General features: G+C 68.4%; 50 protein-coding genes and 3 pseudogenes (1 of these 53 running past the window's edge). 21 read left to right on the top strand and 32 right to left on the bottom strand.

Annotation, left to right across the window (positions count from 1 at the left end):
• Positions 1-33: 33 nt before the first annotated feature.
• From ACTJI2_RS04760 to adh, 3 genes are all read right to left on the bottom strand, one after another.
• A complete protein-coding gene (locus tag ACTJI2_RS04760; protein ID WP_440841434.1) occupies positions 34-387 on the bottom strand; it encodes a DUF779 domain-containing protein in 354 nt (117 codons plus the stop codon).
• A 69-nt stretch (positions 388-456) separates the two neighbouring features.
• Positions 457-1,485: an alcohol dehydrogenase AdhP gene (gene adhP, locus ACTJI2_RS04765; protein ID WP_440841290.1), complete on the bottom strand. Its 1,029-nt coding sequence runs from the start codon at positions 1,483-1,485 to the stop codon at positions 457-459.
• Between the two features lie 121 nt (positions 1,486-1,606).
• Positions 1,607-3,136 (bottom strand): aldehyde dehydrogenase, encoded by a 1,530-nt coding sequence (gene adh / locus ACTJI2_RS04770; RefSeq protein ID WP_440841291.1) that lies wholly within the window; start codon positions 3,134-3,136, stop codon positions 1,607-1,609.
• Between the two features lie 236 nt (positions 3,137-3,372).
• Here adh and ACTJI2_RS04775 point away from each other — a divergent pair, with 236 nt between their 5' ends.
• Complete coding sequence (locus ACTJI2_RS04775) at positions 3,373-5,259, top strand: sigma-54-dependent Fis family transcriptional regulator (protein WP_440841292.1); 1,887 nt, start codon at positions 3,373-3,375, stop codon at positions 5,257-5,259.
• A gap of 21 nt (positions 5,260-5,280) precedes the next feature.
• Here ACTJI2_RS04775 and ACTJI2_RS04780 read toward each other — a convergent pair whose 3' ends face one another.
• Positions 5,281-5,892, bottom strand: coding sequence for a TetR/AcrR family transcriptional regulator (locus tag ACTJI2_RS04780; protein ID WP_440841293.1), 612 nt, complete (start codon positions 5,890-5,892; stop codon positions 5,281-5,283).
• A 100-nt stretch (positions 5,893-5,992) separates the two neighbouring features.
• On the opposite strand from ACTJI2_RS04780, the gene ACTJI2_RS04785 reads away from it, so the two are divergent.
• Both ACTJI2_RS04785 and ACTJI2_RS04790 read left to right on the top strand, forming a co-directional pair.
• The gene (locus tag ACTJI2_RS04785; RefSeq protein WP_440841294.1) at positions 5,993-7,225 is read left to right on the top strand and encodes a glycosyltransferase; all 1,233 of its coding nucleotides are present in this window, start codon (positions 5,993-5,995) and stop codon (positions 7,223-7,225) included.
• 69 nt (positions 7,226-7,294) lie between these two features.
• Entirely contained in the window at positions 7,295-7,828 is a 534-nt protein-coding gene (locus ACTJI2_RS04790) for a VOC family protein (RefSeq protein WP_440841295.1), read from the top strand.
• Positions 7,829-7,858: 30 nt separating this feature from the next.
• On the opposite strand, the gene ACTJI2_RS04795 is transcribed toward ACTJI2_RS04790, so the two are convergent.
• Positions 7,859-8,773: a LysR substrate-binding domain-containing protein gene (locus ACTJI2_RS04795; RefSeq protein ID WP_440841296.1), complete on the bottom strand. Its 915-nt coding sequence runs from the start codon at positions 8,771-8,773 to the stop codon at positions 7,859-7,861.
• Between the two features lie 112 nt (positions 8,774-8,885).
• Here ACTJI2_RS04795 and ACTJI2_RS04800 point away from each other — a divergent pair, with 112 nt between their 5' ends.
• A complete protein-coding gene (locus ACTJI2_RS04800; RefSeq protein WP_440841297.1) occupies positions 8,886-9,728 on the top strand; it encodes a type 1 glutamine amidotransferase domain-containing protein in 843 nt (280 codons plus the stop codon).
• 42 nt (positions 9,729-9,770) lie between these two features.
• On the opposite strand, the gene ACTJI2_RS04805 is transcribed toward ACTJI2_RS04800, so the two are convergent.
• The 15 genes and pseudogenes from ACTJI2_RS04805 to ACTJI2_RS04875 form a co-directional block, all read right to left on the bottom strand.
• Positions 9,771-10,142, bottom strand: a complete 372-nt coding sequence (locus ACTJI2_RS04805) for a hypothetical protein (protein WP_141452827.1) — start codon at positions 10,140-10,142, stop codon at positions 9,771-9,773.
• 466 nt (positions 10,143-10,608) lie between these two features.
• Positions 10,609-11,688 (bottom strand): polysaccharide biosynthesis/export family protein, encoded by a 1,080-nt coding sequence (locus tag ACTJI2_RS04810; protein ID WP_318289099.1) that lies wholly within the window; start codon positions 11,686-11,688, stop codon positions 10,609-10,611.
• A 170-nt stretch (positions 11,689-11,858) separates the two neighbouring features.
• A complete protein-coding gene (locus ACTJI2_RS04815; protein ID WP_203323278.1) occupies positions 11,859-12,626 on the bottom strand; it encodes a YdcF family protein in 768 nt (255 codons plus the stop codon).
• Positions 12,623-13,681, bottom strand: coding sequence for an EpsG family protein (locus ACTJI2_RS04820; protein WP_183636348.1), 1,059 nt, complete (start codon positions 13,679-13,681; stop codon positions 12,623-12,625). The genes ACTJI2_RS04815 and ACTJI2_RS04820 overlap by 4 nt, the downstream gene beginning before the upstream one ends.
• Positions 13,678-14,523 carry a glycosyltransferase family 2 protein gene (locus ACTJI2_RS04825; RefSeq protein ID WP_440841298.1) on the bottom strand — a complete coding sequence of 282 codons (846 nt, stop codon included), beginning with the start codon at positions 14,521-14,523 and terminating at the stop codon, positions 13,678-13,680. Before ACTJI2_RS04825 ends, ACTJI2_RS04820 begins: the two co-directional genes overlap by 4 nt.
• Positions 14,520-15,668, bottom strand: coding sequence for a polysaccharide pyruvyl transferase family protein (locus ACTJI2_RS04830; protein ID WP_440841299.1), 1,149 nt, complete (start codon positions 15,666-15,668; stop codon positions 14,520-14,522). The genes ACTJI2_RS04825 and ACTJI2_RS04830 overlap by 4 nt, the downstream gene beginning before the upstream one ends.
• Positions 15,668-16,948, bottom strand: a complete 1,281-nt coding sequence (locus ACTJI2_RS04835; RefSeq protein ID WP_440841301.1) for a lipopolysaccharide biosynthesis protein — start codon at positions 16,946-16,948, stop codon at positions 15,668-15,670. The genes ACTJI2_RS04830 and ACTJI2_RS04835 overlap by 1 nt, the downstream gene beginning before the upstream one ends.
• 17 nt (positions 16,949-16,965) lie before the next feature.
• Positions 16,966-18,126 (bottom strand): glycosyltransferase family 4 protein, encoded by a 1,161-nt coding sequence (locus ACTJI2_RS04840; RefSeq protein WP_440841302.1) that lies wholly within the window; start codon positions 18,124-18,126, stop codon positions 16,966-16,968.
• Positions 18,127-18,305: 179 nt separating this feature from the next.
• A complete protein-coding gene (locus ACTJI2_RS04845) occupies positions 18,306-19,502 on the bottom strand; it encodes a right-handed parallel beta-helix repeat-containing protein (protein ID WP_440841303.1) in 1,197 nt (398 codons plus the stop codon).
• 337 nt (positions 19,503-19,839) lie between these two features.
• Positions 19,840-20,922 (bottom strand): right-handed parallel beta-helix repeat-containing protein, encoded by a 1,083-nt coding sequence (locus ACTJI2_RS04850; protein WP_440841304.1) that lies wholly within the window; start codon positions 20,920-20,922, stop codon positions 19,840-19,842.
• A 2-nt stretch (positions 20,923-20,924) separates the two neighbouring features.
• Positions 20,925-22,334, bottom strand: coding sequence for an asparagine synthase-related protein (locus ACTJI2_RS04855; RefSeq protein ID WP_183636367.1), 1,410 nt, complete (start codon positions 22,332-22,334; stop codon positions 20,925-20,927).
• Positions 22,335-22,364: 30 nt separating this feature from the next.
• Positions 22,365-23,972 carry a polysaccharide biosynthesis tyrosine autokinase gene (locus ACTJI2_RS04860; protein ID WP_440841305.1) on the bottom strand — a complete coding sequence of 536 codons (1,608 nt, stop codon included), beginning with the start codon at positions 23,970-23,972 and terminating at the stop codon, positions 22,365-22,367.
• A gap of 73 nt (positions 23,973-24,045) precedes the next feature.
• Positions 24,046-24,621 (bottom strand): annotated as a pseudogene (locus tag ACTJI2_RS04865) (Wzz/FepE/Etk N-terminal domain-containing protein); the annotation flags it as partial.
• Between the two features lie 42 nt (positions 24,622-24,663).
• Entirely contained in the window at positions 24,664-26,982 is a 2,319-nt protein-coding gene (locus tag ACTJI2_RS04870; RefSeq protein WP_440841306.1) for a UDP-N-acetylglucosamine 2-epimerase, read from the bottom strand.
• A gap of 170 nt (positions 26,983-27,152) precedes the next feature.
• Positions 27,153-27,629, bottom strand: coding sequence for a low molecular weight protein-tyrosine-phosphatase (locus ACTJI2_RS04875; RefSeq protein WP_183636373.1), 477 nt, complete (start codon positions 27,627-27,629; stop codon positions 27,153-27,155).
• A gap of 260 nt (positions 27,630-27,889) precedes the next feature.
• Between ACTJI2_RS04875 and ACTJI2_RS04880 the strand changes: the two genes are divergently transcribed.
• The gene (locus ACTJI2_RS04880; protein ID WP_183636376.1) at positions 27,890-28,183 is read left to right on the top strand and encodes a hypothetical protein; all 294 of its coding nucleotides are present in this window, start codon (positions 27,890-27,892) and stop codon (positions 28,181-28,183) included.
• Between the two features lie 50 nt (positions 28,184-28,233).
• Here the strand turns inward: ACTJI2_RS04880 and ACTJI2_RS04885 are convergent, their stop codons facing one another.
• Positions 28,234-28,845, bottom strand: coding sequence for a hypothetical protein (locus ACTJI2_RS04885; protein WP_183636379.1), 612 nt, complete (start codon positions 28,843-28,845; stop codon positions 28,234-28,236).
• Between the two features lie 216 nt (positions 28,846-29,061).
• Between ACTJI2_RS04885 and ACTJI2_RS04890 the strand changes: the two genes are divergently transcribed.
• Together ACTJI2_RS04890 and ACTJI2_RS04895 are read left to right on the top strand one after the other, a co-directional pair.
• Positions 29,062-29,358 (top strand): hypothetical protein, encoded by a 297-nt coding sequence (locus ACTJI2_RS04890; protein ID WP_183636382.1) that lies wholly within the window; start codon positions 29,062-29,064, stop codon positions 29,356-29,358.
• Positions 29,359-29,700: 342 nt separating this feature from the next.
• Positions 29,701-30,030 (top strand): hypothetical protein, encoded by a 330-nt coding sequence (locus tag ACTJI2_RS04895; protein ID WP_440841307.1) that lies wholly within the window; start codon positions 29,701-29,703, stop codon positions 30,028-30,030.
• 51 nt (positions 30,031-30,081) lie between these two features.
• On the opposite strand, the gene ACTJI2_RS04900 is transcribed toward ACTJI2_RS04895, so the two are convergent.
• Both ACTJI2_RS04900 and ACTJI2_RS04905 read right to left on the bottom strand, forming a co-directional pair.
• Positions 30,082-33,015 carry an EAL domain-containing protein gene (locus tag ACTJI2_RS04900; protein WP_440841308.1) on the bottom strand — a complete coding sequence of 978 codons (2,934 nt, stop codon included), beginning with the start codon at positions 33,013-33,015 and terminating at the stop codon, positions 30,082-30,084.
• Positions 33,016-33,105: 90 nt separating this feature from the next.
• Positions 33,106-33,606: an MgtC/SapB family protein gene (locus ACTJI2_RS04905; RefSeq protein ID WP_183636391.1), complete on the bottom strand. Its 501-nt coding sequence runs from the start codon at positions 33,604-33,606 to the stop codon at positions 33,106-33,108.
• A gap of 128 nt (positions 33,607-33,734) precedes the next feature.
• On the opposite strand from ACTJI2_RS04905, the gene otsB reads away from it, so the two are divergent.
• The 4 genes and pseudogenes from otsB (at position 33,735) to ACTJI2_RS04925 (ending at position 39,129) form a co-directional block, all read left to right on the top strand.
• The gene (gene otsB, locus ACTJI2_RS04910; protein WP_183636394.1) at positions 33,735-34,499 is read left to right on the top strand and encodes a trehalose-phosphatase; all 765 of its coding nucleotides are present in this window, start codon (positions 33,735-33,737) and stop codon (positions 34,497-34,499) included.
• Positions 34,496-35,866, top strand: a pseudogene (locus ACTJI2_RS04915) (alpha,alpha-trehalose-phosphate synthase (UDP-forming)); the annotation flags it as partial. The gene otsB and the pseudogene ACTJI2_RS04915, both read left to right, overlap by 4 nt.
• A gap of 74 nt (positions 35,867-35,940) precedes the next feature.
• The gene (locus tag ACTJI2_RS04920) at positions 35,941-36,996 is read left to right on the top strand and encodes a glycosyltransferase family 4 protein (RefSeq protein ID WP_183636401.1); all 1,056 of its coding nucleotides are present in this window, start codon (positions 35,941-35,943) and stop codon (positions 36,994-36,996) included.
• Positions 36,997-36,999: 3 nt separating this feature from the next.
• Positions 37,000-39,129 carry an amylo-alpha-1,6-glucosidase gene (locus ACTJI2_RS04925; RefSeq protein ID WP_183636404.1) on the top strand — a complete coding sequence of 710 codons (2,130 nt, stop codon included), beginning with the start codon at positions 37,000-37,002 and terminating at the stop codon, positions 39,127-39,129.
• A 22-nt stretch (positions 39,130-39,151) separates the two neighbouring features.
• Here the strand turns inward: ACTJI2_RS04925 and ACTJI2_RS04930 are convergent, their stop codons facing one another.
• Positions 39,152-41,203 carry a mechanosensitive ion channel family protein gene (locus tag ACTJI2_RS04930; protein ID WP_318289111.1) on the bottom strand — a complete coding sequence of 684 codons (2,052 nt, stop codon included), beginning with the start codon at positions 41,201-41,203 and terminating at the stop codon, positions 39,152-39,154.
• Between the two features lie 127 nt (positions 41,204-41,330).
• Between ACTJI2_RS04930 and ACTJI2_RS04935 the strand changes: the two genes are divergently transcribed.
• From ACTJI2_RS04935 to ACTJI2_RS04945, 3 genes are all read left to right on the top strand, one after another.
• On the top strand, positions 41,331-41,786 hold the full coding sequence (locus ACTJI2_RS04935) for an RES family NAD+ phosphorylase (protein WP_318289112.1): 456 nt from the start codon (positions 41,331-41,333) through the stop codon (positions 41,784-41,786).
• Between the two features lie 167 nt (positions 41,787-41,953).
• The gene (locus ACTJI2_RS04940; protein ID WP_192198581.1) at positions 41,954-43,276 is read left to right on the top strand and encodes a sigma-54-dependent transcriptional regulator; all 1,323 of its coding nucleotides are present in this window, start codon (positions 41,954-41,956) and stop codon (positions 43,274-43,276) included.
• Complete coding sequence (locus ACTJI2_RS04945; protein ID WP_183636412.1) at positions 43,269-43,487, top strand: hypothetical protein; 219 nt, start codon at positions 43,269-43,271, stop codon at positions 43,485-43,487. Before ACTJI2_RS04940 ends, ACTJI2_RS04945 begins: the two co-directional genes overlap by 8 nt.
• 37 nt (positions 43,488-43,524) lie before the next feature.
• Here the strand turns inward: ACTJI2_RS04945 and ACTJI2_RS04950 are convergent, their stop codons facing one another.
• Positions 43,525-43,824 (bottom strand): KGG domain-containing protein, encoded by a 300-nt coding sequence (locus ACTJI2_RS04950; protein WP_225562429.1) that lies wholly within the window; start codon positions 43,822-43,824, stop codon positions 43,525-43,527.
• A 267-nt stretch (positions 43,825-44,091) separates the two neighbouring features.
• Positions 44,092-44,385, bottom strand: coding sequence for a hypothetical protein (locus tag ACTJI2_RS04955; protein WP_318289113.1), 294 nt, complete (start codon positions 44,383-44,385; stop codon positions 44,092-44,094).
• A gap of 234 nt (positions 44,386-44,619) precedes the next feature.
• On the opposite strand from ACTJI2_RS04955, the gene ACTJI2_RS04960 reads away from it, so the two are divergent.
• Together ACTJI2_RS04960 and ACTJI2_RS04965 are read left to right on the top strand one after the other, a co-directional pair.
• Positions 44,620-45,795 carry a BON domain-containing protein gene (locus ACTJI2_RS04960; RefSeq protein ID WP_318289114.1) on the top strand — a complete coding sequence of 392 codons (1,176 nt, stop codon included), beginning with the start codon at positions 44,620-44,622 and terminating at the stop codon, positions 45,793-45,795.
• 64 nt (positions 45,796-45,859) lie between these two features.
• Positions 45,860-46,411, top strand: coding sequence for a hypothetical protein (locus tag ACTJI2_RS04965; RefSeq protein ID WP_440841310.1), 552 nt, complete (start codon positions 45,860-45,862; stop codon positions 46,409-46,411).
• A 316-nt stretch (positions 46,412-46,727) separates the two neighbouring features.
• Here the strand turns inward: ACTJI2_RS04965 and ACTJI2_RS04970 are convergent, their stop codons facing one another.
• Complete coding sequence (locus tag ACTJI2_RS04970) at positions 46,728-47,783, bottom strand: SDR family oxidoreductase (protein ID WP_440841311.1); 1,056 nt, start codon at positions 47,781-47,783, stop codon at positions 46,728-46,730.
• Between the two features lie 257 nt (positions 47,784-48,040).
• Here ACTJI2_RS04970 and ACTJI2_RS04975 point away from each other — a divergent pair, with 257 nt between their 5' ends.
• The 4 genes and pseudogenes from ACTJI2_RS04975 to ACTJI2_RS04990 form a co-directional block, all read left to right on the top strand.
• On the top strand, positions 48,041-48,418 hold the full coding sequence (locus ACTJI2_RS04975) for a hypothetical protein (RefSeq protein ID WP_249887870.1): 378 nt from the start codon (positions 48,041-48,043) through the stop codon (positions 48,416-48,418).
• 30 nt (positions 48,419-48,448) lie between these two features.
• Positions 48,449-49,108: a UdgX family uracil-DNA binding protein gene (locus ACTJI2_RS04980; protein WP_440841312.1), complete on the top strand. Its 660-nt coding sequence runs from the start codon at positions 48,449-48,451 to the stop codon at positions 49,106-49,108.
• Between the two features lie 45 nt (positions 49,109-49,153).
• A complete protein-coding gene (locus ACTJI2_RS04985; RefSeq protein WP_440841313.1) occupies positions 49,154-49,354 on the top strand; it encodes a hypothetical protein in 201 nt (66 codons plus the stop codon).
• An 80-nt stretch (positions 49,355-49,434) separates the two neighbouring features.
• Positions 49,435-49,629: pseudogene (locus tag ACTJI2_RS04990) on the top strand (hypothetical protein); the annotation flags it as partial.
• Positions 49,630-49,633: 4 nt separating this feature from the next.
• Here the strand turns inward: ACTJI2_RS04990 and ACTJI2_RS04995 are convergent.
• From ACTJI2_RS04995 to ACTJI2_RS05010, 4 genes are all read right to left on the bottom strand, one after another.
• Entirely contained in the window at positions 49,634-50,200 is a 567-nt protein-coding gene (locus tag ACTJI2_RS04995) for a GIY-YIG nuclease family protein (protein ID WP_183636438.1), read from the bottom strand.
• A gap of 8 nt (positions 50,201-50,208) precedes the next feature.
• Complete coding sequence (locus tag ACTJI2_RS05000) at positions 50,209-51,921, bottom strand: ABC1 kinase family protein (protein ID WP_440841435.1); 1,713 nt, start codon at positions 51,919-51,921, stop codon at positions 50,209-50,211.
• Between the two features lie 57 nt (positions 51,922-51,978).
• Positions 51,979-54,780 (bottom strand): PAS domain S-box protein, encoded by a 2,802-nt coding sequence (locus ACTJI2_RS05005; protein WP_440841314.1) that lies wholly within the window; start codon positions 54,778-54,780, stop codon positions 51,979-51,981.
• Positions 54,781-54,858: 78 nt separating this feature from the next.
• Positions 54,859-55,101 (bottom strand): hypothetical protein, encoded by a 243-nt coding sequence (locus ACTJI2_RS05010; protein WP_440841315.1) that lies wholly within the window; start codon positions 55,099-55,101, stop codon positions 54,859-54,861.
• Between the two features lie 157 nt (positions 55,102-55,258).
• Here ACTJI2_RS05010 and ACTJI2_RS05015 point away from each other — a divergent pair, with 157 nt between their 5' ends.
• The gene (locus ACTJI2_RS05015) at positions 55,259-55,408 is read left to right on the top strand and encodes a DUF3149 domain-containing protein (protein ID WP_141452787.1); all 150 of its coding nucleotides are present in this window, start codon (positions 55,259-55,261) and stop codon (positions 55,406-55,408) included.
• Between the two features lie 89 nt (positions 55,409-55,497).
• Here the strand turns inward: ACTJI2_RS05015 and ACTJI2_RS05020 are convergent, their stop codons facing one another.
• Positions 55,498-55,908, bottom strand: partial view of a NapC/NirT family cytochrome c gene (locus ACTJI2_RS05020; protein WP_440841316.1) — the 3' portion only. It continues 189 nt past the right edge of the window; only the last 411 of its 600 coding nucleotides appear in the window; the start codon falls outside the window, past its right edge — the gene reads right to left on this strand; it ends in the stop codon at positions 55,498-55,500.

Here is a 55,908-nt window from a genome sequence, read left to right on the forward strand (position 1 = left end):
CCGCCCGGGTTCGAGCGGCCACGCGTCACGAAATCAGACCCGCCCTGCCCGCCCCAGCGCGAGGTACTCCTCGTCGGTGAACAGGCGGGAACGGACGAGGAAGCGCACGCCCTCCCCGTTCTCCAGCGAGAACATGCCACCGCGCCCTGGCACGACATCGATAATCAGTTGGGTGTGCTTCCAGTACTCGAACTGGGAAGGACTGATGTAGAACGGCGCGCCGCCAATCTCGCCCAGTTGCACGTCGCGGTCGCCGACGATGAAGTCGCCAACCGGGAAGCACATCGGCGAGGAACCGTCGCAGCAACCACCGGACTGATGGAACAGCACCGGCCCGTGCCGGGCGCGCAGCGTCTGGATCAGCTGCAACGCCGGCAGCGTCGCCATCACCTGCAAGGGAGGGGGATTTGCGGTGGACGACGCTTCGGTCACGGGCGGTGCCTTTGAACGGCAAACTCAGGCGGCCAGATCCAGCACCACCCGGCCCTCGATCTGGCCCTGGTGCATGCGCTGGAACACCTGGTTGATGTTCTCCAGCCGATCGGTGGAGACCGTCGCCTTGACCTTGCCGAGCGCAGCGAAGTCCAGCGACTCCTGCAGATCCAGGCGGGTGCCGACGATGGAGCCGCGCACGGTCACCCCGTTGAGCACCATGCCGAAAATATCGAGCGGGAACTGGCCCGGCGGCAATCCGTTGAGCGACACCGTGCCGCCGCGCCGGACCATGCCGATCGCCTGCTCGAACGCCTTGGGCGAGACCGCGGTGACCAGCGCGCCGTGCGCGCCGCCGATTTCCTTTTTCAGGTAGGCCACCGGATCGGTGGTCCTGGCGTTGACGGTGACGGTGGCGCCGAGGCGCCTGGCGAGATCGAGTTTGGCGTCGTCCACGTCCACGGCGGCGACGTTCAAGCCCATTGCCCGCGCGTACTGCACCGCCATGTGCCCCAAACCGCCGATGCCGGAGATCACTACCCAATTGCCGGGACGGGTATCAGTCACCTTGAGTCCCTTGTAGACGGTCACGCCCGCGCACAGCACCGGCGCGATCTCGACGAAACCGATCCCCTTCGGCACATGCCCCACATAATCGGCGTTGGCCAGCGCGTATTCGGCGAATCCGCCGTTGACCGAATAGCCGGTGTTCTGTTGCTGCTCGCACAGGGTTTCCCAGCCGCCCAGGCAGTGTTCGCAATGCCCGCAGGCCGAATACAGCCAGGGAATGCCGACCCGATCGCCCTCCTTCACATGGGTGACGCCGGCACCCACGGCCACCACGTGGCCCACGCCCTCGTGGCCCGGAATGAATGGTGGGTTCGGCTTGACCGGCCAGTCGCCTTCGGCCGCGTGCAGATCCGTGTGGCAGACGCCGCAGGCCTCGATCTTCACCAGCACGTCGCCGGCGGCGGGACGCGGCACGGTCACCTCTTCGATGACCAGTGGCTTTCCGAACTCGCGAACCACGGCGGCTTTCATTGTCTTGTCCACGCATTTCTCCTGTTGGTTGCGCCGGGACCACCGTAGCGCGATGGCATCCCCGGCTCTTTGATTCCAATCAATCGGAAAACACGTGCGGGCGCCGTCGGTCGGAAGGCGCCCGCGCGACGGCTCAGAAGAAGCCCAGTGCCTTGGGCGAATAGCTGACCAGCAGGTTCTTGGTCTGCTGGTAGTGGTCCAGCATCATCCGGTGGTTCTCGCGGCCGATGCCGGATTGCTTGTAGCCGCCGAACGCCGCGTGCGCGGGATAGGCGTGGTAGCAGTTGGTCCACACCCGTCCGGCCTGGATGCCACGGCCCATCCGGTACAACCGCGCCGCGTCGCGGCTCCAGACGCCGGCGCCCAGCCCGTACAGGGTGTCGTTGGCGATCGCCAGCGCTTCGGCCTCGTCCTTGAAGGTGGTGACCGAGACCACCGGGCCGAAGATCTCTTCCTGGAAGATGCGCATCCGGTTATGGCCCTTGAACACCGTCGGCTGCACGTAATAGCCGCCGGCCAGATCACCGCCCTGCTCGTTGCGGGCACCGCCGATCAACACTTCGGCGCCTTCCTGCCGGCCGATGTCGATGTACGACAGGATCTTCTCCAGTTGTTCGCTGGACGCCTGCGCGCCGACCATCGTGTTGGGATCCAGCGGATTGCCCTGCTTGATCGCGGCGACGCGCTTGAGCGCGCGCTCCATGAACTTCTCGTAGATCGATTCCTGGATCAGCGCCCGCGACGGACAGGTGCAGACCTCGCCCTGGTTGAAGGCGAACAGCACGAAGCCCTCGATCGCCTTGTCCAGGAAATCGTCGTCCTCGGCCATGACGTCGGCGAAGAAAATGTTGGGCGACTTGCCGCCCAGTTCCAGGGTCACCGGGATCAGGTTCTGGCTGGCGTACTGCATGATCAGCCGGCCGGTCGTGGTCTCGCCGGTGAAGGCGATCTTGGCGATGCGCGGGCTGCTGGCCAGCGGCTTGCCGGCTTCCAGGCCGAAGCCATTGACCACGTTGAGCACGCCCGCCGGAAGCAGATCGCCGATGATCTCCATCAGCACCAGGATGCTGGCCGGGGTCTGTTCGGCCGGCTTGAGCACCACGCAATTGCCGGCGGCCAGCGCGGGCGCGAGCTTCCAGCAGGCCATCAGCAGCGGGAAGTTCCAGGGGATGATCTGTCCCACCACGCCCAGCGGCTCGTGGAAGTGATAGGCGATGGTGTCGTGATCGATTTCGCTGATGCCGCCTTCCTGCGCGCGGATGGCGCCGGCGAAGTAGCGGAAATGATCCGCGCACAGCGGAATGTCGGCATTGAGGGTTTCCCGGATCGGCTTGCCGTTGTCCCAGGTTTCGGCGTGCGCCAGCAGTTCCAGGTTCTGCTCGATGCGGTCTGCAATTCGCAGCAGCACGTTGGCGCGCTCGGTCACCGAGGCCTTGCCCCACGCCTCGCGCGCGGCGTGCGCGGCGTCCAGCGCGGCCTCGATGTCGTCGGCGTTGGAACGCGGCACCTGGGTGAACACCTTGCCGTTGACCGGACTGGTGTTGTCGAAATACTGCCCCGAACGGGGTTCCACCCAGCGCCCGCCAATGAAGTTGGCGTAGCGCTGCTTGAAGATGGCGGACGGGTCCACGGCCTGTGGACGGGGGGCGGCGACTGCGTTCATCGGAATCTCCTGGCTTGTTCGGTTGGGGTTCCCGTCCGACGCAGGCCGCGTGCCAGCATTTGTTGCTGCGCCGCGCCACGCCGCTACGCCGCCATTCCGCAGGGAAACCGCGTTGCCGCTGCGGCAACGCAACAAGCGTGTCGCTTGCGGAGTGTCCGCGGGTGTGCTGTGTATCGGGACAGCGGGCGGTTTTCCTGTCGCAAAATGCGACACATCGCCCGGCGAGGACTTCCGGCATGTCCCGACCATCCGCTCCACCCGACGAGCAACGCATCGCGCAGGCCCGGCGCGCCTTCTTCGAGGCCGGGCGCACGCCGGTGGGCCAGGTACCGCCGGCCATCCTGCAATCGTGGCGGCGCTGCCTGGGCCTGGGACTGGCGGCGAATGCGCGCCCGGCGATCGAACCGATCGACGCGCCCCGCCTGCGTACCCTGCGCGAGCAGCACGAACAGCTCTGGCGACTGGCGCGTGCCGAGGTCGAAATGCTCGCCGCCGACGCCGCCAATACCGGCAGCATCGTCATCCTCACCGATGCCGAAGGCTGGATCCTCGACGCCGAGGGCAACGCCGAATTCCTCGACAAGGCCGGCCGGGTCGCACTGATGCCGGGTGCGTGCTGGAACGAAGCGCGGGTGGGCACGAACGCGATCGGCACCGCGATCGCCGACGCGCGCGCGGTCGAAGTGCGCGGCGCCGAGCACTACGCGGCGCCGCACCGCATCCTCAACTGCTCGGCCGCGCCGGTGTTCGATCCGTTTGGGCGCATGGTCGGCGTGCTGGACATCTCCGGCGACGCGATGGTCGCGCCCATGCACGCGCTTGGCCTGGCGCAGTTGGCGGTCGCCAACATCGAACATCGGTACTTCGACGAAGGCATCACTGACGCCGACCTGCTGCGCGTGCATGCCAACCCGGCGCTGCTGGGCAGTGCGCGCGAGGGTCTGCTGGCGTTCCGCAACGGGCGGCTGGTGGCGGCCAACAGGGCCGGGCTGGCGCTGTTCGGACTGGAGCGGGCCGATCTCGGGCGCGCCTCCTACGAGGCGATGTTCGACGGCGCGCTGTCACGCCTGCGCGACGACGGCGTGCTGCAGGACCGCAGCGGCCGCCTGCTGCACGGACACGTCGATGGGCCGACCCGCTCGCGGCGCGCCCGCGCGGCATCGCCGATCACGGTGTCGGCGTCCGGTTCGGGAACCGAAGCCGGCGCACCGCTGTTCGACGCGAAACTGGAAGCCGAACTGGGACGCGCCTGCCGCGTGCTCGATGCCGGCATTCCGGTGCTGGTGCTGGGCGAGACCGGCACCGGCAAGGAAGTGTTCTCGCGCGAACTGCACCGGCGCAGCGCCCGCGCCGGCAAACCCTTCGTGGCGGTCAATTGCGCCGCGCTGCCGGAGGGGCTGATCGAGGCCGAACTGTTCGGCTACGAGAGCGGTGCCTTCACCGGCGCGCGCAAGGACGGCAGCATCGGCCTGCTGCGGCAGGCCGACGGCGGGATCCTGTTCCTGGACGAAATCGGCGACATGCCGCTGGCGTTGCAACCGCGCCTGCTGCGCGTCCTGCAGGATCGCGAACTGTCGCCGCTGGGCGGCGGCAAGCCGGTCAAACTGGATTTCGCCCTGGTCTGCGCGACCCACCGGCGACTGGAAGAAGCAGTGGCCGAAGGCCGCTTCCGGGCCGACCTCTACTACCGCATTTCCCATCACCTGGTCGAACTGGCGCCGCTGCGCGAACAGCCCGGACGCGAAGGGCTGGTGCATTCACTGTGGCAGCGCATCGGCCAGGGGCGCCGGCTTTCCGACGAAGCGGTCGAACGGCTCGCGCGCTATGCCTGGCCCGGCAACCTGCGCCAACTGGTGGCGAGCCTGCGCACCCTCGCCGCCCTGAGCGAACCCGGCAGCCTGATCGGCGCCGATGCCCTGCCCGCCTACCTGCAGGCGCGCATGGATACGCCCGCCGTTGTCGCGCCGCCCGCATCCGCGCCGCTGGATTCGATGACCCGCGCGGCCATGCGCGCGGCGGTGGAAGCCTGCGACGGCAACGTCGCCCGCGCGGCGCGCCAACTGGGCATCAGCCGCAGCACCCTGTATCGCCAATTGGGCCGGGATCCGCGCCAGCGGCACTGACGCGCACGGGCGGCGCGCCGTTCAGCGTGCCGCCGCGCCGTCCACGAACAGGCGTGCGGCGTCGGCAAACTCGCGTTGCAGCGAAAGTCCCGGCACGGTCAGCCAGCGCAGCAGCGCGGCCAGGTACAGGTGGTGGAACCAGGTCGCCAGTTGCGCGGGCGGGAACCTGTCGCCCAGTTCGCCGCTCTCCTGCGCCGCGACGATGAGGCGCTGCCACAGCGCGACGATGCCGCCATCGCCGATGTCCGCCTGATCCGCCTCGTTGCCGAGGCTGGTGAAGCGGTAGCGCAGATAGGCCATCAGGTGTTCCGGGTGCGCGCTGCACCACGCCGCTGAGGCGTCGAGGATGCAGGCCGCCCGCGAGGCGAAGCTCCGGCGGCGGGCGATGCTGTCGGCCAGGTGCGCCAGGTCCTTCTCCAGTTCGGTATCCAGCCAACGCGCCAGCAGCGCTTCCTTGGTCGGGAAGTGGTTGTACAGCGTGCGCTTGGCGACGTCGGCTTCGGCCGCGATCTGTTCCATGGTCACCGCCTCGTAGCCCTGTTGCTCGAACAGGCGGGCGGCGGTGCCGGTCAACAGGTCCAACATCCGCGCGCGCTTGCGCGCCCGGCGCCCGGGTTCCGCGGTTTCATCCATGGGGCCTGCCTCTTACATCGGGTATACGATGTAAATTAGTATACGTCGTGCACATTTATTTCTGTCCATCCGCCGGGTTGTCCGGCGTCCGGAGACTCCCATGAAGTTCGCGGTTGCAACCTATGGTACCGAAGGCGATACCCGTCCCCTGGCCGCGCTGTGCCTGGCGCTGAATGCCGCCGGCCACGACACCCGGCTGCTCGCCGACGCGGCCACGCTCGGCTCCGCCCATGCCGCCGGCCTGGCGACGACGCCGTTGTCCGGCGATATCCGCGGCGCGCTTTCGCCCGGACAGGCGCTGGCGACGGCGGTCGACCGCAAGGGTGGCTTCAACCGCACCGCCCGGGCGCTGGCCGATATCGCCAACGCCAACGTCATGCACTGGATGGGCGAGATCCGGGATGCGGCGACGGGATGCGACGCGTTGATCGTCTCCGGGCTGGCGGCGTTCGCCGGGCTTTCGGTTGCCGAGGCGCTGGACATTCCGGCCATCGGTACGGGCCTGATTCCGATCACGCCCACCCGTGATTTCGTCTCACCTTTCCTGGCATCCGCCCCCGTTCCGCACGCGTTGAACGCGTTCAGCCATCGATTCGTCAACGGCCTGCTCTGGTGCGCCTTTCGCAGCAGCACCAACGAGGCGCGCGCGCGCGTGCTGGCGCTGCCGGCGAGAAAGCGGGTGTGGACTGAACACCCCATGCTGTATGGCGTGTCCCCCACTCTGCTGCCGCAACCGGCGGATTGGCCGGACAACGCGCGGGTCTGTGGCCAATGGACGCTGCCGGCGCCGGCGTGGGCACCACCGCCCGCGCTGGAGGGCTGGCTCGACGCGGGCGAGCCGCCGATCTACCTGGGCTTCGGCAGCATGGCGGGCTTCGACCGGCCCCGGCTGGTGCGGGCGATGGTCGACGCCGTCGCGGGCCGGCGCGCGTTGTTCCATCCGGGCTGGAGCGGCGTGGCGCGCGACGCGCTGCCGGACAACTTCTTCATCGTCGACGAGACGCCGCACGACTGGTTGTTTCCGCGCACCTCGCTGGTGGTCCATCACGGCGGTTCGGGCACCAGTCACTCGGCCACCCGCGCCGGCGTGCCTTCGGTGGTGGTGCCGTTCGCCGGCGATCAGCCGTTCTGGGCGGATCGGCTGCGCCGCCTGGGCGTGTCCGGTCCGGCGATGAACGGAAAACGACTGGAGGCCTCCGCGCTGGCGCGGGCGCTCGCCTTCGCCGACCGGACGGATACCCGTGCGCGCGCGGCCGAACTCGGCCAGCGCATGCGGGCGGAGGATGGCGCGCGGGTCGCGGTGCGCGCAATCGAGCAACTGCTGTCAATCTGAGCCGTGCATCGTGGCGGAGCCGGCGACGGAACGCGTCGGCTTTCTTCCCCTTCCAACGAGGAACGCCCGATGCCAATTTCCCGAGTCCTTCCCATTCTGCTGATGGCAGGTGCGCTGCCGCTGCCCGGCGCCGCGACGGCGCGCGAGGAGCCGGACACCCCGCCTTCCACGGTGCGCGTTCGCGACCTGTATCCGCTGATCACCACGCCGGCGATGACCGCCGCGCGTGATTTCCATGTGCGGCATTTCGGATTCCGAGTCCTGTTCGAAGCCAACTGGTTCGTCTATCTGTCCGGTTCCGCCGATGGCGACGGTCGCGGCGCCACCCTGGCGTTCATGACCCCGGATCATCCTTCCCGCCCGCCGGGGCCCGAGGTCTTCAATGGCAAAGGCATGCTGCTGACCGTCGAGGTGGCGGATGCGTCGCTGCTGTACGACAGGCTCCGTCGGGAAGGCGCGCCGATTCTGCATCCACTCACCGATGAACCGTGGGGCCAGCGGCGCTTCATGACCCGGGATCCCGCCGGCGTAAGCGTGGATGTGGTCCAGCAGATTCCGCCGCAAGACGGTTATTGGGAGCGCCATGCGCCGGCGGCGCGTTGAGTGGCCGCCCGCTGGAAGGACCGCGCCGAATCAGCCCGCGACCGCTTCGCCGCTCTTCGACAGGCTGTCGATCAGGGCGCGCGATGCCGCCGACAATCGACGATGCGGTGCGTAGATCAGCGAAAACGGACGCGAGCGCCCACGCAGTTGCGGCAGCACCTCGACCAGGCGGCCCTCGCGAAGATGGCCGTCGGCGATGAAATCGTAGGTCTGGCAGATACCGGCGCCGCCGCTGGCCAGCGACACCACGCCAAGCACGTCGTCCGACACGGTCAGCCGATCCGGCGGCGTCCATTCGAGGTCGCGTCCGTCTTCGCGGAACAACCAGGGCGCGATGCGCCCGCTGCTGGGCATCACGAACGGGATGCAGGCGTGTTCGGCCAACTGCTCCCTTCGGGTCGGCGTGCCGACGCGGCGCAGGTAATCGGGCGATGCGACCATGCACAGCGCGGCATCCTCCAGCCGGCGTGCGGCCAGTCCGCTGTCGGGCAACGCGCCCAGCCGCACCGCGAGATCGAAGCCTTCGGCCACCAGATCGACGTTGCGGTTGGAGATGTTGAGTTCGATGTGCACCTGCGGATGCTCGCGCGAAAAACGCGCCAGCTTTTCCGGTAGCCGGTAATGCCCGTAGGTGGTGGGCACGCTCAGCCGCACGCGTCCAGCCAAAGTGCCCGCCCTGCCCTGCACCGTGCGTTCGGCTTCGTCGAACAGCGCGAACGCCGCACGCGCCTGCTCCAGGTACAGCTGGCCGGCCTCGGTCAATCCCAGCCGGCGGGTGGTTCGCCGCAGCAACTGGTTGCCGAGGCGGGTTTCCAGCCGCGCGATGGCGCGGCTGATGACCGACGGCGTGGTGCCCAGGGCGACCGCCGCCGCGGTCAGCGAGCCCTGCTCCACCACGATCACGAAGACCTCCGCGTCACCCAGATGATCGAACCGGCGCGCCATCTTTGCCTCGAAAGGAAAAATAAATTGTCAGCGAGCGAGTTTATCCCGGTTTGGGCACGAAATAGAGTGGCGGCCACTTCCGCCAAGCCGGCGAATTCTCAAGGAACACGCCATGAAATCACTCAAAGTACTGGCCGCCGCCCTCGCGCTGGCGCTCCCCGCCGCCCATGCCGACGCGGCCCATGTCCTAGTCGTGCTGTCCGATGCGGACCACCTGGATCTCAAGGACGGCCGGGTCTTCCCGACCGGCTTCTACCTCAACGAACTGATGCAGCCGCTCAAGCTGTTCCTGGACGCGGGCCACCAGGTGACCTTCGCCACCCCGTCCGGCGTGGCGCCGACGGTCGATCGGGGCTCGCTGGACCCGATGTACTTCGGCGGCGACGCCGGTGCGCTGAAGGCGCATCAGGATCTGCTCGACCGATTGGCCCTGACCCGGCCGGCGCAATCGCCGGTACTGAGCCTGGCCCGGATCGAACAGATGGGCTACGGCCAGTTCGACGCGGTGTACGTGCCCGGCGGCCATGCGCCCATGCAGGATCTGCTGGCCTCGCCGGCGATGGGCCGCCTGCTGGCGGACTTCCACGGCCGCGGCAAGACCACCGCGCTGGTCTGCCACGGCCCGATCGCATTGCTGTCCACCCTGCCCGGCAACGGCGCCTTCATCGGCGCGCTGGAAGCGGGCGGCAAGCCGGCGGCACCGGCCGACTGGATCTATGCCGGTTACCGGTTCACGGTGATCAGCAACCAGGAGGAGGAACAGGCCAAGGGCGCGCTAGGCGGTGGCGAGATGAAGTTCTATCCGCAAACCGCGCTGGAAACGGCCGGTGCGCGCCACGTCAGCAACACTTCACCCTGGGCCGCCAATGTGGTGATCGATCGCGAACTCGTCACCGGCCAGAATCCGGCGTCCGCGATCGGCGTGGCCAACGCGCTGCTCGAACGACTGAAGTGAAGGTGCGGTGGATCCGGGAAACGCGTCGACCGCGTTTCCGGATCAATGCAGGCGCAGGCGCGAGTCGCGTTCGAGCGGCGGCGTGACCCGCAGGCTTTCCAGCGGCGCGCCCATGCGCAGCCAGACTTCGCGCAGGACGGCCTCGGCGCGCGGCCACGGCAGCATGCTCCAGCTGTCGAAGGTCTCGACGTACTTGTGGTGGAGGACATCGATGACGTCGGCCAGCGGTTGCGCGTGGTGGCGCAGATAGGCGTCGTAGGCGAACCTGAGCACCGGCTCGTAGCGCGAGAACGACGTGCCCGGTTCATGGAAGTCGTGGGACACGTATTCCAGTTTCCAGTACCTCAATTCGGCCTGGACATCGACGACTTCGCAGCGATACCAGCGGCGCGCTGGGGGATGGATCGAACCCATGTGCCTAGCCTCCCGTGACGAGCGACAGGAATATCACGCCGCCTGTATTCATATCGTCAAATGCGCCCTGAACAGCGCCGGCCGATAACGTTTTCGCCACACCGGCTCCACCCGCTCTTGCCATTCCCGAAGGCATGGTGGGCGCGTGGCACCGGCACACCCTCCTTTGACGATACGCCGGTCACGCCGACATTCAGCGGGGTTCGTTTTCCGCAGTTTCCGGACCCACGGACCATCGGCAGCCACAGGAGAACCCACGCCGGGCAAACCGCTTCTCGCCCGGTGGACAAAGGGCCGGTCGATCGTCTGGATGACCCTTCGGTTCTCCACAGGAGCCTTTCGCAGGGCACATGAGCAAAGGCGACGGTCGGAAACGGCCGTCGCCTTTGTTTTTTGATGCGGTTCCGCCGTCGTCGTCCGCTTTTGCCGGGTCGGCCGCGTCACGCGGCGCGACCCGGTCACCCCGTCAATTGCGGTCGAAGTCGTACTGCGCCGACGCGGCGTTGCTGATGATGCCCGACAACGGCAACAACTGGGTCAGGAAGCGGTTCCAGCGGGTCACGCCGGCCGGTCCCACCCACACCACGTCGCCGGCGCGCAGCGGGAAGCGATCCGCCAGCGCGAAGGCCGCGGGCGAACCGGCGTCCAGGTGATAGACGGTGGCCGGTTCGCGCTGCAGATCCTCCATGCCGCGGATCACGTAGACCGCGCTGCCCTTGGCGGTGGTCGGGTTCAGGCCGCCGGTGCGGCCGAGCGCCTGGGTCAGGCTCATGTCGGTGGTCTTGAAGTTGATCGCCTGCGGGCGCATCACCTCGCCGACCACGTAGACCTCCTTGCGATCGTTGAACGGCAGGTACAGCCGATCACCGGGCTTGAGGTAAACGTCGGCGGCGACCTTGCCGTCCCGGTTCAGTGCATCCAGATCCAGCGGATAGTCGTGCCCGTCGCGGGTCAGCACGAAGCCGGCGAGGTCCGCTTCCTCGACGTTGATGCGCGCCTTGCCGACCGCCTGCGCCAGCGTCAGCGGCACGGTGGTGAATTCCTGTGGCGAAGTGTCGACGAACGCGCCCTGCAGGGCGACGCGACCGCCGTGGCCGACCACGTTGACGTCGATCTGCGGGGAACGCAGGTACTGCCCCAGACGCGTGGACAGGCCGCTGCGCAGTTCCTCGATGGTCATGCCCTTGACGTTCATCTTGCCCGCGTACGGATAGAAGAACGTGCCATCGGGCTGTACCAGCCGACCGTTGGTGACGGCCTGCTGCTGGTTGCCCGCGGGCGTGGTCAGTTCCGGGTGATCCCAGACGGTGACCAGTATCGTGTCGCCGGGCTGGATGCGGTAAATCTCGGGCTTGTAGCCGGCAAGCTCGGTCGGCAGCGTGACCGCCTGGCGCGGCGCGGCGACCAGCTCGGGCGTGATCGCGACCATGCGCGCGTCGCTGCCCTCTACGGTGCCGCCATTGGCGGAACCGCGGTGGGTCATGTGCTGGCCCGCGCAACCGGCCAGCAGCGCTGCCAGCAACAAGGAAGTGGATAGGGATTTCACTCGCACACCTCTGTCAGCGGAAACGATGCGCGGCGCGGCATGGCCGTGCCCGCTCGGGCATGGTGTCAAGCGCGGCGTGAAAAGAACGGCGTCGGCAAGACAATGGCGGATGAACGCGCGTGCGCGAAGTGCCGGACGGTCACGCACAGCCCTGTTCACCGACGCGGCCTTCACAAATGCAGATGGGCGGCGGTGAGCGCGACGATTTCCTTGAACGCGCGACCGCTGCGCCACAAGGCGCGTTGCGAAGGCAGCCAGTAGCGCCACCAGCTGCGCGGCGCCCTGCCCTCGGGCACGGGTACCGGCATGACCCGCGCGCCCGCCTGCTCGAACAGCAGGGCTGCGCGCGGCATGTGCAGGGTGGAGGTCACCAGCAGCAGGCGCGGATGTTCGCGGCCGGCCAGTGGCAGGCTGTAGCGCGCGTTGTCGCGCGTGTTGCGGCTGCGTTCCTCCAGCACCAGCGCCGAGCGCGGCACGCCGAGGCGCTCGATCGCCTTGGCCATGCGCCGCGCCTCGGTGGTGTCGCCCTCGCCGCCTCCGCTGAGGATCACGATCGGGGCGCGTCCGGCCTGCCAGGCGCGTGCGCCGGCGGCCAGGCGGCTGTAGCGCAATTGCTCGGGACGTACGTCGGGCCTTTCCAGCCATGCATAGTGGCTGCCGCCGCCGAGCACCACGATGGCGTCCGCGCGCGGAAGATCGGCCGCGTCCTCGACCACCGGGTAGCGGAATTCCAGCAGCCCGCGCAGGGTGTCGGAAGCGAAGGGAAACGACCACAGCGCCGACCACATCACCGCCGCGATCGCCACGCCCGCGCCGATCCGGCGACGGCGCCACCACCACAGCAGCGCCGCCAGCACCAGCAGCGACAGGGTGAGCGTGGGTGGATAGGTCAGTGAAACTGCGAACTCCCGGAGCATCGACGCCGCGCCTCCACTCATATGACGATTCCGCGGCTGACGTAGATGTAGAACACCCCGCAGGACGCCAGCAGGCCGGCCCGGATCAGCAGCGGGTTGCGCAACGGCGCGATGCGCGCGTGGCAGAGCACCGCCGCCAGGATCATCGACACCGCCAGCCAGGCCGGCAGCAGGTAACGGTTGGAAAAGAAGCCCCAGCCGATCAGGAAGAACGGCAGCGACATCACCAGATAGACCGAGGTGCTGTCGAGGATGCGCTGGCGCCACTGCGCCTGAACCAGCGGCGCCAGAAAATGCGGCAGCAGGTACCAGAAGATGGTGAATACCGCGAAGTCGATGCGCACGCCGGATCGGTACAACGGATTGGCGGTGTACTCCATCACCACGTCGTAGAAGCCGGGCGCGCCGGCGCGCACCGCCAGCATCGAGAGTCCGGAAACGTAGGCCAGGAACGCACCCGCCGCGACCACGCGCAGCCAGCGCGTGCTCAGCAACAGCGCCGGCGCGCAGGCCAGGTACATGGCGGACGACAGGTGCAGGCTGGCCGCGAGCGCGCCGGCCAGCGCGAACGTGCCCCATCGCCGCCGATGGAACCCGAGCAAGGCCACGAACACCAGCGGCGCCGCCAGGCCCTGGCGGATCGCGTTGATCGAGGCGTTGGTGAACATCGGCGAGATGAACAGCAGCATCAGCGAGGCGCACAGCAGGGTCTGCCAGCTCACCGGCGTTTCCAGGTAGAACCGGTAGCGACGCACCGCCAGCGCGACCATCACCAGCAGCAGGCCGAACAGGGCGAACTGGTAGCCGGTGACGCCCAGTCCCAGCTTGTACAGGGCGTAGCTCAGGTAGACGAAGCCCGGTTCCAGCCGGGTTTCCGGCATGCCCTGCACCAGATTCTCGAAGAAGCCCGCATAGGTCTCGGTGTCGCTGCCGATGTCCAGCGGACGGGTGCCGACCAGCCAGCACGCGAACAGCGCCACCCCGCCTAGCAGGATCATGCCCAGCCACCAGCGCGCCATCGCCTCGCCCTGGCTGCGCCGGCTGGCCTGCAGGTAGCGGGCCTGGACGGTGTTCACGAGGCGATTCCGGTCTGGCGCGAACGCATGGCCAGCAGCAGGCGCCGGCGGGTGCGCCGGACCAGCCCGATGCTGCGCGCGAACCAGTGTTCGGCGGGCGTGACCAGGCCCTTGCGCAGCAGTTCGCGCCGGACTTCCTTGCCGGCGCGGTGCATCGCGTCCAGATCCGCGCTCAGGCCGCCGGCGCCGAAGGTCGGCTTGTGCCAGTACGCGAGCACCTGGTTGAGCTTGGCGCAGCGGTAGCCGGAGAAACCTATCTCCGCCCACAGCAGGAAATCCTCCACCCGGCGGAAACGTTCGTTGAAGCGGAACGGCAGATCGCGGCGCAGCACCACCGAGGCGGTCGGGAACGGATTGTTGAGCAGGAAGCGGCGGCGGCCGATCGCGGTCGCGCGCACCGGCGGGCGCACCGGCAAGGTCTCGGCGCCGCGTTCGCGGACCGCCATCCGGTGCGCGACCAGGGCCAGATCCGGATCCGCCTCCAGCACCTCCATCTGCAGCGCGATCTTCTGCGGCGCCCAGGTGTCGTCGGCGTCGAGGAAGGCGACATACGGTTGGCTGGCGCGTTCCCAGCCCAGGTTGCGCGCGCGCGACGGCCCGCCGTTGGCGGGCGCGGCCACCACCACCACCCAGCCCGGCGGATGCAGTTCGGCCAGCGCGTGCAGCGCGTCCAGGGTGCCGTCCCCGCTGGCGTCGTCGACCAGGATGACTTCCACCGGGCGCCGGGTCTGCGCGGCCACCGAGGCCACCGACGCGGCAATCGTGCCGGCGCAGCGATAGCACGGAATCACCACGCTGACCGGCGCGGTGGTGGAGGGATCCGGCGGAAGATGCGGCTTCATGCGTGTGCGTGCTCCAGCGCCCATGGTGCGCATTTGAATATGTCCTCGGCCTGGTCGGCGTACAGGGCGGGTGAAGAGCACTCCGGTTGGCGTTCGCGCAGCAAGGTGGCGATCACATCGCTGAACGGATACCCCTGCGCGGTGGTGATGCGCCGCCGCTGCGGCAGCCCGATGTCATCGGCGAAATCGCGGCACTTGCGGTGGTAGTCGACGATCGCGAACGGCACCCCGCACAGCCACGAGACGATGGCGCCGTGCAGGCGCGCGCTCACCATCGCGTCGCAACGCCCGATGGCGGCCACCATCGCCAGCGGATCCGGCTGGGTATAGCGCAGCACCTCGACCGCGACGCCGCCCTCGCGCAGGCGCCGCGCGATCGCGTCGGCCAGTTCGCTGTCGCCGTGGCGCGGGTGCTCGTTGAGGCTGAACACATCCACCACCAGCCGGCGCACGCGCGATTCGGCCAGGAGGGTTTCGACGAACGCGTCCTCCCAGGCGCGCATCGCCGGCGCGCCATGCGCGCCGCCTTCCGTGTAGCGGCACGGCGCCACGCCCACGCGCAGGGGCGCGCCGGGTTCGGACTGCGCGCGCACCGGCATCGACAACAAGCGCGGCAACAGCACCGCCAGATCGCAGCCGGCGTGCGCATGCGCGGACAGGCCCATGCGTTGTATCCATTCGTGCGAGCGGCGATCCCGCACCGACAGGTAGCTGAAGCGATCCAGGAAGGACGCGGCCGCGGCTTCCTGCGCGGTGTTCGCGAAGGGCCCGATCGAGACCCCGATTGCGGATAGTCGCAGGCCGCGATGGCGGCGTGCGGCCTGCATCATCGGTTTGCGGAACGATTCGCGCGCGGTGATGACGGAACCGCCGCCCATCACCAGCACGTCCGAACCGACGGTCGCGCTGGCGAAACTGAGCAGCCGGCTGCCCTTGCCCAGCGCCCCGCCCGCCCCGTACCAGTCGAGCGGATAGAACGCCGGCACGGTGCTGACGCCGGCCATGCCGGCCAGCGGCGGGCCGACCAGGCGCGGCGAGGCGTTCCAGTAGCGTTCGGCCGCGCGCGTGCAGATCACGCCGAACAGGTCGTCGCCGAAATTGCGCATACCGTAGTAACCGGTGAAAGCGACACGGGGCTTGTCCATCAGTCCAGCTCCAGTGCGTCGACCCGGCGGGCGCCGCGATACATCAGGCCCAGCAGCAGCGCCTCGGCGATGACGGTGGCGATTGCCGCGCCCATCTCGGCGAAGGCGGGAATCAGCGCCAGGTTCAACAGGACCGCCGCCAGCGCCGCCAGCGCCATCGCGTAGACCCGGTAGCGCATGTGACCCTCGGTGAGCAGCACCGAGCCGACCGCGGTGGACAGGAAGCGCAGCGGCACGCACAGCGCCAGCACCTGCAGCAGCGGCACCACCGTGCGATAGCCGGCGCCGAAGACCTGCGTCGCCAGCGGCGCGGCGAACGCCAGCACGATGCCGCCGACGATGCCGCTGGCCAGCATGGCCACGGTGCCCCAGCGATAGACCTGGCGGAACCGGGGGCGGTCATGCACCGCCCAGCGGTGCAGCTTGGACAGCAGGAACTTCTGGTAGACGGTGGCCGGGAACAGGTAGATCGCGGTCATCACCGCCAACGCGATGCCGAAGTGGCCGGCCGCCGCATCTCCTGCCAGGTACTTCAGCAGCACCGTGCCGATCTGGAAGAACACCGGATACAGCACCGCCGCCATGCCGTACGGCCACGCCTGCACGCACAGCTGGCGCACGCCTGGCGGAAGCGCCTGCAAGGCGGAAATATCCTGCGCGCCGTGGCCGCGCAGCGCCCAGTCGCCGCGCGCCATCGACCGCCACTGCGGCATGGCGGCGAACACCGCCAGCACCGCGACCGCGCTGTAGCCCAGCGCGACCATTTCGATGCGCATGCCGGACCAGGCCAGCGCATACGCCGCCACCAGCAGGCGGCCCAGCGGCATCCACAATTGCCACGCGGCCAGTGCGCCGTGACGCTCCTCCAGCCGCAGCTTGCTGCCGATCTGCTCGACCGCCAGCAGGCCGATGATCACCGGCAGCAGCAGCCACAGCAGTTGCCGGGTACGGGCATCGACCGGGGGCCCCCACTCCGCCCAGGCGGCCACGCCGATCAGCGCAAGTGTGGTGCTGGCGACGATGAAGCGCTCTGACGCGCGTCGCCAGCGCTGGGCCTGCCAACCCTCGGTGCCGAACACCTTGAGCCGGAACTGCGACAGCCCGAAACCGGCCAGCGGCGCGATCAGGGTGATGGTGGCGAGCGAGGACGCGAACAGGCCGTATTCGGCCGGACCGAACCGGCGTGCCAGCAGGGTCTGCGCGGCGAATACCGCCACGGCGCCGGCGGCGGTGGCGAGCCACAACAGGGACAGCGCGTTCAGGGCGGGACGCAGCGGCATGGGCAGGATCCGGTTCATCATCCGGCCATCGCTCCCTGCAACTGCAACGGCACCAGTTCGCCGTAGACCTCGCAGGTCTTGCGGATGACCACCTTCTCGTCGAAATCGCTGAGCGCGCGCGAGCGGGCGCGTTCGCCCAGCCGTCGCAGCAGATCGCGGTCGTCGTCCAGGCGCGCGATCACCCGCGCCAGCGAGTCCGCGCTGCGCGGCTGCACGTGCAGGCCGTCCTCGCCATCGCGGCTCACCACCTCGCGGCAACCCGGCAGGTTGGTGGTCACCAGCGCGATGCCGCAGGCGCCGGCCTCGATCAGGCTCTTCGGCACGCCTTCCCGGTAATAACTGGGCAGCGCCATGACATCGACCGAACGCAGCAGCGCCGGCATGTCCTCGACATGCCCCAGCCACTCCAGCGTGCCCCGCGCGTGCCAGGCCTCGACTTCGGCCGCGGGCACCGAATGCGGATTGCCCGGATCCGGCATGCCGGCGAGCAGGAAGCGGACGTCGCGGCCCTGCGCGCGGAGGCGTTCCGCGGCGGCGGCGTATTCGCACACGCCCTTCTCGCGCAGCAGGCGCGCGGCCAGCAGCACCCGCAGCGGGCGCCGCCCGCCGCCGTCGGCATCGCGCAGCAGGAAACGGCTGAGATCCACGCCGGAGCCGCGGATCAGGCGGATGTTGTGCGGCGGTGCCAGGCGCGCGTCGGCGAAGGCCTGCGCGTCGTCCGGGTTCTGCAGGATCACCCGCGAATGCTCGCCGCCCAGCGCACCGCGCATCAGCAGCGACACCAGCGGCCGCAGCACGCGCGCCTTGGCCCGGTCGCTGGAAAAGACATAACCCAGGCCGGTGACCGCGTTCACCACCGCCGGCACGCCGGCCGCGCGCGCCGCCAGCGCGCCATAAACGGCGCACTTGAGGGTGAAGCTGTGCAGCAGGTCCGGCCGCTCCTCGCGCAGCACGCCGACCAGCCGGGCCAGGGTGCCGGCCTCGCGCCAGGGGTTGAGGCTGGAGCGCTGCATCGGCAATGGCCGCCAGCGGATGCCGTGCTGCTCGAAGCGATGGCCAAACTCGCCCGGTGGCGACACCATCACCACCTCCATGCCCATGGAGCGCAGTTGCAAAGCGGTGGAGAGTCGGAAGTTGTAGAGGTACCAGTCTGTATTCGCGAACAGGATGAACTTCATGCAGGCGCCGTGGGGGGAAGCGTCGCCGCAATTCTAGAAAGTCGAGCCCGCAAAACCGTTCACGCGCTCACCACCAAATCGGCACGTTGCCCAACAAACGGGCAGAAAAAAGGCGGCCCGGAGGCCGCCTCTGCACGCGCTCGTCATTCTGCTGAGCGCCAGTTCACTTGCCCGTTCGATTACTTGGCGTAGCCGTTGCTGGTCACCCGGATGTCGTAGACGTCGCTGACCCGCGCCACGTGCGCGCCGTTGCCCTTGTTGCCGTCGACGAATCCGGTCATGTAGGTCAGCGGATAGACGGTCTTCTGGACCCCGTGCAGGCGGGTGTTGTTGTTGCGCGAGATGTTGCCGCTGTACTGGTAGCTGCGCGTCCCGCTGCCGAACATCATGCCAACCAGGTAGTTGTGGCGGATGGTGTTCTGGGAGATGTAGCCGCTGTCCGGACCGATGGTCAGGATGCCGTGCCCGCCGTTGTACTCGATGACGCAACGCTTGATGGTGACGCCCTTCACCCGCTTGTACACCAGGATGCCGTTGCCGGCGTTGCCGTGGATATGGCAGTTCTCGATGTGCACGGTGGAGGTGGTGCGCAGGTCGCCGACATCCGGCTCGATGTCGATGCCGCAGGCCGGCGCGATGCCGTTGCAATCGCTGAATTCGCTGTCATACACCTTGACCCCCAGTGCGTGGCCGATGGTCAGGCCCTGGCGGCGGTTGCCGGTGCAGACCACGTTGGCGATGACCACGTCGCTGCAGGGGATGGTCGGTGCGTTGGTGACCATCGCACCGCCGATCGAGATGCCGTCGCCCCAGCACTTGGAGACATGGATGTCGCGCACGGTGACCTTGGACGAACCACGGATCATGATGCCGTGGCCCCATTCCCCGGTCGTACCCAGATGGGTTTCGCGGTCGCCGATGATCTGGCCGCCGGAAATCTCCACGTTGCTGACCTTGTAGGCCATCAGCACGTACGCGCGTTCCTTGTCGTTGCGCTTGGCGCGCAGGCGGGCGCCATCCTGCAACAGCAGGTGCATGTTGCTGCGCAGGCGGACATTGCGGGTCGGGTCGATGACGTAGTCGCCCGCCGGCACCACCACGGTGCCACCGGTCGAGGGAAGCGCGTCGATCGCGTACTGGAACGCGGTGGTGTCGTCGGTGGCGCCGTCGCCGCGGGCGCCCCAGTCCTTCACATTGAGCGTGGTGCTGCCGCGGGCCCGGACCGGAGGGGCGTAGACAGCGGCCAGAACCTTGGGAATCCCCGTCGTGTAGAGCGCTACCGGCAGTGCCAGCAACAAGGATTTGCGCAAAAATTCGCGCCGAGGCGTCCCTGCCTCGCGCACGTCGTGCACGAGTGCATTGTTTTTCACAGCCATGACCCCTGCGGGCCAAATGGCCCGGTAAAAGGAAAACAAAGGAATTGGGCCCGGATGAGAACCGTGGCCGATGGGGAATATAGGGAAGTTTTCCTCGCCGCGCGCGAGAAGATCTCGTATCTGTGAAACGGCTCAACTACTGCTTGCGGAAGGATTCATTTTCTGCGGCAAAACGCGGTGTTTTCTCTACCGGAATCCATGGTCGAGTCCGCTTTTTTCTCGCGGTTCTGATTGCTCGCAGGACGAATGAAATAAACCACTACCTTGTGGGAGCGACGNAAGCGTGGTGGTATCCACATCGCGACTTACGTCGCTCCCACAGGATAAGGGCTGGGACTCAGCGGCCTGGGCGGCTGCTGGGGTCTATCTGGATGGACGAGGCGCCGCGGGCGACGTCGAGGTTCATCCAGCCGGCTTCCTTGCCGGAGCGTTTCGCCACCTGGGCGGCGTTGCCACGCAGTTGGTTGTCGCGCAGGCGGAAGCCGCTGCTGCGCGCGCGGACGGTGATGCCGCGCAGGCCGTTGCCCCGGATTTCGTTGCCCTCGATCAGGCCGCCCGTGGCGGCGCGCAGGTGCAGGCCGTCGCCACGGTTGGACAGGATCCGGCAGCGGCGGACGGTGACGTCGTGGACACGCTCGTACAGCTGGATGCCCGCGCCCTGGTTGCCCTGCACCAGGCAGTCCTCGATCAGCACGTCGCGTGCGTCGCCTCCCGGGTCGGGTTCGATGTCGATGCCGCAGCCCGGCAGCACCCCGCCGGTGTCGAGGAAAGAAGAACGCAACACCCGTACATGGCGGGAACGGCCGATGGTAAGCCCCTGCCGGCGGTTGCCCTGGCAGACCACGTCCTGGATCAGCACGTCGCGGCTGGGCAGCGGCGGCTGGCCGCGAACACCGGACAGGCCGCCCACCGAAATGCCATCGCCCCAGCACCGGGTGATGTAGAGGTCATGCAGGCGGATCCGGCTGGACCCGCGCACCATGATCCCGTGTCCCCATTCACCGGTGGTGCCCAGGTGACGCTCGCGATCGCCGATGATGCGTCCGCCGGATACCTCCACGTCGTCGAGTTGTTTCAGCAGCAGTACATAGGCGCGCGGCGCGGCATTGCTCATCGCGACCAGGCGGGTGTCGGCCGCCATCGAGAAGTGCATGCGGCTGCGCAGGCGCAGGCTCCGCAACGGGTCGATCGGGTAGTTGCCGGCGGGGACGACCACGGTGCCACCGGCTTCCGGCAGCGCGTCGATGGCGGCCTGGAACGCACGGGTATCGTCGCCCTGTCCATCGCCGCGCGCACCGAATTCACGCACGTCCAGGCGTACGCTTCCACGCGCCGACGCCCGGGTGCCGGCGGCGGGCAAGGCCGCGAGCGCCGCGCCCGCGACCAGACCATGCAGGCAGCGGCGTCGCTGGCGGTCCATCGTCAGGCGGCTTTCTCGCGCGCGGCCGTCGCCACCCCGCGCGCGGCCAGCCAGGGCAGCACGATGGCCAGCAGGTAGAACTTGGACGCGTGGTACTTGTTGTCGAGCCGGCGCCGGTTGCGCTCCAGCCAGGGCACCGCGCCCGGCAGCAGCTCCGACAGGTCGCGGGCGAAGCCATGCACCTGATCGAAACGCTGCGCGGCCAGCCCGCACAGATCGAAACGGAAGCTGCCCTTGCGCTGCACGTACGGCAGTTCGGCGAAACGGGTCGCGATATGGCGCCGGATCAGCATCTTGTTGACGCCGGTTTCCGGATCGACCTTCTGCCGGCGCGGCACCTCCAGGTGGATCCATTCACGCAGGTCGTGATCGCAGAACGGATAGGCCGCATCCAGTCCCAGCGCATGCGCCGTATACAGGCCCTTGGCGAAGGCGCCGGCCGAACCGGCGATCGACATCGACATGTCGCGCCATTCCCAGGCGCTGGTGGCGGTGGCGATTTCCTCCTGGAACAGGGTCACCCGCGCCCGCGAGCGCCGCGATATGGGGTGCCCGAACAGCGCGTCCACCTCGGCGTCGCTGAAGCGCGAACCCGGGAACACCCGCTCGATCGGGGTCATCTGCAGGGTGCCCAGCAGGAAGCACGCCTCGAAGCTGCGATCCACGCCGGGCAAGGCGGTGACGTCCACCGGCAGGCGCATGCCGCGCGCCAGCTTGCCCAGCAAGTGGTGCTGGCGATCGACCGGGGTGCCGAAATAGCTGTCCGCGCCCAGTCCGTCGATCACGCCGTCACCGCCACGCGCACGCACTTCCGTGCCCAGGTCCGCATAGGACAGCAGCGCGAAGTCGGCGGTCAGTAGCGGCATCCGCCCGACCAGTGCCAGATAGCGGTCATAGGCGCGGCCCGGATCGCAGACCAGCGATTCGTGGCGCAGGCCGAGTCGCCGCGCGACCTGCTGCGCCGATTCGACCTCGTTCTCTTCGCGTCCGCCCAGGTAGGTGATGCAGGTCGCGTCGGGACGCGCGTCCGCCAGCGCGATCGCCAGCGTGGTCGAATCCTTGCCGCCGCTCTGCAACAGCCACGGAGAGGACATTCCGGCGCAGGACCGCTCGATCGCCTCGCACAGCTTGCGGTGATAGACCGCGATCCAGTCCTGCGGATGGCGCGCCACCTCCGGCACTTCGCCGGCATTGCGGAACTTGAAACGGAACCGTGGCGCGGTGTGCATGTCCTGGTCCGGCGAGAAGCCGAACGTGACCAGCTTGATGCCCTCGTAGATGGAATGCGGCGGATACACGAAGGCATTGCGCAGCAGGTCCGCCACCGACACCGGGTCGATGCGCTGCGCATTGGGCTCCGACAACGGGGAAAAGTCGGGCTTCCCGTAGTACGGGGACATGGTGATCTGCATGGTTCCTCCTTGTCGTTGCGATCCGCGTGCTCAGCGCGACCCGGCGGTGCGCGGCGCCGGCAGGTACTCGTAGTACGTGTAGGCGTACTGCCCTGCCCCGCGCTTCTCCACGCCGTTGAAGATGGCGCCCTTCACCTCCACGCCGTTCTGCTCCAGGCGCTGCTTGGCCAGGGCGATCTCGCGCTGCTGGTTGAGACCCCAGCGCACCACCAGCAGGCAGGTGCCGGCGTGCTGCCCGATCACGGCCGCATCGGTCACCGCCAGTACCGGCGGGGTGTCGATCAGCACGATGTCGTAGTCATGCGCCACGTTCTTGAGCAGCGCGGTGAAGTTCTCGTGCATCAGCAGTTCGGACGGATTGGACGGCACCGCGCCGCGCGAAATGAACGACAGGTTGTCGGCCCCGGCGACCCGGCGGATGGCATCCTCCAGTTCGATCCGGCCGAGGATCAGATCCGACAGTCCGCCTTCCCAGCGCACGCCGACGGCGTCGTGCAGGGTGCCGCGGCGCATGTCGGCGTCGATCAGCAGGACCCGCTGGCCGGTCTGGGCGATGGTCACCGCCAGGTTGGCGCAGACGAAGGTCTTGCCCACGCCGGGGCTCGGCGCGGAGATCATCAGCAGGTTGTTGCGGGTCTTCATCCGCGCGAAGTGCAGGCTGGTGCGCAGCGTGCGCAGCGCCTCCATCGCCAGGTCCGACGGCGCGCTCAGCGCCAGCAGGCGCTGGCGCCGCTCGCGGCGGCGGCCGCCGGTGCGCTGGGTGAGCTCGCGGCCCTTCTCGCTGAAGGGAATCGAGGCGTATACCGGCAGGCCCAGCAGCTCGATGTCGACCGGATCCTCCACGCCGCGGCGGAACAGCTGGCGCATCAGCACGAAGGCGATCATCAGCACGGCGCCGAGCGCGGTGCCGGCGGCCAGCACCGGCAGCGGCTTGGGCCAGGCCGGGCTATTGAGGTTGACCGCGGCCGGATCGATCACGCGGGCGTTGCCGACCGCGCTGGCGCGGGCGATGTTCAGCTGCTGCGCCTGGTCCAGCAGGTTGGCGTAGGTCTGGTTGGTCACCTCGACGTCGCGGTTGAGGCGGAACAGGCCCTGCTGCGTATCCGGCAGGTCGCGGATCTGGCCCTGCAGGGCGGCGCGTTCGCCCTGGAACTGTTCGATCTGCCGCTGCAGGGTCTGGTAGGTCGGATGCGAGGGGGTGAAGCGGTTGGCCACCTCGGTCATCTGGATGCGCAATTGCTGGATGCCGGCATCCAGGGCGATGGTCCGATCCAGCAACGCCCGGTTCTGCACCGCCACGTCCAGGGTCTGGGTGCGGGTCTGGAACTGGTTGAGCGCCGCCTGCGCCTTGGCCAGTTCCTCGCGCACGTTGGGCAACTGCTCGGTCACGAACTTCAGCCGGCTGGCCGCTTCGGCGGACGTGCGGGCCACGTTCTGGTGCACGTACTCGCGGGTCACCTCATCCAGCACGCGACGGGCGCGCTCGGGATCGGCGTTGGCGTAGGTCAACGCGATGACGCCGGAATTTCGGCCCTGCTCGGTCGCGGTGATGTCCTGCTTGAGTGCCGCCATCACCGTGGTCGGGTCCCGCCGGGTCACGTCGAAACGCATGCCCGGGTTGGCGACCAGGCGGCGCACCAGCAGTTCGGTGCCGNGGCACGCCGGCCTTGCCGCGCAACAGCACGCGGCCGTCCGGAGTGGAAAGCACGTACTGCCCGCCTTCGCCGGCGGTGATCCGCAACTGCGCGCCGGTCAGTTCGCGCGGGACTTCAAGGTGTGCCACTTCCAGCACATCGCCGCCCCAGCCATAGCCGCTCAGGCCCAGCCATGGCGACGACAGCGCCCCGGGGTGGGACTTCTGGTAACGGCGGGCGATGAATTCACCCAGCAGCGGCAGACGCGCGGGCTGCACGTCCACGTCCAGATCCAGTCGCGTCATCGCCTCGCCGATCACCCGGCGCGAGGTCAGCAACTGCACTTCGGTCGCGCCCGGCGAGGTGGAAATCGGCGGCGGGCCCTGCATGGCGGCGTTGGTGCTGACGCCCGGCGGGATCGCCGGCCGGTTTTCCACCTGCACCACCGCGTTGGCCTCGTACGTCGGCGTCACCACCAGCACGTACAGCAGGCTGGCGAGGAAGAACGCCGCCGTGCCCAGCAGGATCATGCGCTTGTTCTGGTTGAGCGTCGCCACCAGGGTCGGCAGATCGACATCGCCCTCGCGGGGCGCGGGGCCCGGGGTCAGATCCGGACCGGGCGGAAACGTCCGCGTGATGAGTTGAGTGGCCATGGGGGAGTCACCTCGTTGCCAGATGGGATTCACGCAAGCCGGTCAGGACGCTTCGCGCACGCCATAGGCGTAGCGGATGTCCTGGGCTTCGGGGGGATGGGGCGGATGTCCGCCGGTGTGAAGGCGCAGCAGCGCGTCGGGTACCTCGTCGCCGGGAAGCCCCGCACGGGCGTCGCCCGTGGTCGCCGTGGCCAGCGACTGGTATACGGCGGGTTCGCTGAGCAGGGTCAGCACGCGGCCGGCGATGGCCAGCGCGGTGGTACCGATGGCGATGCCGTTGCCCTCGCCGTCGGGCGTGTCGCAGACGCGCAGCACCGGCTTGCCCTGCAACTGGCCGGGGAAACCGCCGCCCTGCCCGGCAAGTACCAATTGCGCACGTTCGAGCAGGTGCAGCCAGGCCAGGTAATCGGTCAATTCCAGGATGTGCACGTTGGCGAAGGCATGCAGCGCGGCGGAAACATCGCCGGCGGCGCCATTGCCGGAGGATTCCTGCGGCCACACGATGTCCACGTCCGGGCGCCGGCGCGCGATCATTTCCAGCGCCTCGGCCAGTTGCACGGCGGCATCCTGGTCCGGCGCGCAGGCGACCATCAGCAACGGGTTCTCATCGCGCAGGAACGGGAAACGCCATGCGATCGCACTGGCCAGCCTGGGTTCGGCGCGCAGCACATCCAGTCCCGTGCGCAGGGTCTCGGCGACGATGCCCTCCTGCACCAGCAACCGCTCCTCCGGCACGCCCTCCAGGCGCAGGCGCCGGCCCGCGTCCTCGCTGGCGGCCACGTGCAGCGCCGCCAGCGACTGGACGATGCGCCGGCTCGCTTCGTTGGGCCAATGCGAAGGGGTCGCCGCGCTCGCGTCGCCGTCCACGCACACCACCGGGACGTCATCGGCATGCGCGGCCAGGCTGAGCGCGAACGTGGCCGGTGCGTTGCCGGGCACCAGGACCACGTCGGGGCGTATCTGGTCGAGCAGATCGCGCGCGCCGGTGACCAGCGCGTCGGCGCCGTCGTCGCCGGACAGGCGATCCTGGGCCTTCAGGCCGAACAGGCGCAGCGCCGCCTCGCCGTCGGTGCCAGGCACTTCGGACAGGCACACGCTGGTCTGGAAACGGGCGTCATCGGCCAGCCGCTGCGCGATCGGCGCCACGCCCATCGCGTCCGGCGTGGCCGCGACCACGCACAGGGCGCGCACCGGGCCATCGCCATCGGCGCCGCGGACGACCGGGTAGGGTTCGTGGTCCTCGCTGCTGACGGCGCCAGGCGGCACGAAGCGTCGCCCGGCGTGCGGGGACGGCACGAACCGGGCCAGCCCGCGCGACGGCCAGCTGAAACCGCGCGTGCGCAGTTCGAGCAGGCGCGGCAGCCCGAGCAGGTAGATCACGGTGGCGGCGATGAACGACAACAGGTTGACGATGTCCGGCACCGCCCGCAGGACGTAACCCAGCAGGGCCAGGACGATGCCGATCGACACCATCAGCGCCAGGGTCACGCGCGGCGAGAAGCCGCTGTCCATCAACAAATGGTGCAGATGCTGGCGGTCGGCGCCGAACGGCGAACGTCCCGTGCGGATGCGCCGGTACATCACCGCCAGCGTGTCCATCACCGGCAAGGCGACGCACCACAGCACGTCCACCGGCGCCAGCCGGCCGACCCGCGAGTGGCTCAGGTAGATCAGGCTCCAGCCAAGCAGGAATCCGATCGCGGTGCTGCCGGCGTCGCCCATGAAGATCTTGCGTCCATCCGGCCAGCCAAGGTTGGCGAAGATGTAGGGAATCAACGCCGCGAAAAGCACCTGCAGCATCAGCATGGCACCCACCGCGGTCCAGCCCGCGCGGTCGTACAGCAGCACCGAGCCGATGCAGACCAGCGCGATCGAGGCTGCCAGGCCGTCAATGCCGTCCAGCATGTTGAATGCATTGATCAGCCCGATGACCGCGAAAATGGTCAGCGGGATGCCCCAGATGCCCAGCCGGATGTCGCCCGGCAGCAGCCCTCCCATGTGATCGACGTAGTAACCGGTACTGAGGATCACCAGGGCGACGATCGCCGATTCGATCAGCAGGCGGGATTGCACGGTCAGATGGACCACGTCGTCGGCCACGCCCATCGCCACGATCAGGGCGGCGCCCATCATCACGCTCATGACGAAGCGGTCGATGAAGCCCAGGTAGGCCAGTCCCACCAGCAGCCCGATGAAGAAGCAGATGCCGCCGATCAGCGGCACCCGCCCGTTGTGCTGCTTGCGGGTGTCGGGCCTGTCCACCAGACCGACCCGGCGCGCCCACGGGCGCATCGAGAAGATGGCGAACAATGTCACCGCCAACGCTATCGCGCTGGCGGCGATGATCCTCGGATGCTCCATCCAGAAATCCTCGCTACTCACTAGTCCGTGATGGCCATCCTGTCCAACCGGTCATCCCTGGCAAAACCACTGTCCCGCGTGATGTGTGCGTTAGTGGATCGTTCCGTTTCCAATCTACGGACAGCATCTTGATGAGCGCATGAAAGCGTGAACTGCGTAAGGGCATCGGCTCAGCTGTGTGCAGGCAGCGCGAACAATCGTGAATCGGAGCCGATCGGCATCCGCTCGCACCAGGCGCGCGCCGACTCTCCGATCAGATCGAAGGTGCGAACGAAGGCGTCGCGCGGTTTTCCGCAGGGATCGCGTATTTCCTGGCGACCTTTCCATCTGCCCAGCAGGTGCATGCGGTTGCGCAGCGGTGGCGCGATCGCCTCGAGCGCACGCAATTGCCTCTGCTCCATCGCCAGCACCAGATCCGCCTCGACCAGCATGCGCAGATCGATCTGGCGGGCGACATGGTGATCCAATCGAAGACCATTTTCGGCAAGCAATTCGGCCGCGATCGGATGCAGGCCATCACCCACCCGCGCCGCCAGCCCGGCCGAACGCACCCGCAGGCCGGCCGCGTGCCCGTGCGAACGCAGCACCGCCTCGGCCATCGGGCTGCGGCAGATGTTGCCGACACATACGATCAATACCTGGTACATCGCGACGCCATCATGTTCATGCGGTGCAGCCTGCCAGCGCGGCCGTGTCGAGCGTGTATGCGCACGCTCTTCACATGCTCGTCAGCGTTTTCGTTCTATGCAGGATGCGGGCAGATGAACGGCATGCCGGGTTCATCAGTCCAGTTGGAATCCATTGAGGTCCGCGCGGGGCATCTCGCCAAGAATGGAAATCCAAATGGGCCCCGGCATCCGCCGGGGCGACGAATCTCCATCCCTGCCCATCACGAGAGAGCCCACCCATGCCCCTGCTGAAAATCCGACTGACCGGAAGCGAGGCCGATGCCGCCACCGTGATGAGCGTGGTGCATGGGGTGGACGGTGTCGAACGGGTCGAGGAAGTGGCGGATCTGATGCCGCACATGGACGACGAGGATTCCAGCTCGGCCGGACTGGTCGACGATCAGGGCGCCGGTGGCGTGCATGCCATCGAGATCGAAGTGCCGGGACCGCATACCGGCGACGAGGTGCGCGAACTGATCATCCGCAGCGCTGAAAGCCTGGGAATGGCGGTGGAATTCGTCGACGAGTTCTGAACGGGCCTGNCAGGTTTCCACTGCATCTGACGGCGCCTGCCGCGGCGTGCCTACATCATCTTGTCGCGCGCCTGCTCGGCACGCGCGGCACCGATGGCGGTTTCGACATTGCGTTCCTCTTCCGGCGGCGGCAACACGGCCGGCAGGCCCAGCGACTGGATCCACAATTCGCGGGCCCAGCCGCGCGTGTGGTAGAGGTGGTGATCTTCCTGTTTCTCCACCTGGTCGTGCGCGGCCTTGAGGATCTTGCCTTCCTGCTTGCCCGCCTTTTCCGCGACCCGGCCGATCAGCTCCCAGTTCTGGTGATCCTTGGTTTCGGCCAGGACCACGCATTCGGCGGCGACCAGTTCGGCGGCGGCGGCCCCCGCTTCGGCCATCGCCATCCGGATGGCCTTCACCAACGAACGACCCTGATGGGCGACCACCTCACGGCCGGGACTGGCCGCCTCCGGATCCTTGCCGAGCTGTTCGAACACGTCCAGCAGGATCTGTTCGTGCTGGCGGGTTTCCTCCAGATACTTTTGCCACTCTTCCTTCAGGTCCTCGTTCTGCACCGCCTCCAGGGCGGCGGTGTAGACCTGGATGCCGCCGCGCTCGGTTTCCAGCGCCTGCAGCAGCAGTTCGTTCACTTGGGTCTGGTCGGTCATGGATGAGCGTGCCATTGGATACTCCTTGCCGTCGGGTGGGAGAAACAAAAGATTCGTGGCGACTCGCCAACTTGCCGATGTTCTAGCCTCGGCCGTGCAAACGCGCCGTGACAGCGCGACGCCTTCGCGTGCATCCGCCTTTAACGCGGCGATGCACACACGCTCTTGCCGGACTCGGGAGTACAACCGGATCGTCCTCCTCTCCGGCGTGCGCGGCACGCGGAATTCCAGATGAGTCCGCCAGCCGATTCCGCCTGCTGCTACCTGCCCGAACGCGCGCCCCCGGTCAACGTGCCGCTGGCGATCTATGCGTGCTCGATCGACGACGTGACCGGCTGGTTCAGCGGCCGCTACGATGGCCGCGCATGGCACGCGGAGCTGGCATCGGACGATGAGGAAGGATGGTACGTGCTGGGTTGGCGCCAGCCGCATGCGCCCCTCGACGATGCCTGCGTCGCATGCGGGGGATTGCCGACCCATCCGCTGGGACATGAGCCGCCGTTGCTGCGCACCGCCCCGCCCCACTAGGCGTCGCCGGCCCGCGGCGGATGAACCCGCGCTTTGCGGCGCCCGCTTCTTAACGAAGCGTGGATCCGCCCTGCACCCGCGATTTCCCCCGCGTGGCGGAAACTCGCGGGCGTGGATGCCGGAGAACATCCCGGCCGGCTGCATATTCAGTGGACGCACTCCCTCGCGGAGCCTCGCCTTGACCCGCAGCCCCACAGGAGAACCGGCCCGAGGCCACCACGGTCGCCGGGAATGGCGGGTCAACCTCGTCTGGATCGCCAACCGGTTCTCCGCTTCCCGCACACGTTCTCTTGATGCGGTCGCGGGAAAGGTGCAGTCCTGCAAGCCAAGCAGGAGATGCGCATGGGCAAGACGTCGATCGAAACCCGCCTCGCCGAACTGGAAGCCCTCTGCCGCCGCCTGGAGCCGGCGGTGGAGCGGCGCATGCAACATCAGGATCAAGTGGTCGAAAGCGTACTGAAGCACTTCGGCAGGCTGCAGGGCCAGCTCGCGGTCATGGGCTACGTGGCGTCCACCGTCATGCAGTCCGTGGACGAACCCGTGCAGACACGGCTGATCGCCTGCCTGCAGGTCGCGGCCGAGAATTTCCCGCTCGGCCTGCCGCCCCAGTTCGAGGATGGCTTCCGCGAATCGGCCGAAGCGCTGATCCCGGATATCTGGACCCTGCATTGATCCGGCTGGCGAGGTGTCCGTCGACCATGATCCGTCGCATGGCCGGATCGCTCACGGCCTGGCCGGAAGTTCCGGCGGCGGCGCCGGGCCAAGGTGTTCCAGGGTCCCGGCCAGATCCATCGGCCGGGCCAGCAGATATCCCTGCACCTGATCGCAATGGTGACGATGCAGCCAGTCCAGCTGCGCGCGGGTTTCCACGCCTTCGGCGACCAGGGTCAGGCCCAGGCTGTGCCCCAGCGTGATCATGGCGTGGCAGATCGCCGCGCTGCGGTCGTCATCGGCGACGTTGCGGACGAAGGTCTGGTCGATCTTCAGCGCGTCCAGCGGCAACTGGTGCAGGTAGGACATGCTGGAGAAGCCGGTGCCGAAATCATCCAGCGAAGTGCAGATGCCGTGTTTCTGCAACGTGCGCAGGGTTCGCATGGTGCCTTCCGGGCTGTCCAGCAGCATGCTTTCGGTGACCTCGATGTGCAGCGCGCCGCGCGGCAGCCCCTGGCGCTCGTGCAGGCGGATCAGGCGTTCGGCGAAATCGGGGCGGCGCAGCTGCGCCGGCGACACGTTCACCGCGATCGGCAGATCCGACCAGCCGGCCGCGACCAGCTTGCGATGGCATAGCGCCGCCTCCTCGATCACCCAGTCGCCCAGCGTCGTGATCAGCCCGGCATCCTCGGACAGCGGCACGAATTGCGACGGCGGCACGAATCCGCCATCGGCCTGCGGCCAGCGCAGCAATGCTTCCAGGCAGACCGGCCGGCGATCCTCGAGCCGGTAGATGGGCTGGAAATGGAGCATGAAATCGCGCTGTTCCAGCGCCACGTGGATGCGCCCGATCATGCGCAGCCGTTCGCTGGCGGCCTGCGCCATCGGCGCGTCGAAGATGCGGATGGGCACGTCCTGCGTACGCGCCACGTGCGCGGCCAGCGCGGCATGGCTGACCGCGTTCTCGAACGATTCGCCGTCGAACCGGGCCACGCCCACCCACGCCTCCAGGCTGCGCCGCGAGCCGCCCTGCTCCACCGGCAAGGTCATCGCGCGATGCAGCGCGCCGACCGCTTCGTCGACATCCACGCCGGGGCGCAGCGCGACCACGAATGCCTCGGATGGCACGAACGCGGTCTCGCCCCACGGATCGGCCAGCGTCTCCAGGCGGCTGGTCAGGGTATCCAGCAGGCGCGTCGCGACCGCCTGGCCCAGGCTGTCGATCACCAGCTCGAGCCCGCGCAGCTGCACGTACGCCAGCGCATAGCTGCCCTTGCCCTCGGCCGCCAGTGCGGCCTTCAGGCCGGGAAAGTTGAGCAGGCCGGTGGCGGTGTCATGGCTGGCGCGATAGTTCAGTTCGCGCTCGTAGGCGAGCGTTTCGCTGATGTCCTCGGCCAGCACCAGCCGCGCGGGCCGGCCGTCATAGCTGATGGTGTCGGTGCGCACGTGCACGTCGATCACGCTGCCGTCGCGCTTCAGGTGCTTCCAGACCTCGCCTTCGTGCGAGGGCGCCGGCTCGGTCAGCGACTGCAGCATGTCCACCGAACTGCGCGGCGGGCGGATGTCCATGATGGACATCGAGAGGAATTCCTCGCGGCTGTAGCCGTAGTGGCGCTCGGCCGCCGCATTGACCTCCAGGAAGCGCAGGGTTTCCAGGTCGAAGACCCAGAACGGCATCGGATTGCGCTCGAACAGCAGGCGGTACTGGCGTTCGGTCTCCAGCAGGCGCGCCTGTGCGCTGCGTTCGTTGGTGATGTCCACCAGGGTGCCGGTCATCGCGGCGCCGCCTTCCTGACCCTCGACCGCGCCGCCGCGGGTCAGCAGCCAGCGTACCTGCCCGTCCGGGCGCACGATCCGGTACTCGGCGGTGAAGGGTTCGCGGCTCTGCCAGGCCTGGGCGAAACGCGCGCGCAGCGCATCGCGATCATCGGGATGCACGAGCGCGTAGAACTCCTCCCGGTCGGCGCTGTTGCGTTCGGGTCCGAATCCGAAGATCTCCGATACCTGTTCGGACCATTCCACCCGCGGCGGCGACTGGCGCACGACCCAACTGCCGGTCTTGCCGATGCGCTGCGCCAGCCGCAGGCCTTCGCCGGCGCGGCGCACTTCCGAGATCAGGCGCTTCTGCGCGCGCGCCGCCTGGCGGGTGTGGCGCATGAGATACAGCAGGCTGGCCCAGTACAGCACGTAGACGGCCAGGGATCCGAACAGCAGGAGATACCAGGGGTGCAGGATTTCCTTGCGTCCCAGCCCCGCGCTGACGAACACGCCATAGTCGTCCAGGTGCAGGCGCGAGGTGATCCGCACCACCCCGTCCACGCCGCTGCGGCGAATCATCGCGCTGCTCGCGTATGGCGGTCCGGACGGGAGGATCTCGGGGTAGCGGCGTCCCACGTAGTGCGCCGCGTCGCGGCTGCGCGCCAGCACCGTGCCACCGTGATCCATCACCGTCACCACGCCGTCCCGCCCGGTGTCCAGGCCGGCGACCAGGCGCTGGATTTCCGCCACCCGCAGGCGCGCCACGATCCAGCGGCCGTCGTCCATCGACGTCAGCAGCGGCAACAGCCATTCGCCATCCAGTTGCTGGAGCGCGCCGAAGCGCAGGGCATGCGGCGGCGACCCGCGCGGCGGCGGCGGAATCCGCAGGCCATGGCCGGGGGTGATCGCGCGCCCGGCCGCATCCACGATGACGATGCTGTGCAGTTCCTGGTGGCGGCCCACGACGCCGGCCACCGCTTCGCCGAGCAGCGCCGACGCCGATTCGGGGACGGTGCGGAACGCCTGCTGGGCATCGCCGGCGATACCGGCCATGGCCCGTTCCAGGTTCCGCAGTTCCAGCCGCAGCAGCCTGGCCGTGCCTTCGGCCAGCGCCATGCTCTGGCGCCGCGCCGCGTCCAGCCTCAGTTGATGGTCGCGGTAGACGAAATAGCCCAGCAGATACGCGAGCACGAGCGCCAGCGCGATGCCCGACCAGGCGACCGTCCGGGTGGAGCGAACTATGGGCAATTCCTTGTGCGTATCCGTCATGGCGACGCTGAGCAGCCAGGTAGCGGAATGGTCGATGTCCCCCGGGCGCCACCATACCCCTGTAGGCGCTCAAGCGGAAGCCGGTGGCCTTGGGGGGCCGCCCGGCGGTCGGCGACGGGCGATCAGGCGCTCGATCCAGGCCAGCACAACCAGCACGGACAGCGTGGCCGCGGTGATCAGGAACGCCAGCAGGTCGTAGTCGAATCCCACCGCCACGCCGATCACCGCCACCATCAGCAACGAAGCCGCGGTGGTGATGCCCGTCACCGTACCGGCGCCGCGCTGGGCGAAGATGGTGCCCGCGCCGATGAAGGACACGCCGGCGATCACCGCCTCCACCAGCCGGAACGGGTCCACCGTGAGGATGGGGCTTGGTTCGCGCATGCTCTCGGCCATCACCAGGCCACCGATGCCAACCAGGAAGGCGGCCGCGCCACCGACCAGCATGTGGGTGCGGAAACCCGCCGGCCGGTTCTTGATTTCGCGCTCCACGCCGATGCTGCCCGCCAGCGCCATCGCGTACACCACTTCCAGCAGCACGTTCCATTGATCCGCGAATCCGGAAACCATGCCGTCGTCTCGCAGCCCGGGAGATCGCAGCCTCGCGCGGCGGCAGTCAACGCGCCGTGCGCGAAATGTTGGCGCGGGATGAAGACTCATCCACATCGCGCTCACGCCGCGCTACCTAGGATGAAACCATGGAAAGCGAAAGTACCCTGGCAGCGGAACCACCGCTGATAGAGGATGACTGGGCGCTGTTCCTGGATGTCGACGGTTCACTCGCCGAACATGCGCCCACGCCGGATGCGGTGCGGATTGATCCCGCGATCAAACAGGCCCTGCCCGCGCTGTCCCGCAAATGCGGCGGCGCGCTGGCGCTGGTGAGCGGTCGATCGGTGGAAGCGCTGGACGCCCTGTTCGATCCCGTGCACATCGCGGCGGTCGCCGGCCTGCACGGACTGGAACGACGCTGGCACGCCGGATGGAATCCGGCACCGGAGATGGATGCCGGTTTTCTCGCGCTGGCGGCGGAAGCCGAGGCGATCGCCGCGCGTTTTCCCGGCGCGTTGATCGAATGCCGCGGTGGCTGCCTGTTCCTGCACTGGCGCGCCGCGCCTGATGCAGCGCCGGAACTGGGCGCATTCGCCGAGTCCGCGCGGACGCGGCTGCCGCGCCATCGCCTGCATCCCGGCGCGCACGGCATCGAGATCCGCCCGGTCGGAATGGACAAGGGCGCGGCGATCGCGGCCTTCATGCAGGCGCCGCCGTTCCAGGGCCGGCGACCGGCCTTCATTGGCGACGATCCCGCCGACGAGCCGGGTTTCGCCCAGGTCAATGCGCTGGACGGCGTCAGTGTGCTGATTGGCGCGGCGCGCACCAGCGCGGCGCGCCATCGACTGGCCAATCCCGGCGCGGTGCGCCGCTGGCTGCTGGATTCCCTACACGACGAGGTATTGGCATGAACATCGAATCACGGCACCGGCCGGTGGCTCGCGGCGAGGGGGACGCGGGACGCACGGTGCTGGTCTCCAACCGGGTCGCCCTGCCCGGCGAAACCCAGACCGGGGGCCTGGCGGTGGCGCTTGCCGCGGCCATGGAAGACGGCCCCGGCCTGTGGCTGGGCTGGAGCGGTCGCATGGCCAGCGACGCGCGCCTGCCACTGGCGCGCACCCGCGCCGGCCGGCTGGAGTATGCGTTGCTGGATCTGCCCGCGGACGAATTCGACGCCTACTACCACGGCTTCGCCAATCGCGTGCTGTGGCCGCTGTTCCACTACCGCATCGATCTGGTCGACTACCACCGCGAGCATCACGAGGCCTGGTGGCGGGTCAATCGCAGGTTCGCCGAAGCCCTCGCCGGCCAACTGCGCCCGGATGACACCGTATGGGTGCACGACTATCACCTGATTCCACTCGGCCAATGCCTGCGCGAACTGGGCATCGACAACCGTATCGGTTTCTTCCTGCACATCCCGATGCCGCCGCCGGACGTGCTGTCCGCCCTGCCCGTGCACCGCCGCCTGCTCGCCGCGCTGGCCTGTTACGACCTGGCTGGTTTCCAGACCCGCACGGATCTGGACAACTACCGGCATGCGTTGCGCCAGCAGGACATCCGCACGCAGGGCCGCAGCGGCGCGTTCCCGATCGGCATCGATGTCGAGGCGATCGTGGCCTGCGCGCAGAGCGACGAAGCCCGCATCGCCGAACGCGATCTGCGCGCCAGCCTGTCGGGCCGGCGGCTGGCGATCGGCGTGGATCGGCTCGACTACTCCAAGGGCCTGCCGGAACGCTTCCGCGCGTTCGAGCGGCATCTGGAAAGCGGCGCGCCCTCCGCCGGACAGCTCACCTACCTGCAGATCGCCCCGCCCAGCCGCATCCAAGTACCCGAGTACCAGGAGGTGCGACGCGAACTGGAAGGATTGGCCGGCCACATCAACGGTCGCCACGCCAAGCCCGAGTGGACGCCGATCCGCTATGTCAACGACAGTTTCCCGCAGAGCGTGCTGGCCGGCTTCCATCGTGCCGCCGCGATCGGCCTGATCACGCCGCTGCGCGACGGCATGAACCTGGTCGCCAAGGAATACCTCGCCGCGCAGTCGCCGCTGGATCCGGGGGTGCTGGTGCTGTCGCGCTTCGCTGGCGCGGCCGAGGAGCTGACCGAGGCATTGCTGGTCAATCCGCACGACGCCGATGCGGTGGCCGACGCCATCGACGCGGCCGCGCGCATGCCCCTGCGCGAACGCCAGGATCGCTGGCACGCGTTGATGGCGAAGCTGCGCGGCAACGACGTCGGCCATTGGGCGCGTGGATTCCTCGAGACGCTGCGCGATGGCGGTGGTTCCGAAGGCACGGTGAAGGCGCTGCCCGACACGCGGCCCGGTGTATTGGCGGGAGTGCCCGCGCGATGAAGATTGCCCAGATCTCCCCGCTGCTGGAAGCGGTGCCGCCCCGGCTGTACGGCGGCACCGAACGGGTGGTTTCCTACCTTACCGAGGCGCTGGTCGCCGCCGGCCACGACGTGACCCTGTTCGCCTCCGGCGACTCGCGCACCTCGGCCACCCTGGTGCCGGGCCGCGACTGCGCGATCCGGCTGGACGAGTCGCCACTGAAGTCGCCGGTGGCCGCGCACCTGGCGATGCTGTCGGACGTGGCCCGGCGTGCCAACGAATTCGACATCATCCACTTCCACATCGACCTGCTGCCGTTCCCGCTGTTCGAGCCGGTCGCCGCGCACACGATCAGCACCCTGCACGGGCGCCAGGACAAGAAGGATCTGCCGGCGTTCTACCGGCGCTGGCCGGAATTCCCGCTGGTCTCCATCTCCGAAAGCCAGCGCCGGCCGATTCCCTGGGCCAACTGGCTGGGCACGGTCTACCACGGGCTGCCGGAGGATCTCTACCAGCCGGCGGAAAACCCGGCCGGCGACTACCTGGCGTTCCTGGGCCGGGTGTCGCGCGACAAGCGACTGGATCGGGCGATCGCGATCGCGCGCCGGGTCGGCCTGCCGCTGCGCATCGCGGCCAAGGTCGACACCCACGACCGCGTCTACTTCCGCGAAACCATCCGTCCGCTGCTGGAGCAGGACGGCGTGGAGTTCATCGGCGAGATCAACGACGAGGAGAAGCCGGCCTTCCTCGGCAACGCCCGCGCCCTGCTGTTTCCCATCGACTGGCCCGAGCCGTTCGGGCTGGTGATGATCGAGGCGATGGCCTGCGGCACCCCGGTGATTGGCTGGCGCTGCGGTTCGGTGCCTGAAGTGGTGGACGAAGGCGTCACCGGCCATATCGTGGATTCGATCGCGGCGGCCAGCGCGGCGGTCGAACAGGTGGAACGGCTCGACCGCGCCCGCATCCGCGAAGTGTTCGAGCAGCGTTTCTCCGTCACCGCGATGGCGCGCGAATATGTGGGGCTCTACCAGACCCTGCTGACGCGTCCGGACCTGCGCATGGCCAAGGGTTGAACGATGGAATCAGCCGCCGACGCCGCCCTGTACACCCGCTATGTGTTGAAGGACGGCGACAGTTTCCTGGTCGCCAACAGCTACGGCGACATCGCCGGTCCCGCCGAGGGTTTCTTCATCAGCGACACCCGCGTGCTGTCGGGTTACAGGCTGCGGCTGGGCGACGAGGCGGCGACCCTGCTCAGCGCCGCGGTGACCCAGGACAACGTGCTGTTCGTCGCCCATCTCACCAACCGCGCGCTTTCGCCGCTGGACGAAGCCGGTACGCCGCAGGGGCTGATCCACATCAGCCGCAACCGCTTCCTGTGCCAGGAGCGGATGTACGAGCGCATCAGTTGCGTCAACTACGGCGAACAGCGGGTCACCCTGCCGCTGCGCTTCACCCTGGCGGCGGACTTCTGGGACATGTTCGAGGTGCGCGGCAGCCGCCGTTCCGCGCGCGGACGATTGATGGAACCGGAGCCCGGCGAGATCGGCTACGGCTTCCGCTATGTCGGCCTGGACAACGTCGAACGCGCCTCCTACATCCGCTTCTCGATGGCGCCGGTGTTCGCCGGCGCCGGCGAGCTGGAATTCCCGCTGGTGCTGGAACCGGACGAGGTCCGCGAGTTCTACATCGAGGCCGGCGCCGACCCCGGCGAACCGCCCTCGCGTGAACGCTACCGCTACCAGGCCGCACTGGCGCGCCGGCGCATGCGTTCGCGCCAGCGGCGTGGCGCGCGCATCGTCAGCAGCGGTCCGCTGTTCGATCAGTGGATGCGCCAGTCGCGTTCGGACCTGGCGCTGCTGACCAGCGATCTGGAAACCGGACCCTACCCCTACGCCGGCATTCCCTGGTTTTCGACCCCGTTCGGCCGCGACGCCGTGATCACCGCGCTGCAGACGCTCTGGCTCGATCCGGGGCTGGCGCGCGGCGTGCTGCGCTTCCTCGCCGAACACCAGGCCAAGGAGGACGCGCCGTTCCTGGACGCGTCGCCGGGCAAGATCATGCACGAGACCCGCAAGGGCGAGATGTCCAGCCTGCGCGAACTGCCGTTTGGCCTGTACTACGGCGGCGTCGACACCACCCCGCTGTTCGTGATGCTCGCGCATGCGTACTGGCGCCGCACTGGCGACGATGCATTCATCCGCGGACTCTGGCCATCGCTGGAAGCGGCCATCGGCTGGGTGGAGCGCGTCTGCGACGCGAACCCGCTGGGCTTCCTCGACTACGCGCGTGGGGAGCGGAGCGGCCTGAGCAACCAGGGCTGGAAGGACAGCGGCGATTCGGTGTTCCATGCCGACGGCCGGCTCGCGCCGGGCCCGATCGCGCTCGTCGAGGTGCAGGGGTATGTCTACGCGGCGTTGCGCGGCATGGCGGCGCTGGCGACGCTTTCCCCGGACGAGGAAAGCGCCACCCGGCGCGCCGCCGCCTGGGAGGCGCGCGCCGCTCGGCTCCGCCAGGCGGTGGAAACGCACTTCTGGGACGAGGAACTGAAGTTCTACGGGCTGGCGATCGATGGCGAAGGCCAATTGTGCCGGGTGCGCACCAGCAATCCGGGCCACCTGCTCTATACCGGCCTGGCCGCGCCCGAGCGCGCCGCCGGGGTCGCCGCGCAATTGCTGTCCTCGCCGTTCTTCACTGGCTGGGGCGTGCGCACGGTCGCGCGTGGCGAGGCGCGCTACAACCCGATTTCCTACCACAACGGTTCGGTGTGGCCGCACGACAACGCGTTGTGCGCCAGCGGCATCGCGCGCACCGGTTTTCGTGGTGGCGCGCCAAGGCTGCTGCGCGGCGCGTTCGAGGCGGCCGTGCACTTCGACATGCGCCTGCCCGAGCTGTTCTGCGGTTTCTCCCGCACCCAGGGCGCGCCGCCGGTCGCCTATCCGGTGGCCTGCCTGCCACAGGCATGGGCGGCCGGATCGGCGCTGATGCTGCTGCAAGCTTGCCTGGGCATCGACATCGACGGCCGCGGCGAGATGGTGGAGATCAACCAGCCCGAACTGCCACCGGGCATCGAGGATGTCACCATCAGCGACCTGCGGCTGGGCGCGCGCCGGTTCGATCTGGCCTTCCGCAAGGTCGGCGAACGCATCAGCGTGTTCGCCGAGGGCGAAGGCGCGCCCGGGCTGGCGGTCTGCATCCGCCAGTAGGGCGCGCTCACAGGTATCACGCTCAGGCCAGTGGCACGCCGGCTTCCGGCAGGCGCCGCAGCAGTTCGTACAGCAGCGCGCCGCGCACCGTCGCGACCCGGCGCGGGCCTTCGACATACACCGACAGGTTGAAGAAGATCTTGTTGTCCTTGACCTCCTCGACCAGCACCACCGGTTCCGGCCGCGGCAGCACGTCGGGGTTGGCGGCGATCACCTCGCGCGCCACCGTCACCGCCTTCTCCACGTCGGTCGTCGCCGCCGGCAGCGGCAGCAGGATCTTCACCAGTCCCTCGGAGCGGGTCAGCGTGCGGTTGCGCACCACCTTGGTGATCAGTTCGGAGTTGGGCACCAGCACGGTGGTGCGATCGGCCATGGTGATCTCGGTGGCGCGCACGTTGATCCGGCGCACGTCGCCCTCGGCGTCGCCCACTACCACCCAGTCGCCGACCCGCACCGGGCGCTCGGCCAGCAGGATCAGGCCGGAAATGAAGTTCTGCACGATCGCCTGCAGGCCAAAGCCGATGCCCACGGTCAGCGCGCTGGCAATCCAGGTGATCTTGTCCAGGCCCACGCCCATCGCCGCCAGCGCCATCGATATCGCCACGACCACGCCGGCATAGGTCGCCACCGACACCAGCGAACTGCGCATGCCCGGATCCAGCCGCGTGGTCGGCAGATAGCGGCTGCTGAACCAGTGTCCGAACAAGCGGGTGGCCAGCATCACCGCCGCGAACACCAGCAGCGCCCGCAGCAGATCGCCCGCGCCCAGCCGGAGCTGGCCGATCGCGATCACCGCCGTGCGCGGATGCAGGCGTGCGAACAGTTCGGAAGGCCCCAGCCCGTAGGGCGCGGCCAGCAGCACCAGCGCGCACAGCAACAGAAGCAGGCGGACCGCGCCGTAGACCAGCGCGCCGACCTGATCGACCTTGCGCGGCTCCAGTCCCAGTCGCCACGCCAGCACCCGCCCGGCGCGGCCACCGCCGCCCAGGTAGGCATCGATGGTGTCGCCGCTGGCCGCCGCCAGCAGATAGGTGAACACCAGCACCACGCCGCCCCACAAGGTCTGTTTGATCAGGAAACCGCCGGCGGCGTAGTAGCCCAGCAGCGTGGCGGACAGGCTGCCCAGGATCAGCCCCCAACCCACCACCACCACGCCGCGCAGCAGGACGCGATGGCGTCCCGTCGGCGCGTCGGCGGGGTTCGTGCGCAGGGCCAGCCCCAGCCGCGACCACACGCTGGCCAGCACCGCGGCCAGGAACACCGCCAGTCCCGCGGTCGCCAGGCGCGACGCATAGCCCTGTCCAGGCAACCAGCGCACCAGCAGGATCTCCAGCCAGGTCGCGGCGGCGACGGACCCCGCCAGCAACCACGGAACGTGGCGCATCCGCGCGGCCACCTCGTCCGGAATGTCGGGCAGGCGCAGGCCCGCATCGCCGCAGGACAGCACGTTGCGGCCCAGGCTGGCCATGAACACCGCGAAGGCCAGAACGCCGATCAGCGGCCCCAGCAATGCCGATAGCGGCGAACCGGCTGGCGCGCCCCATCCGAGCACCTGGCCAATCGCGATCAGCAGGACCGCGCTGCACAGGGTGGTGCCGGCGACCCGCAGCAACGCGGGCAGCGACCGCCGGATGCGTCCTTCGGGCAGGCGCGGAACCAGTTTCGAGATCGACCAGGGAACCAGCCACAGCGTCCCGGCCCAGGCCAACAGCAGCGCCGCCAATCCCCAGAACCGTTCCGCCACCTGCCGCCGCAGCTCCTGCCATGCGCCGGCGAGATCGCGCTCGATCGCGGGCATGGCACGTGTCCATTCCAAAGCGGCGCCCTGCCACAGCCGCCGGCTGTAGGGCGGCGCGTTGTCGCGCTCGCCCACTTCCTCCAGCACTTCGCGCGCGGTGGTCTGCGCCGATTCCGACGTCGTGCCGACGGAGGATGAGGAAGGCGGTGCGGAGGCCGGAGCCGTGGCGAACGCCCCAGCCATGCAGGCTACGGCGATCATCGCCAGCACCCGCGCCGGCCAGCGCGTGGCGCGGGGGTGTCGCTGGCGATGGAAAAAACCGGAAATTGCGCGCATGTCGAAGCGGAAACGGAGGAATCCGACCCTACCCGAGCACGCGGACCCGTCATGTGAAGGCCACGGTTGCACACGGTCTTCGCGTCTCCGAACCCATCATCGATCATCCCTTCGAGGGAGCAGCGCCATGGCGAACGAAACGATGCCCGCTTTCGTGATGGTCGAGGACACCGCCGTCACCCACGTATTCCCCGTCTCCGACCGTCCTGGCCGCTGGACCAGCGGGCAGTTGCCGGTGATCTACGCCGCCTGCAGCGCCGCCGCGGCGATGCTCGAACATCGTGCGCATCTGGAAAGCACGCCGGTCAATCAACTGAAGTTGATCGAGGCGCGCGTTCCGTCCGGTTCGCTGCATGTCATCGAGGTCGCCGAGGATCTGCTCTGGCGGGAGCGTCCCTACCGGACCGAAGTGCAGGCGCTGGGCGACGCCTGGCTCGCCACCGGCAATACCCTGGCGGCGCAGGTGCCCAGCGCGTTGTGCCCGTGCGAGCACAACCTGCTGCTCAATCCGCGCCATCCGCTGTTCACGCGGATCAGCTACCTGGCCGCGCACCGTTTCCGGATGGATCAGCGGCTGGGCTGAATCGGCCTCGCACCCGCGCGTGACAGGATGCGCGCATGGGTCGCGCGATCACCTTCATGAACATCAACACGGCATGCACATCGCATCCCGATGTGGCCGTGTCCGCTTCGCGTTGCCCTAACAGCCGTTGGGTGATGCTCACATGCTGGTGATCCACGAGAGTGAACATGCCGAATCCATGCTTTGCCATCGTCGACGACGACACCGAGTTCGCGTCGATGACCCTGGACATGGCCCGGCGCCGCGGCTTCACGGCACATGCCTTCCATCGCGTCGCCGATGCCGCGCCCTGGCTGGCGCGCCACGACCCCGAGCTGACCCTGCTGGACATGCACCTGCCGGATGGCACCGGCTTCGACGTGCTCGAGCGCATCCCGGTGCAGCACCAGGGACAGATCGTGTTCGTCAGCGGCAGCAGCGATATCGAGCATGCGCGGCGGGCGGTGGCCTCCGCCGCCTCGGCCTACCTGCCCAAGCCGCTGCCGCCCACCCGCCTGATGGGCCTGCTCGACGATGTGCGCCAGTCACACCATGCGCGCGAGGCCGCGCTGCGCGACGACGGCGATGGACTGCTCGGCGAGAGTCCGCCGATGCAGGCATTGCGCCAGGAGATCGCCCGCGCGGCGCCCCACGACGTGAGCGTGCTGCTGTTCGGCGAGACCGGCAGCGGCAAGGAACTGGCGGCGCGTGCCATCCATGCGCAGAGCGGCCGTGGCGGCCGTTTCGTCGCGGTCAACTGCGGCGCGCTTCCGGGCGAACTGCTCGCCAGCGAGCTGTTCGGCCACGAGCGTGGCAGTTTCACCGGTGCCGCCGCGCGCCACCTGGGTTTCTTCGAGCAGGCCCAGGGCGGCACGCTCTTCCTGGACGAGATAGGCGACATGCCGCCGGCGCTGCAGGTCTACCTGCTGCGCGCACTGGAAACCGGCGTGGTCCAGCGAATCGGCGGCCAGGGCGAGGTGCCGATCGACGTGCGCGTCATCGCGGCCACCCATCGCCTGTCGGCGGATGGCTGCGGCGATCTGCGCCAGGATCTGTATTTCCGCCTGGTCCGCTACCCCATCGAGGTGCCGCCGCTGCGTGCGCGCAAGCAGGACATCCCGCTGCTGGCCACCGCCTTCGTCGATCGGCTCAACCGGCGCACCGGGCACGCCCGGCGGCTGGAGGAACGCTGCCTGCCGGGCCTGATGGCGCACGCCTGGCCGGGCAACGTGCGCGAACTGTCCAGCGCGATCGAACTGGCTTACCTGCGCAGCCAGGACGACAGCGTGCGCGCGGTTCCGCTGCAACTGGACCGGCGCGGATTGCCGGGCGACGACGACCCGGCGAGCGTGCGCTTCCAGGTGGGCATGACCTTCGCCCAGGTGGAGGCGGAAATGCTGCGCAAGACCCTGGCCTTCCACGCCGGCGACAAGACCGCGACCGCCCGGGCCCTGGGCATCAGCGTGCGCACCGTGCACAACCACCTGGCCAGGAAGCGCGACGATGTCTGACTGGCAGCACGATCTGCGCAACGAGTTGAACCTGATCCTGTATGCCAATTCCATCGCGCGGGAAGCGCTCGCGCAGGGCCAGATCGATGACGTCCGCTCCGGCCTGGACCGGATCGACATGGCCGTCGTCCAGTGTGGCGCGTTGCTGGATCGCATGGCCATTGGCGGTTCCCCGCGGCAGGGCGAGACCGGCACCGCCCCGCGCGGGTGATTGATTCCGCGGTTCGCGGTTTGCCGTTTTCCTCACCTCAGTGATGACGCGTGGACGGCGTGCTCCCGGATAGCAGGGTCCCGCCATCCTCCGGCTCCGTACTTCCCTCGCCGCCCTCGATGCCACGCTCGCGCGTCTGCTGCCGGCGATTCGCGCCACGCGCTTCGCCACCGCGCGCGCCGATCCGGGCCATGTGCGTGCGATCCTGGCTGACCACCTCGCCGCCCTTGCGTCCCGCTTCGCGGGCTTCTTCGGAATCGAACTGATGCGCGTTGCCGCTGCGGTGCGCGGCGCGCCCGCCCTTGCGTGCGATTTCGCGTTGCCGTTCCGGATCCATCGCGGCGAATCCGCGTGGCTCCCGGCGCCTGCCCTGGTCCTGTCCGCGCGGGGCGGAGGTCGCAGTGCCGTGGGTGTTCGTCGAGGAAGGATTCAATGACAGTGGGGTACGAGACATGGGAACGCCTTCTGTTGGGAGAAATGCGGCGACTGGAGATAACCGGCGCCGTGGCGTACTCCGCAATGTCCATGCCAACGGTGGAGCTCGCGCAGGCGCGTCCAAGCGGCTGCGCGGGCGGCACATGCTGCATCCCGTGAAATTTCTGCGTCAGGGTGAAGGCGGTGTCGCACGTTTGCGCGCCGCATGGTCCTGCAGGCACGACGCGAGTTCGTCGCCGACCTTGCCGTCGCACTCGGTCGCGGTGGGCGGCGGCTGGGTCAGGTGGACCGGCTCGTCTTTCACCGCGGCCTTGTCGTCGGCACCCGCATCGACCCTTTCACCGGGCGGAGTGCTGCTGCCCGTGCTGGCCGGGGGAACCGAAGGATCGTCCCGGCGGTCGCAGGCCGGTATCACGGCCACGGCCATGGCCCACACAAGGCCGGCGATCATCCAGCGTTTCATGTTCCACCTCCGCGCCGTCGCGCTTCATTCGTCTGCCGCTTACCTACGCAAACCGCGTGCCGATCCGCTCCGCGCACAAACTTCCTTTCGACGCAAAAGCTGCCTGCCGAGGCCGACCGGCGCCGTCGGCGCCCGCGCCTGCCGGCCCGTGGCGATGGCATGCCGTTTGCGTGCCGTCCACGGACGGAGTGGCGCACCACGCTCCTTTCCACTCCTTTCTTCCAGGAGCAGGCAATGGACGAGAACAGACACGACGAGAGCAGACACGACGACGGCAGGCACGTGGGCGTCGAACTGAAGGCCGCGATAGGCGAACTGCGGCAACTGGCAACGCAGCTGGCAGACGCCAGCCGCGAATGGTGGCAGAACCGGAGACAGGACATGAACCAGTACAACCGGCAATACGGCAGGCAACACGAAGGCATGCGTCCGGAAGACAGGCATCCCGACGACGAGCGTTCCTCGCGTGGCTATGGCGAAGGCTATGGCACCGCCGGTATCCAGCCATCGCGAACGCGCGCACAGGCCCGGGAAGAAGGCCGGTTTGGCGCGGACGAGTACGAGCGCTGGGGACGCGGCCGCGAGTCCGACGAGGATGTGCGCGGGCAATATGGCGGTGGAAGCGGACGCTCCGGATTCAGCGGCCGCGGCGACGCCGGCCAGCGCGAATACGGACGGGGCTTCGACGATAGCGACTTCGCCGGCGGTTATCGTCCGGCCGGGCGCACGGGCGACCGCGAAAGCGGCTATTACGACCCGCCGGGCGAATACAGCCAGGCCTGGGGACGCGAGCGCGATCCGGGCCGGATCTACGGGCCCGAGGATTTCAGCCAGCGCTACGCGCAGGGCGACGTGTTCGCCGGAAGCGGCTATGGGCGCAGCGGGCGCTATCCACGCGAACCCGGCGTCGGCTACGGCAGCAGTTCCGGCTACGGTTACGGCCAGTCCTCCGGCGGGATGGGTCGCGGCCCGTCCGACTGGCGCGACGACACCCGCGCCGGGGCCTCCGGGTATGGCCAGGAATCCGGCCAGCGGAATTTCCGCGGACGCGGGCCGCGCGGCTACACCCGTTCCGACGAGCGCATCACCGAGGATCTCAATGAACGCTTTACCGACGACCCTTACCTGGACGCGGACGATCTGCAGATCAGCGTGAGTGGCGGCGTCGCCACCCTGAGCGGCACGGTGGAACAACGCTGGATGAAGCACCGCGCCGAGGACATCGCCGATGCATGCGGCGGCGTGCGCGAGGTCCACAACGAGATCCGGGTGACGCCGGGCATGGGACGGACCGGAGACGCCGGGCTCGAAACCCCGACGACCTCCGAAGCCGGCGGTCGCAATCGCGGCGCGACAAGCCGTCCTGCCACCACCACCGGCACCACGCCCACCGGGGGCAGCACCCACTGAGGCGTGTCCACGCCAACCATGACCACGGCCGCCTGCACGGGCGGCCGTGAGGAGGCGAATCCGCATGAAGCATCGGACATCCCTGATCGCGTGGCTGGCCCTGGCCACCGGCGCGGTCGTGCTGTTCCGCCATCTGGCCGCGCGGCCGCGCGAGGGCACCGCCGGCGCGGATTTCGACGACGACGCCTTCGTCGCCTCGGCACTCGCGCTGGGACTGCGCGAACGCCGCCTGGCCAACGGCATCCTGGAACATGCCGGGGATGAATCGCTGCGCACCCTCGCCCGCATGATCCTGGCCCAGCACCAGGCCGAGGACGGGATATGGGCGGGCTTCGACACCTCGACCGCGGGCGAGGACGGCGCGACCCGCCTGCCCGGATTCCGGCCCGCGGAGTACGAACATCACGCCGCGCTTGCGCTGCAGTCCATGCTGGATGAAGCCTGGCCGCTGTTCGACCAGGCCTCGCAGCGGTCCACCCGCGATGACCTGCGTGACTGGGCGCTGCGCATGCTGGCGTGGCTGGAGGAATCCGAACAGGTCCTCGCGCCAATCCTGGAACGCGTCGCGCCGGATGTTCCCGGCCGGCCCCAGCCCAGTCCCGAAGGCGTCTACTAGTGGCGTCCGTCCGCCAGGCGCGCGTCTCCATCACTCCACGACAGGAGCCATCCCATGGCCAGATGCGATGTATGCGGCAACGATTACGACAAGAGCTTCACCCTGACCCAGCAGGGACGTACCGGCACCTTCGATGCCTTCGAGTGCGCGATCCACGCCTTCGCGCCGCGCTGCGCGCATTGCGGCTGCGCGGTCATCGGCCATGGCGTGGAGAGTGACGGCACCATCTACTGCTGCGCGCACTGCGCCAAGCAGTCCGGCGAAACCGGGCTGCGCGANCACCTGACGGCGGTCGCGCCCCGCCAGGCCTGTCCCGCTAGCCGTAGGGTCCGCCCATCACCGGCAACACCGCGCCGCTGATATAGGAGGCGGTGATCGGTGAGGCCAGGAACACGTAGGCCGGCGAAAGCTCCTCTGGTTGCGCGGGACGGCCCATGTCGCTGTCCTTGCCGAACGTGGCCACCTTCTCCGCCTCGCGGTCCGCCGGGTTCAGCGGCGTCCACACCGGTCCCGGCGCCACCGCGTTGACCCGGATGCCGCGTGGCAGCAGGTTGCTCGCCAGCGATTTGGTGAATGCGTGGATGGCGCCCTTGGTCGCCGCATAGTCGAGCAGTTCCTTGCTGCCGAACAGTCCGGTTTCCGATCCGCTGTTGATGATGCTCGCCCCCTCCCCCAGGTGCGGCAGCGCCGCGCGGGTCATGTTGAAGTAGCCGCCGATGTTGGTCTGCAGGGTCTCGGCCAACTGTGCGTCGCTGATGTCCTCGAGCCGTTTGGCGTGTTGCTGGAACGCGGCGTTGTTGACCAGGACGTCCAGCCCGTCGAAGGACGCCACCACATCCGCCACCGCGCGCTCGCAGAACCGACCATCGCGCACATCCCCGCTGATCAGCAGGCACTGGCGTCCTTCGGCTTGCACATGGCGCGCGGTTTCGCGTGCATCCTCGTGCTCGTCCAGGTACACGATGGCCACGTCGGCCCCTTCGCGCGCGAACAGCACCGCGACCGCGCGTCCGATGCCCGAGTCTCCGCCGGTGATGAGCGCCCGCAGGCCCTGGAGCTTGCCGCTGCCGCGATAGTCAGGGGCCAGGAAGCGTGGCGGGAGCTCGAGTTCGGCTTCGTTGCCCGGCTTGCGCAGATGCTGCCGGCTCAACGGCGGTTCGGGTTGCCTACGACTTCCGGCCTGTACCGGCTGCTTTTTCGTCGAAGGTGCCCGCGCATTCCTGTCCATGGCTTCTTCCTGCAGGCGCCGCTGTCTTTGCGCCGTCTTCGCCGCGGTGTCCGCGCTGGCGGCCGATGATGTCTTCCTGGCAGCGCTGCCAGGCGAAGCCTTCTTCGCCGCCTTCTTAGTCGTCTTCTTTTCGCTGCGTTTCATGTTCACTCCCGGTTACGGAAAAACAGGAACGATTTTGGCTTTGCAACTGAACAAGTACGCTAGAACCGGTGCTGTGAGCGCAATGCAAACGCATCCTCTTCACGTGCTCTGCACTTGAAGTGAAATTTTTTCGCGCGTCCGGAAACGAGTGCTTCCATGCGAATGCGCATGCGCATTCGCGTTGCCGTTTCCAGTCATTTTCGAGTGGCATGCAATCTGCTAAGTAACCGCATCCCCCACAGATCAGGATGCATCCCATGACCAAAGCCGTGCCGATGAAGCTTCCCGCCGACTTCACCTGGGTGGAAGCGACCGCCGACGACACATGGGCCGGGGCAAGACTCATGCTCGAGGGTCGCAGGGTGCTGGAAATCCATCCCTGCCGCGACGGCTGGCTGGTGAGCGTGCAACTGCACGACCCGCTCAACCCGCAGGCCAATGTCGCCGTGCGTTCGGTGGCGGCGGGCATGCGCTGGGCCGCGCGCTGGGCCCGCAGCCGCATCGCACGCCTGCGTGTGCTCGCGGCCGGCGAGCGCCGTCATGCCGTCGCGGTCGCGCCAATGCCCCTGCCGATCCCGGCGAGCTCGACCGTCGCGCCGCGCAGGCCCTCGATCCAGGAACTGGCCGATGCCTGATTCGCGCGCGCGCCCCGACGCCTGAGCGCGATGCCGCGCGTACCGCCCGCGCAGGTACCGCTGGCCAAACCGGTCGAGACCGTTCCCGCCGGTTCGCTACGGCAGTTGCGGCTGCGCGCGGCGGACTGCAGGGCATGTCCGCTCTGGCGCGACGCCACCCAGACCGTCTTCGGCCGCGGTCCGGCACGCGCGGCGGTGATGTTCATCGGCGAACAGCCTGGCGATCAGGAGGATCGCCAGGGCGAGCCGTTCGTGGGACCGGCCGGGCGCCTGCTACGCGAACTGCTGGAACAAAGCGGACTTGCGGTGGAGGAGGTGTACCTGACCAACACCGTCAAGCACTTCAAGTTCCGCCAGCGCGGCAAGGTGCGCCTGCACCAGCGCGCAAACGCCGGCGAACAGGCCGCGTGCCGGCCGTGGCTGGCCGCCGAACTGCTGCGGCTGCGGCCGCGCTGGGTGGTGGCGCTGGGCGCGATGGCCGCGCAGACACTGTTCGGCAATGCGTTCCGGCTGACCCGCGAGCGCGGTCGCTGGCGTGCATTGGATGAACGCACCGAGGCCATCGCCAGTTGGCATCCGTCCGCCATCCTGCGCATGCAGGGCCAAGCGCGTGACCAAGCGTTGCGCGAACTGCGCCGTGATCTTCGCCAGGTTGCCGCGCGCGTGGCCGGCGCGACGTTCCCTCCCTAGTTACCCTCCCCTGCATCCCTGCCCCGACAACGAGGAGCGCATGCCATGAAGAGCAAACCCGAGGCCCCATCCCGCAACAACCCGGACAGCGATGAGCAAAAGGCGCATACCGCCGATCGCCTTCGCAACGACAAGGCACGCTGGAAGGAACACGACCAGCCGGATGTGCCACGCGGAACCGGCCGGCGCAATCCGGAGCGCGACTATCCGGATCCGCTCGGCACCGGCGTTCGCAACCGCCGCTGAATTCCCGCACGCTTCCATCGGGATTCGGCGGATCGTTCACGCGGGTACCACCGGCGCGCTTCCAGACTGGAGCCGTTCCTCCAATGGAGCACGCCATGAACCGCGACCGCAAGGATCCGCCCGCACCGGACGAGCATCGGGACGCGCCCGAGACACCGCACGAACGGCAGAAACGCAAGCAGCGTGAAAGCGAGAACCAGGACGAATCACTGGAGGAAACCTTCCCCGCCAGCGATCCGGTTTCGCCGTTCGTCCCCGCCAAGGCGCCGGATTGACCGCTCAGGCGCGATGCCGGCGATGCCACGCCGCGATCGCCGACGGGACGCGCGCGTCGAGCGCCAGGTCCAGTGCGATCTGTTCGTCGCAGAGGTCCCGCAACGCCTGCGCGAACGGATGACGCGCGGAGGATTCCGGTTCGACGCCCGCGTCGAGCATCGCCTGCCAGATCGCCTCGGCCCGGCCATAGGGGTCATCGCTGCCACGAAGCACGGCGTCGCGCAGCCATGGCCGCGCCGGATGCAGGTGGAAACCTTGCTCCGCCATCGCGTCCATGTGGGTGCGGATGTCCCGCTGGGCGCCCCGGAACCACTCGGTATGACCACCCGCGGCAGCCACCGACAACAGTGGCGCGGGCGCGTTGTACTCGCGCAGCGAGCGTTTCAGCGCGGTTTCCCACGCCTGCGCCTCGGCCAATGCGTCGGCCTGCAACAGCAGGGCGTGGTCGAGGTCGAAGAATTCGAACCAGCGCGGCGCCAGGCCGCGGATGCGGCCCAGCGGATCCCGCGAGATGCCGAGCTTGGCCAGATCCTCTCCGGCGCAGGGAAACAGGTAGAGGAACGCGCTCATGGCCTGGCTCAGCGCGGTGCCCGCTCCTCGCGCGAGCGTGCGGTCCGATCCCGCCGCAGGGCGCTGATCACGATGCCCACGCCCAGGCCGGCGCCCAGCAGGAACAACAGCAGCGCGACGGTCGGATAGCCCCACAGGGTGCTGCGGGTTTCCACCCGCATCATCAGCGAGGACGCGACGATCAGCGCGGCGGTCACCAGCCCGGCGGCAATCCGGTTGGCGATCTTCTGCAGGTTTTCCATCAGCCGCGATTCCTCCAGCCCGGCCACCCGCAGTTGCAGCTTGTTTTCCGCCACCAGCGACAGCGCGTCGGACAGCTTGCGCGGACCTTCCCGCAACAAGGTCTGGATCTCGATCAGTTCGCTGGCGACGTTGGACGAGGAGAACGATTGCCGCAGGCGCGCGCGCATCACATGCTGCAGGTGTCGTTCGACGACCGCTTTCGGGTCCATCTTCGGTGCCAACTGGCGGCAGACCGCATCCAGGTTCAACAGCGCCTTGCCCAGCAGGCTCAGTTCCGGCGGCGTGCGCAACCCGCTGGTGGTGGCGACCCGTACCAGTTCCAGCACGACCCTGCCGGCCGAGGCCGAGGCCGAATGCGCGTTGTAGTGACTGACCAGGTGCCCGACCTCGCGCACGAAACGCTCCTCGTCGTAATCCTCCAGCCGGGTGCCCATGGCGATGGCCTCGTCGGCGGCCTGTTCACCGCGTCCGTCGACCGCGGCGAACAGCAGTTTGAGCAGGCAGTCGCGTCGCTTGGGCGGCACGTTCACCACCATGCCCAAATCGAACACCGCGAGCCGGCCGTCACGGGTCACCCGCAGGTTGCCCGGATGCGGATCGGCATGGATTTCACCATGCACGAAGATCTGGTCCAGATAGCCGCGCAGCAGCGCCGATGCCAGCAAATCCATCGGCTGCTCGGTCCGGCGCACGCCCGGAATCTGATCCACCCGGATGCCCTCGGCCAGCTCCATGGTCAGTACCCGGCGCCGGCTGAGATCGGCGACGGGTGCCGGTACCCATAGTTCCGGAAACGGCGCCAGGTGCAGGCGGAACCGCAGCAGGTTCTCGGCCTCGGCCTGGTAGTCCAGCTCGGCCAACAGGGTACGGCTGAATTCCTCCAGCCAGTCGGCGAAGCGCACCCGCCGCCCCATTTCGGTGAAGCGATCGGCATTGCGGGCGAAGCCGCGCAGCAGTTCCAGATCCCCGAGCAGTTGCTGGGCGATACCGGGCTTCTGCACCTTGACCGCCACCGCCATGCCGTCGCGCAACCAGGCGCGATGCACCTGCGCCAGCGACGCCGAGCCCAGCGGCTCCGGTTCGAACCCGGAGAAGGCATGGCTCACGCGCACGCCGAGTTCGGTTTCCACCACTTCGCGCACGGCCTCGAACGACACCGGTTCCACCCGCTCCTGCATGCGCTCGAAGGAACTGGCGAAGGCCGGCGGCACGATGTCCGGCCGGGTCGAGAGCATCTGCCCGATCTTCACGAACGCCGGGCCGAGTGCCTCCAGATCCTGGGCCAGCTCCTGCGGCGTGCCTTCCGGTACCTGTAGCGCGGCATCCTCCAGGCTGGTATCCAGCCCGGAGAACAGGCCCGAGTTCCGGTAGCGGAACAGGAAGCGCAGGATCTGTCCGCGCCGCCTGCCCGCTCCCTGTGGCGGTTCGGCGTGATGGGCGTGCGATTCCATGACCGGATTCCTGATCGGGAATTCCATTGTCACGGCGCGATGATCACGCCAAGTGAAAGCCGCCGCGATGGCGGGGCGGCGCGCTCATCCGCGGCCGAGATGTTCCTCGATCAACCGGCGCAGGGTCGCCACTTCCACCGGCTTGGCCAGGTGCGCGTCGAATCCGGCTTCGCGCGAGCGTCGCTTGTCCTCCTCGTGTGTCCAGCCGCTGAGCGCCACCAGGGTCAGCGCCGCGCCGCTGTTCAGGGCACGCATGCGGGTGGCGGTGTCGTAGCCGCTGATGCCGGGCATGCCCAGATCCATCAGCACCATCTCCGGCGCGAAACCGGCGAAACGCGCCAGCGCCGCTTCGCCATCGTAGGCCACCGCGACGTCGTGGCCGGCGAACTCCAGGTACTCGGCGATGGCGTCGGCCGCATCGCGGTTGTCGTCCACCACCATCACCCGATGGCGGTTTCCAGGCGTGGTGTAGTCGGTGGCCATGTCGTCTTCTCCCGGATTCGATGTGTTGACCAGCGGCAGTTCGACTTCGAAGTGGCTGCCCTGGCCGATGCCGTCGCTGTGCGCACGCACGTGCCCGCCGTGCAGTTCGACGATGCTGCGAACCAGGGTCAGGCCGATGCCCAGTCCGCTCAGCATCTGCTGCTTTTCCTGCCGGATCTGGGTGAACAGGTTGAATATCTCGCCAATCCGCTCGGGCGGCATGCCCACGCCGTTGTCGGCGACGCTGACCCGCAGCCAGCCCTCTTCCCGGCGCGAACCCAGGGCGATGCGGCCCGGCGCATGGGTGAACTTGGCGGCGTTGTTCAGCAGGTTGGAGAACACCTGCGCCAGCCGCACGGGATCGCCGTCGACGATGCAGGCGCGCGGCGACAGCGCCACCTCCAGTTGGTGTCCGGCCTGCTCTATCCACGGCCGGCTGGTATCGATGGCGACCTGCAGCACCTCGTTGACGTCCAGCTGCTCGCGGCGGAGCTCGATGGTGCCGTGGGTGATCCGCGAAACCTCCAGCAGGTCCTCCACCAGCCTTACCATGTGATCGACCTGTCGCTGCATCCGCGCGAGCGCGGGCGCGAACGGCGCATCGCCCGCCTCCACCAGCAACTCCAGGGTGGTCCGCAGCGGCGCCAGCGGATTGCGCAGCTCGTGGGCGAGGATTGCCAGGAACTCATCCTTGCGCCGGCTCTGGTCGGCCTGAAGTTCCAGCAGCTCGCGCTGGCGCGCGTGCAGGTTCTTGAACTGCTGGATATCGGCGGTCGTGCCCAGCCATTCGACGATGCGTCCGCGCGGATCCTTCAACGCGCGCGAACGGGTGGAATGCCAGACGTAGCTGCCGGTGCCGGCCTGGCGCACGCGGTGTTCGACCCTCATCTCCTCGCGTTCGCCCGCGCGCGCCCACGCTTGCAAGGTCGCATCGCGGTCATCCGGATGAATCGACGCCAGCCAGCCCAGCCCGACCGCGTCCTGCTGGGACTGGCCGGTGAACTGCTCCCATTGCGGGCTGGCCCAGGTCCAGTAGCCGCGATCGGAGGATCGCCACACCAGCAGCGGGATACCCTCGATCAGGGTGGAAAGCCGCCATTCGCTCTCGCGCAGCGCGCTTTCCACCCGCCGGCGTTCGGTGATGTCCTGGGCCACCGAGATGCCGCCGGCCACCTTGCCGTCGCGCCACAGTGGCACCGCGCCGAACACGATCCAGCGCTCCTCGCCGTCCAGGTAGATATGGAAATCCACGGTCGGCGGCACGGTTTCGCCGCGCAGGGCCCGCGAACTCGGATACTCGCTCGGCGCCAGCAGGTTGCCTTCGGCGTCGTAGGCGCGCCAGCGGGAGCGCGGCTCGCGCGACGGCAGCACGTTGCCGACCAGTTCCTGCAGGTGGGGGTTGGCCATCAGGTAGCGGCCCTCGGTGTCGAACAGGCCGATGCCCACCGGCACGTGCTCGATGACCGCGGCCAGCTGCGACTGGCTTTCGCGCATGGCGTCGGTGATCCGGCGGCGATCACTGATGTCGCTGAAGAGGATGCCGACCTGGTGGCCGCCTCCTTCCAGCGGGAACGCGTAAACCTCGAACCAGCGTCCACCCATGCCCACCGTCTGTTTTTCGAACCGTCGCGGCTGCCCGGTGAGCGCGACTTCGCCGTACAGTTCGTACCAGGAGGCTTCCAGATCGGCGACGACCTCGCGCGCGGTGCGCCCGACCACCTCGCCCAGGCCGGTGTGGCGCGCGAACGCGCCGTTGACCTCGACGAAGCGGTAGTCGCAGGCGTGGCCATCGGCGTCGAACAGCACGTCGATGATGCAGAAGCCCTGATCGATGGACTCGAACAACTGGCGGAACCGCGCCTCGCTGCGGCGCAGTTCCGCCGCCACCCGCGTGCGCAGCACCGATGCCGAGGTGCGCTCGCCGACGTCCCGCACCAGCGCCCGTTCTGCGGAAGTCCAGACACGTGGATCGGCGTGATGCACCGCCAGGATTGCCCGGGAATCGCCGTCGCGCACCAGCGACACGCTGATGTGCGCGCGGATGCCGCTGTCGCGGTAGGCGCGCCGTTGCAGCGCCGACAGGCCCCGGATCGCCGCGGTGTCGTCGCAGCAAAGCACCTCGCCGCGGCGCATCGATTCGCCCACGAAGTCGCCGAAATCGTCCAGCCGCTGCTGTCCCGCCAGCGGCGGCAAACGCCCGTTGCCGGATTCGACCTGCAGGGCGAATCGCTCCCCGGCCTCGTCCATCTCGGCATAGCAGACGCGATCGACGCGCAGGTGGCGGGCCAGATGCGCGGCGGCGAACGCCATCACCTCACGGGGATCGCGGATCCGCCGGATGCCATCCTCCAGCGCCAGCAGGACGGACTGGCTGGCCGTTTCGGGACTCTGAACTTCCAGCATGGGACCGGTCCCTGGATGAGCCCATCCAAGCTGTGACAAGTCCGGTGAAGGCCATGTCGAGGACGCTGGACGGTGGGTTCAGCCGCGTTCGGCCAATCCCGGCCAGTCGGGGTGGCCGCTGGAGTCGTACCACTGCTGGGCGCGGCGCAGCGCCTCGGGCTTGCTCAACGAGCGCTCGGCGTAGAAGTACCAACGCGCCCCGGTGCGCTTCTGCGACTGTTCGTGGACCAGGCGGAATCCCTGGCCCAGATCCGCACCGACGTCGCCCTGCACCAGTTCGGCGTGCTCGGGGGAAATCAGCAAAGAATAGATTCCGCTCATGGATGCGGCCCTCCGCCCCCCTTATCGCATATCGGCCCGTTGAATCCCTGCACGCGCTCTTCGCACCCCGCCTCCGCGAACCGCCATTGATTCAGGTCAATGCCGCAGGCCACCGACGCGCTAACCTGCCCGCAGTCCATCCGGGGAACCGCCGCACATGCATCCGATCCTTCGTGAAATCCTGCTGGAGCCGGTCGGCTGGCTCGCCATCGGCGGCAGCCTGGTGATGTTCGGCATCGGCATCTGGGTCAGCCTGTTCCTGCGCAAGAAAATGCGCGAGGAGGAGCGTCGCCGCGGCGGCAAGTAGCCGCCGGAACGCATGGCGCCGGCCACCGGCCTTCGTATCTGTCGGCGTCGCCGGATTCGTTTTTGGGGAAGCCGCAGCGGCTGGGGAGTTCAGCCCTGCGGCACTCCGGTCATGTCCGGCAGGTGGTGGGCCACGCCCTTGTGGCAATCGATGCAGGTCTTCTTCTGCGTGCCCAGCCACAGCTTGTGGGTCTGGGCCGCGCGCGATCCCTGCCGGGTCAGGTCCATCGACGAATAGTCGTGGCAGTTGCGGCACTCCAGCGAGTCGTTGGCCTTCAAGCGCTCCCACTCGTGCATCGCCAGTTCCAGCCGGTGATCGAGGAACTTTTCGCGGGTATCAATCGTGCCGAACACCTTGCCCCAGACTTCCTTGGACGCCTGCATCTTGCGGGCGATCTTGTTGGTCCAGTTGTGCGGCACGTGGCAGTCCGGGCAGGTCGCGCGCACGCCGGAACGATTGGTGTAGTGGATGGTCGTCTTCAGTTCCTGGAAGACGTTGTC

The organism is Pseudoxanthomonas sp. 22568 (genome assembly GCF_052044485.1).
Lineage (GTDB): Bacteria > Pseudomonadota > Gammaproteobacteria > Xanthomonadales > Xanthomonadaceae > Pseudoxanthomonas_A > Pseudoxanthomonas_A beigongshangi.

Bases quoted from the DNA above. Each gene is read 5' to 3' on its own strand.
- ACTJI2_RS04760 (WP_440841434.1), bottom strand. From the start codon at position 387: ATGGCGACGCTGCCGGCGTTGCAGCTGATCCAGACGCTGCGCGCCCGG.
- adh (WP_440841291.1), bottom strand. From the start codon at position 3,136: ATGAACGCAGTCGCCGCCCCCCGTCCACAGGCCGTGGACCCGTCCGCC.
- ACTJI2_RS04775 (WP_440841292.1), top strand. From the start codon at position 3,373: ATGTCCCGACCATCCGCTCCACCCGACGAGCAACGCATCGCGCAGGCC.
- ACTJI2_RS04780 (WP_440841293.1), bottom strand. From the start codon at position 5,892: ATGGATGAAACCGCGGAACCCGGGCGCCGGGCGCGCAAGCGCGCGCGG.
- ACTJI2_RS04785 (WP_440841294.1), top strand. From the start codon at position 5,993: ATGAAGTTCGCGGTTGCAACCTATGGTACCGAAGGCGATACCCGTCCC.
- ACTJI2_RS04790 (WP_440841295.1), top strand. From the start codon at position 7,295: ATGCCAATTTCCCGAGTCCTTCCCATTCTGCTGATGGCAGGTGCGCTG.
- ACTJI2_RS04795 (WP_440841296.1), bottom strand. From the start codon at position 8,773: ATGGCGCGCCGGTTCGATCATCTGGGTGACGCGGAGGTCTTCGTGATC.
- ACTJI2_RS04800 (WP_440841297.1), top strand. From the start codon at position 8,886: ATGAAATCACTCAAAGTACTGGCCGCCGCCCTCGCGCTGGCGCTCCCC.
- ACTJI2_RS04805 (WP_141452827.1), bottom strand. From the start codon at position 10,142: ATGGGTTCGATCCATCCCCCAGCGCGCCGCTGGTATCGCTGCGAAGTC.
- ACTJI2_RS04815 (WP_203323278.1), bottom strand. From the start codon at position 12,626: ATGAGTGGAGGCGCGGCGTCGATGCTCCGGGAGTTCGCAGTTTCACTG.
- ACTJI2_RS04825 (WP_440841298.1), bottom strand. From the start codon at position 14,523: ATGAAGCCGCATCTTCCGCCGGATCCCTCCACCACCGCGCCGGTCAGC.
- ACTJI2_RS04830 (WP_440841299.1), bottom strand. From the start codon at position 15,668: ATGGACAAGCCCCGTGTCGCTTTCACCGGTTACTACGGTATGCGCAAT.
- ACTJI2_RS04835 (WP_440841301.1), bottom strand. From the start codon at position 16,948: ATGCCGCTGCGTCCCGCCCTGAACGCGCTGTCCCTGTTGTGGCTCGCC.
- ACTJI2_RS04840 (WP_440841302.1), bottom strand. From the start codon at position 18,126: ATGAAGTTCATCCTGTTCGCGAATACAGACTGGTACCTCTACAACTTC.
- ACTJI2_RS04845 (WP_440841303.1), bottom strand. From the start codon at position 19,502: ATGGCTGTGAAAAACAATGCACTCGTGCACGACGTGCGCGAGGCAGGG.
- ACTJI2_RS04850 (WP_440841304.1), bottom strand. From the start codon at position 20,922: ATGGACCGCCAGCGACGCCGCTGCCTGCATGGTCTGGTCGCGGGCGCG.
- ACTJI2_RS04855 (WP_183636367.1), bottom strand. From the start codon at position 22,334: ATGCAGATCACCATGTCCCCGTACTACGGGAAGCCCGACTTTTCCCCG.
- ACTJI2_RS04870 (WP_440841306.1), bottom strand. From the start codon at position 26,982: ATGGAGCATCCGAGGATCATCGCCGCCAGCGCGATAGCGTTGGCGGTG.
- ACTJI2_RS04875 (WP_183636373.1), bottom strand. From the start codon at position 27,629: ATGTACCAGGTATTGATCGTATGTGTCGGCAACATCTGCCGCAGCCCG.
- ACTJI2_RS04880 (WP_183636376.1), top strand. From the start codon at position 27,890: ATGCCCCTGCTGAAAATCCGACTGACCGGAAGCGAGGCCGATGCCGCC.
- ACTJI2_RS04885 (WP_183636379.1), bottom strand. From the start codon at position 28,845: ATGGCACGCTCATCCATGACCGACCAGACCCAAGTGAACGAACTGCTG.
- ACTJI2_RS04890 (WP_183636382.1), top strand. From the start codon at position 29,062: ATGAGTCCGCCAGCCGATTCCGCCTGCTGCTACCTGCCCGAACGCGCG.
- ACTJI2_RS04895 (WP_440841307.1), top strand. From the start codon at position 29,701: ATGGGCAAGACGTCGATCGAAACCCGCCTCGCCGAACTGGAAGCCCTC.
- ACTJI2_RS04905 (WP_183636391.1), bottom strand. From the start codon at position 33,606: ATGGTTTCCGGATTCGCGGATCAATGGAACGTGCTGCTGGAAGTGGTG.
- otsB (WP_183636394.1), top strand. From the start codon at position 33,735: ATGGAAAGCGAAAGTACCCTGGCAGCGGAACCACCGCTGATAGAGGAT.
- ACTJI2_RS04920 (WP_183636401.1), top strand. From the start codon at position 35,941: ATGAAGATTGCCCAGATCTCCCCGCTGCTGGAAGCGGTGCCGCCCCGG.
- ACTJI2_RS04925 (WP_183636404.1), top strand. From the start codon at position 37,000: ATGGAATCAGCCGCCGACGCCGCCCTGTACACCCGCTATGTGTTGAAG.
- ACTJI2_RS04930 (WP_318289111.1), bottom strand. From the start codon at position 41,203: ATGCGCGCAATTTCCGGTTTTTTCCATCGCCAGCGACACCCCCGCGCC.
- ACTJI2_RS04935 (WP_318289112.1), top strand. From the start codon at position 41,331: ATGGCGAACGAAACGATGCCCGCTTTCGTGATGGTCGAGGACACCGCC.
- ACTJI2_RS04940 (WP_192198581.1), top strand. From the start codon at position 41,954: ATGCCGAATCCATGCTTTGCCATCGTCGACGACGACACCGAGTTCGCG.
- ACTJI2_RS04945 (WP_183636412.1), top strand. From the start codon at position 43,269: ATGTCTGACTGGCAGCACGATCTGCGCAACGAGTTGAACCTGATCCTG.
- ACTJI2_RS04950 (WP_225562429.1), bottom strand. From the start codon at position 43,824: ATGGATCCGGAACGGCAACGCGAAATCGCACGCAAGGGCGGGCGCGCC.
- ACTJI2_RS04955 (WP_318289113.1), bottom strand. From the start codon at position 44,385: ATGAAACGCTGGATGATCGCCGGCCTTGTGTGGGCCATGGCCGTGGCC.
- ACTJI2_RS04960 (WP_318289114.1), top strand. From the start codon at position 44,620: ATGGACGAGAACAGACACGACGAGAGCAGACACGACGACGGCAGGCAC.
- ACTJI2_RS04965 (WP_440841310.1), top strand. From the start codon at position 45,860: ATGAAGCATCGGACATCCCTGATCGCGTGGCTGGCCCTGGCCACCGGC.
- ACTJI2_RS04970 (WP_440841311.1), bottom strand. From the start codon at position 47,783: ATGAAACGCAGCGAAAAGAAGACGACTAAGAAGGCGGCGAAGAAGGCT.
- ACTJI2_RS04975 (WP_249887870.1), top strand. From the start codon at position 48,041: ATGACCAAAGCCGTGCCGATGAAGCTTCCCGCCGACTTCACCTGGGTG.
- ACTJI2_RS04980 (WP_440841312.1), top strand. From the start codon at position 48,449: ATGCCGCGCGTACCGCCCGCGCAGGTACCGCTGGCCAAACCGGTCGAG.
- ACTJI2_RS04985 (WP_440841313.1), top strand. From the start codon at position 49,154: ATGAAGAGCAAACCCGAGGCCCCATCCCGCAACAACCCGGACAGCGAT.
- ACTJI2_RS04995 (WP_183636438.1), bottom strand. From the start codon at position 50,200: ATGAGCGCGTTCCTCTACCTGTTTCCCTGCGCCGGAGAGGATCTGGCC.
- ACTJI2_RS05000 (WP_440841435.1), bottom strand. From the start codon at position 51,921: ATGGAATTCCCGATCAGGAATCCGGTCATGGAATCGCACGCCCATCAC.
- ACTJI2_RS05005 (WP_440841314.1), bottom strand. From the start codon at position 54,780: ATGCTGGAAGTTCAGAGTCCCGAAACGGCCAGCCAGTCCGTCCTGCTG.
- ACTJI2_RS05010 (WP_440841315.1), bottom strand. From the start codon at position 55,101: ATGAGCGGAATCTATTCTTTGCTGATTTCCCCCGAGCACGCCGAACTG.
- ACTJI2_RS05015 (WP_141452787.1), top strand. From the start codon at position 55,259: ATGCATCCGATCCTTCGTGAAATCCTGCTGGAGCCGGTCGGCTGGCTC.